This is a genomic window from Paenibacillus sp. Negev47 (assembly GCF_058313655.1).
Map to the genome: position 1 here is coordinate 5,361,371 of NZ_CM177754.1, position 57,671 is coordinate 5,419,041.

Below are 57,671 nucleotides of genomic sequence, written 5' to 3' on the forward strand. Positions count from 1 at the left end.
CATCGGACCTCTATACCACACAGCCGCTGTGTCTATGAAGGGCAGTGCATACATATGTCCGTCAGGCGTTGTAAATGATTTACGGACATCCGGGTTCTCATCGAGGATCTTTTTGATATTGGGTGCATAACCTTCGTCAATGTATTTTTCCAATGGGATCAGAATACCCTGGCTGCCATAAGTTACCTGCTCGGCTGGCTTGAGATCTGCAGCGTAGAACATATCTGGCAAGTCCCCGCTCGCGAAAACCAGATTCTTCTTCGTTTCAAAGCTGTCAATCGGTGAAAGCTGGTATTCCAGCTTGATGCCCGACAGTTTCTCCATTTCTTGCAGCACAGGCATCGTGCTCCAGTCAGCTACACCCGCATCCTGAGACATAACCTTTAACGTTAGCGTTTCGTCTACAATCGGGAAACCTTCTTTTTTGACCCCTTCAACATTAGAGGTCGAGCTCCCATCTTCATTGGTTGAACCACAAGCTGCAAGCAATGTTGCTAATAAGGTGAGACAGAGTGTAATGGATGAAGCCTTGCGAAGCTTTTTCATGACAACAACTCCCCTTGTTTAATGTGGTATATGGATTAAGATCATCCCTTAACGGAACCGATCATAACACCCTGCACAAAGTAACGCTGTAGGAACGGATAGACTGCAATAACCGGAAGGGTGGCAACAATAATGACGGCATATTTAACCAGCGCAGCGATCTCCGCTTTGGTATTCATCGCCGTTGCTGAAGAGGTATCAATCGCTCCTCCCCCTTGAGCCGCCATCTCCTGAAGCACCAGAATCTGGCGCAGAAAGAGCTGCAACGGGTACTTGGAGGAATCATTCAGATAGATCATGGCACTGAAATAGCTGTTCCAGTGTCCCACTCCGTAGAAGAGTGCCATCACTGCAATGATTGGCATGGAAAGCGGAAGCACGATTTTGATGAACAACCGGGTGTTGGTACACCCATCAATATGCGCCGCTTCCTGCAGCTCCTTGGGAATGGTCGATTGGAAGAACGTACGGCATACGATAATATTCCAGATGGATGCAGCTCCTGGCAGTATAAGTGCCCACATGCTGTTCACCATACCAAGATCCTTAACCAGCAGGTAACTTGGGACAAGCCCTCCGCTGAAGAACATCGTTACCATAAACATAGCCATGAAGAATCCTCGTCCCACAAAATCCGAGCGACTGAGCGCGTAGGCTGCCGGTAGCGTGACAATCAGGTTGACGATGGTGCCTACAACGGTATAGATAATCGTATTTTTGTACCCAATCCAGATGTTGGTGTTCTCAAACACCCGGGCATAACCTTCAAACGTAATGCCTTTCGGAAGCAGCCACATCTCACCGGAGCTTACGTATTTGGGATCACTGATTGAAGCACTGATGATGTATAGCAGCGGATACAACACAATGACGAGCGCTACCGTCAGATAGATGTAATTGCACAATAAGAACAATTTATCGCTTCTACTTTCTTTCACTGCGGTTGACATGTGTTTCCCCCTCCTCTTACCACAGGCTGTTTTCACTGGTGCGACGTGCAATCTGATTCACGGTAATGAGCAGAATCGCATTAACCACGGAGTTGAACAATCCAACGGCTGTAGAGAAACTGTACTGCGCATCGACTAGACCAGACCTATAGACGAATGTCGAGATGACATCGGACGAACCCATGTTCAACGGATTTTGCAGCAGCAGGATTTTCTCGAATCCGACGCCCAGAATACTGCCCATATTCAGAATTAACAAAATGGTGATCGTAGGGATGATCGCTGGAATGTTAATATGCAAAATCCGCTTAAACCGGCTCGCACCATCCACCACAGCTGCTTCATGCAGTTGCGGGTCCACACCCGAGAGGGCAGCAAGGTATATAATGGTACCCCAGCCTGCACTCTGCCAGACTCCTGACAGCACATATACTGTCTTGAACCACGCAGGGTCCGTCAGAAATTGAGGTGCCTGAAATCCAAGGGCCTCCACCAAATTGACAATCATGCCTGACGAGGGTGACAAAAAGGTAATGATCATCCCCGACATCACGACGACCGAAATGAAATGCGGTGCATACGTGACGGTCTGCACGGTACGCTTGAAGAAGGAGTCCTTCACTTCATTGAACGCTAGCGCCAGAATAATCGGCAACGGGAAACCGATAGCCAGCTCATACAAGCTGATGCTAAGGGTATTCCATAGTAAATCCCAGAAATAATACGAATTGAAGAAACGGATGAAATGATCGAATCCAACCCATGGGCTTCCCGTGACACCAAGCGTCGGGATAAAGTTCTTGAATGCGATCTGTATGCCGTACATCGGACCGTAATGGAATATCAGAAAGTATAAAAAGGCTGGCGCGATAAACAGATACAACTCCCAGTTCCGAATCATCCTTCTCCATAATTTATTTTTCTTGCTGTTCGGAATCGTGTTTACCGTTAAGTTTTGCGACAAGGCGGACTTCCCATTTGGCTGCATCAGTTGTTTCCTCCTTTTCTAATGAAAATCCGGCCGTTTTGTGAGGAATAGCGAAGCACTCCTGTTAAAATATAAGGAAGGAGTTCCGAACCGCGTGCGTTTCTATGACGAGCGACTCTGTCCCTTCCTCGATTGGTAACGCTTACATACTGAGTTTATGGATCATTTCTGAATCCGTAAATATGCCATTTCCATCTTCACTCTTAAAATCACGGAATATACTGTTACAACGGGGGTTTACACTTTTGTTTTCAGCTTGTCATTGTCATTTTGGGGAAGTAAAACATGTAGAATTTGACCCTTTTCCCTCCTGTAGATGTCATTTGGAGTTGCATCATACGAACTTGGAAAGATGTTAGATCTAAACGTAGGTTAGAAAACAGGCCTTAAAGTCAAAACCCACATACTTATCTGACCATGGTGTTCATGTCTAAACGCATCATACTCCAGGGAAAGCCACTTAAATGTTGAATCAAAATGTAACATTATCTTCCATATACCTATCGCATATTACAAGCCTGTAATTGCTTGCCCTTATTCTATATTTCTCCTCCCTCTTTCGTATATATGTTGTTTTTATCTTTGCCTACAGGATACATAAACCCTTATAAACACCGGGAATACCGAGTCGTATATGTAGATTTTGCACAAGGTTTGGAAACTGAGTTATGTGAGTTTTTTGGAAGAATACCATAAATGAAGCCGCTACGATAACACAAATTAGCTGTATAACCTAAACAAATATCCATTAAATATTTCATACACGATAGTAATTATGTTAATTAACATAACACAAATTATCTATCAAACTTCACAAAGTGTAATTTAAATTACCATACAAAAGAAAAGTTGTCATGTAACTTTAATCCGGATTCTTAGCGGTTTAAAGCCTATGTACAGCTTCAACTCAAATGAAAAACCCACCCTCCATACATATATGGAAGGTGGGTTTGAGGATACATATCCGTTTAACAGCGTTTAGTTTATATGGTTTGCAGTGAATTTACTTGCCAGAAGGTTGAGCTTCTGCCGTATATCCCGTTGGGATATCCGTTTCTGCAGTCGCATTCGTAATGACCATCGGATACATCATGTCCGGATCAGGTTGAATAATGGAATAGAGCACGATAGCGCGTCCATCCTTCTCCAATTTTACATCATCAATCTTCAATCCATAACCAGGGTGAGGCATTTCTGCACTGAGTTTAACTTTAGTTGTTTTGTCATCAACCTTCGTCGTTGTCACTTCAGGTACGATCGCTTGCTGGCCTTCACCTGGAGTGGTTGGAGCTGGCTCTGCTGAGCCGCCATTGCCGTGTTTATCCACAAATTCAAGTGCATTGAAGATCATGCTTGCAGCCTCCATACGGGTAAGCGACTGATCTGGACGGAAATTCCCGTCCTTATCCAGTTCAATGATGTTCATGTTCAGCAGGTTCTGGACTGCAGATATGGCGTCCTTACCGATTTTATTTTCGTCCTTAACAAGATTATACTTCATGATGACCGGATAATTCCCGGTTGTGTTAATTCCTTCATGCAGCAAAATAACAAACTGCTCGCGTGTCATCTTGCCCTGCGGGTTTACTTCTACCGGAACAGACAATCCGTTTTGCGTAGCCGCTTGAACAGCATCGGCATACCAAGTGTCGGGACTAATTTTATCCTGCGCAGAAGAGGCAGCATATGCATTTTTCAGACCAAATGCATTCACAATCAGTTGAACACCTTGTGGCTCGGACAATGCGAGATCTGGACGGAACAGATCCGCTGTCACTCCGCTAACAATACCTTTTGATTTCAATGAATCGACAACCGACTTCTGCCCTTCATCTTTCACATCTGAAAACGCGAGTACCGATGCACCTCCTGCTGTCAAAGAAACGCAGAGTGCGAGCGTTGCAGCCAATCCTTTTTTATGTTTCATTTCCTGGCACCTCCATATGATTAGTAAAACCTATTTTTTACCTCTTCATTCCTACAGACGGGATACCCTTAGAAAATGTTTCAGTATTTTCGACATCTGGTGAATACAACACAGGAACACTGAATACAACTCTTCTCCAACGCCGATAATCTAATTCACCTAAGTGACTTCGTTGACATCCACTCGGATTAGCGCAAAAATAAGAATAGAGAAATTCATCGGTTGACGGATAAACAGCAAACTGGATCGCATACAGTAAGAGGGCACGACGCGCTAATAACAGGTGTCGGCCCTTTTCTTGACTCCACCTGCCGGACTGACTTCACCTATAACAAAAGGAGAACAACGCTTATGTCCAAGAAAGGATTACTTCGCGGTTATGTTGTATCGAACTGGCCTGTATATCTGGTTGCTGTCTTACTGATTATTGCCTCCAATGTCGGGCAGGCATCCCTGCCCCGCATACTGGGCAGCTTCACGGACCAATTGATGCAGAATACGCTCCAGATGCAGTCGGTCTTAAGGTACAGCCTTTCCCTTCTGGCTATTGCCATCGGGTATAATCTGCTCTTCGGTACCGGGCAATTCATGATCATGAAGCTCGGTCGACGGTTCGAATTCATGACGCGTGAGCGTATATTCAGTAAGTTTTCCGAACTTAGTGAGCACTATTTCTCCAAACAGGGGAACGGTAAACTGCTCAGTTATTTCATGAATGACGTGACTTCCGTACGTGAAGCCATATCGAACGGCGTGACGCTCATGACTAATGCCACCTTCCTGTTATTATCCTGTATCGTCATGATGTTGCTTAGCGGGATTCCATTGTCTCTTATTCTGATTAGTATCGTGCCCTTGCTGGCCATTCCATTTCTGGTCGTGTTTTTCGGTCCGCGAATTCGCAAGCGCTCTCGTGACGTACAAGAGGCCCTTGCGACCATGACGGAGTCCGCAGAAGAACAGCTGGGTGGCATTCGCGTAACCAAAACATTTGCCATCGAAGACAGTGCCCGTGAACGTTTTGGAACCACCGTCGATGCGATCAAAAGCAAACAACTGCGGCTCGTTCGCCTGTCTTCCCTGTTTCAGGCTTTGCTCCCGCTGCTGGGAGCTATCTCATTGGTCGTTTCATTGCTTGTCGGTGGTATTATGACCATGCAGAATTCCATTACGCTCGGAAGTTTTGTTGCCTTGACGTTATATCTGCGCATTATCATGGGACCGCTTCAACAGATCGGCAATGTCATTAATACTGTCCAACGCTCTGGCGCATCCCTGGAGCGAGTGAATGACCTGCTGAGCGAAGTAGCCGATGTACGTGAACTTCCTGAAGCCACAGCACTCCAAACCGTACAAGATATCACCATGGAGAATCTAACCTTCTCCTATCCTGGCAGTTCATCTCCTGCTCTCAAAAACATTCAACTGAATATCCGTGCCGGGCGAACGGTGGGTATTGTAGGCAAAACAGGTTCTGGTAAAAGCACCCTCGTTAAGCTATTACTGCGTACATATGAACCACCTGAAGGATCGATCCGCATCAATGGTACAGATATTCGGCAGTTGTCGCTCGAAAGCCTTAGATCCCGCATCGCCTATGTCCCTCAGGATGGATTCCTGTTTAGTACCACCATCCGCGATAACATTGCATTCAGCGACCGGGAAGTATCGCTGGATACGGTGGAGCATAGTGCACGCCAAGCCATGATCTATGACAATATTGTCCGATTTCCCGATCGCTTCGATACACTGCTTGGCGAACGTGGGCTCACGCTATCTGGCGGACAACGTCAGCGAACAAGCCTCGCAAGAGGACTGATCAAGCAAGCCCAGTTACTTATTCTGGATGACAGCATGAGCGCCGTTGATGCTGTCACAGAGAGTGGTATTCTGCGCAGCCTGCGTGAGATCGGCAAAGGCAAAACCACATTGATCATTTCTCACCGCATCAGCGCGGTCCGCCATGCCGACGATATTATCGTTCTGGATGAAGGGCGAGTTGCTGAACAGGGAACACATGCTCAGCTGATGGCTGCCAAGGGATTATATGCGGCAACCTATCGTTTGCAGGAGGAGGGATTGCATCATGTCTAACGCTAACGCTGAACTTCGCCCAGACCCAGAGGCTGATCAGAGTAAACGAACTTCGTTTAAGGCCATGATGGCATACGCCAAACCTCATAAATGGGCCTTTGTCGGTATCTTCTTCTGTTCACTGCTTGGCATATCGGCAGATCTGCTGCAACCCTATCTGGTGAAGATCGCCATTGATGATCATCTGGCTATAGGCCAGACCAGTGTGGGCTTTCTCGTTCAGCTCGCAGCCATCTTTCTCGGGCTGGCTGTCATCAGTTTTATTTTTACCTATATCCAGAATAATCTGTTGCAGCATGTGGGACAGAACATTGTATCCCGGATCAGAAAGGACCTGTTCAAGCATATCTCCAAAATGTCCATGTCCTTCTTTGATCGTTTTCATATCGGCAGTCTGGTTACGAACGTATCCAGTGATACGGAAACCATCAGCAGCTTTTTCACTCAAGTACTGCTCAGTCTGATTCGAGATGGCATGATGCTGGTGCTCATTATCGTCTTTATGTTCCAGCTTGATCCTGTACTGGCGAGTTACTCCCTGATCGTGCTACCAGTCATTGCCGTTGTTGCGGTATTATTCCGCAGTCGACTGCGGAAAGCTTATCAAAATGCGCGTACGCGGCTTTCCCGTTTGATCGCATTTACGGCAGAGAACTTGTCCGGCATGTTCCTGATTCAGGCTTTTCACCAGGAAGAAGAACAGAAAAAACGTTTCTCGGAACAGAATGCACTCCATCTGAAAGCCAACATTGCTCAAGCCCGTTCCAATGTCATATTCAACCGGACGTTTGATATCCTTGGCAATGCGGCACTGGTCATGATGGTCTGGCTTGGAGGTCGCGCCGTACTGGGTGAGTCCCTGCAAGTCGGGGTATTGTATGCGTTTATCAGCTATATTCGTCAGTTCTTTCAACCGATTAACCAGATTACGATGCAATGGAATACATTCCAATCGACCACCGTGTCGATGGATCGCATCTGGAACATTCTGAATACGCGGCCTGAAGTGGCCGATCCCGAAGCTCAACAGGCTTCGTCACTGGAACCTCGGAACGTGATGGGGCAGATTGATTTTAATGATGTATCGTTCGGTTATCGGGCAGATCGGCCCTTGATTCAGCAGATGAACCTGCACCTCTATCCGGGTGAAATGGTAGGTATTGTGGGAACAACAGGCGCTGGCAAAAGTACACTGATCTCCCTGCTCAATCGCTTCTATGATGTAGACAAGGGCAGTATTGAGATTGATGGTACCGATATCCGGCATCTGCCACAAGCTAAGCTTCATCGTATCGTGGGGCTGATTCAACAGGAACCCTTCCTGTTCTCCGGTTCCATTATTGATAATGTGAGAATGTTTCGTGAGGATATTACGAGAGAGCAGGCGATTGAGGCCTGCCGGTTTGTCGGAGCACATGCGATGATTTCACGTTTGCCTCAAGGGTATGATACGCATCTATCCGAACGCGGAAGTGGTCTGTCTGCCGGGGAGCGGCAGCTGATCTCATTTGCCCGGATCGTGGTGTTCCAGCCTCGCGTGCTCATTCTGGATGAAGCAACTGCCAATCTGGACTCACATACCGAACAGCTCGTGCAGCAGGCGCTGGAATCGGTATCTCAGGGACGCACAACCATCGTCATTGCCCATCGCCTGTCCACGGTGATGCATGCCGATCGAATTCTGGTGATGGAGAATGGGGAAATTGTGGAGGAAGGCCCACACCAGGAACTGATCGCAGCCAAAGGCGTGTATGCCGACTTGTACACCCATGCGCGTGATGCAGGCAAAAATCCAGCGATATCAGGGTAATGAACCTGAATTAATCTCATCTGCGTCTATGTTATAGCCAATATCGTTAAACATGCCGCTCTGCTCAGCAGGCGGCACGTTTGGCATAACGATTAGCAAATGTTAATTAGGAGGAGTATGTATGCAACCCGAAATATCCGAGCATGATATTCAGCAGATTCGTTACCGACGCAGCGCAGCTCTATGGAAAGGGAGTCTATGCTTTTTGTTCCTTCTCTTGTGCATGATCCTATTGTGGATCATCGTGGATGGACAAGCCGAAAGACTGGAGACGATATACTACTCCATCGCAGCCGTACTGGGTATGTGGTTGATCGGACCGTTGTTCTTCATGTTCCTGTCTCGACTAACCAGAATCCCCGCTGTTTTGTTGTCTTGGGATGATGAGTCTATACGTACTGGCAAACGAAAGATTCCTTGGGGCCTTATTCGTAAAATTGAACTTGCCTCACCCGCCCGTAGTAAGTGGCTACTATCCACCTCGCCCATGTTCGTCCTGTGCCTGAAGGACGGCACACGATCTCACATTCAGACCGATCACCTGCTCAGCAAAAAGGAGCTGAACCAGGCAGTGACTTTGCTTCAGCAGACTTTACAGGAACAGCAGCAAGCTCTTTGAGCATCGGGATGGATGAGGACAAGCTTCCCACACATCACTGTGATTTCTCTACACCTATGGACAGGCTGACTTTGTAATTGCCGTAAGGCAGCAACGCTTCCAGCAGTTGGCCCAGCTGCTCTGTGGTGCCGGTCTGCACTCGCATCAGGTAGCAGCCTTCTCCGCTGACGCGATGGACTTCAACGATGTCCTCACGTTCGGCAGTAAATGCACGAAAGGCGGCATGTCTGTGGCCGGAGTTCAAAAAAACCGTGACAAAGGCCTGTAGGCCGAGGCCTAGACGTTCCGGGTTCCATTTTACCGTATACCCTTCGATTACACCCAGATCTTGCAACTTGCGCACTCTTGCACCGACAGCCTGCCCTGTAAGATGCACCTCTTCACCAATCTCTTTGTGAGAACGCTTGGCATCCCGGATCAGGATCTGCAGAATGCGTATATCTGTGTTATCTATCGTTTCATTCATTTCGCTTTAGCAATCCTTTCACCGTGAAATTAGTGCAACCTGTTTCCATTCATCATGTTATGTACGACATTAAACGGGTTGTATACCATATAGGGTAATACTATTAAAGAACCTGAAGGAGTGCAAATATAATGAAAATTCAATTGATTCGCCATGCTACACTCTGGCTGGAATTCGGAGGGCTGAACATCCTCGTTGATCCGATGTTGATGGACGCTGAGGTCATGCCTGCATTTCCAAACACACCGAATGAGCTACGTAATCCGAGAGTCGGTCTGCCTGAAATCGAAACGGATTATCTGAATCCGGATCTGTTGATTATCACACACACCCATCTGGACCACTGGGATGAAGCCTCAGCGAAGCAATTTCGCAAGGACATCCCTCTGATCTGCCAGCCTGGGGACGAGAATGTATTTCTGGAGGCTGGCTTCACGGATGTAACAGCTGTAGATGAGAAGCATGAGCATCACTCTGTCCGATTCGCCCGTACTTCCGGGCGTCATGGTACGGGTGAAATCGGCGAACGTATGGGCAAGGTGTCCGGCTTTGTACTCGAAGCAAATGGGGAACCTGCCACGTACATTGCCGGGGATACCATCTGGTGTGAAGAACCCGCCGAGGCTATTCGCCAATATAGCCCTGAAGTCATTGTCCTAAACGCCGGAGGAGCTCGCTTTGTAGAGGGTGATCCCATTACAATGGACGGGCCAGACGTTGCAGCCGTGAAGCGTCATGCACCATCTGCTCATGTCATCGCTGTGCACATGGATGCGATTAACCATTGTGTGGTGTCCCGTACGGATCTCGCCACTTATCTGGCATCCGAGCAGTTGGACGGTCAGGTACTCATTCCGCACGATGGCGAAAGTTTTGAGTTTAAAGCGTAAGTGAGACCGTAGCACATGACGAAAAAAAGCTGGATGCGATGAACTCGCACCCAGCTTTTTTCGATTCAAGAAGCACGCTGATCCATTACAGTACTTTCAAACGGATCACGTTCCATGATGCTTTTGCCAAGCTCGCCGTAATCAGGGTATCGGATATGACTGCACCCCCACGATTATGAGGAGCGACACGGTTCGGTTGTGCTGCCGTATTAGATGCTTTGAGATCATCACTTTCCAGCACAATATGCTCGATCACAGTACACTTCCCGAAGCTGCGCAGGTCCACTTCGAGCGGAAGGGATTCTTCCAGATGGCGGTTGACTGCGAATACAGTCACTTCACCCCGCTCTTCGTTATGCACTGCAATAGCTTCCAGATAAGGAACATCTGTGATTTGTTTTGTATCGTATTTCGGAGACTGGATCAATGGCACCAATGCTGTTCCGCGTCCGAAGAGAGACGTATGCATGAATGGATAGAAGATCGTCTGTCTCCATGAACCACCGCCCGTATCTGTCATGATCGGTGCAATCACGTTAACGAGCTGTGCCAGACATGCCATTTTGACCCGATCCGCATGTTTCAGCATACTGATAAGCATACAGCCGACAAGCAGTGCATCCTCATGATTGTAGATATCCTCAAGCTGTGGCGGAGCAATCTGCCATGGGTCCATCTTCGAATCATTTTCGTTAGAGTGATACCATACATTCCACTCGTCAAAGGACAGATACATCGTCTTCTTGCTGCGCTTCTTCGCTTTGATATAATCACAGGTCGCCTTCACCGTATCGATAAAACGATCCATTTCAAGCGAGCGTGCGAGGAACGTTGGCGTATCTTGCTCCTGGTTGCCGTAGTATTGATGCAGGGACAGATACTCCACGTGATCATACGTATGATCCAGCACCGTCGCTTCCCATTCCGGGAACGATGGCATATTCAGGTTCGAACTTCCACAGGCTACCAGCTCAATCGTCGGGTCCGTCCACTTCATGACTTTTGCCGCTTCAACCGCTAACCGTCCATACTCTTCTGCCGTTTTGTGACCGATCTGCCAAGGACCATCCATCTCATTGCCCAGACACCATGTTTTGATCGCATGAGGCTCTTTGTAACCATGTTTGATTCGAAGATCACTATAGTACGAACCTTCCGGATGGTTGCTGTATTCTACAATGTTGCGAGCTGCATCTGTACCCCGTGTTCCCAGATTGACCGCCATCATCACTTCGGAATTGGCCTGTTTTGCCCAATCCACGAATTCGTTGAAGCCAAATTCATTGGTCTCAATCGTTCTCCAGGCCAGTTCAAGTCTGCGTTTGCGTTCAGACACGGGTCCAACCGAATCTTCCCAATTGTAACCGGATACAAAATTACCCCCAGGGTAACGTACAATCGGCACTTGCAGCTCCTTCACCATCTCCAGCACATCCGTGCGAAAACCCTGTTCGTTCGCAGATGGGTGTCCAGGCTCATATATTCCACCGTACACGGCACGTCCGAGATGCTCAATGAATGAACCGTATAAACGCTTATCAATTACGCCAATTGTAAAATCCTTGTCTACCGTCATTTTTGCCTTTTCCATAATGAATTTCAACTCCCTAAGATTAATATAAAAATTAATTGATATTCTATGGATCAACGTTCATATTTATATTAAAATCGATTATAGCCTTAATTTCAACAGGAATTTTGCAAAATGTTATTATTTTCACTGGATTTATGTTTAACTTAATTCTATACGCGAAAATTGGAGGAACAATTGTGATCAGAGCAAATACCGATGCCGAATGGCTACCCCTATATGAAGCACTCGCCAGTGAAGTTCGTTTACAGATCATCCGCCTGGTTGCAGAGACACCCATGAATGTGAAGGACCTCGCTGCTTCACTGGGTCTGAGTAGTGCCATCGTGACCATGCATGTCCGCAAACTTCAGGATGTGGGCATTATTCAGTCCAAAATGATACGTAAAGACGGCGGCACCCATAAAATGAACAGTCTTGCTGTAGATTGGATTGGCATCTCCATGCCCCAGGAAAGCGGGACAGCCCGCAAGCTGCACGAGGTTTCCGTCCCTGTGGGACACTATACTCACTTTGACGTCTATCCGACATGCGGTCTGGCTACATCCACTCAGGTCATTGGCCAGTACGATGACCCTCGTTATTTTCTCGACCCCGAGCGGATGCATGCCCATATCCTGTGGTTTGGCCGTGGATTTGTGGAGTACAAAATTCCAAACTATATCTTGTCCGGACAGCAGATCAATGCCATTGAATTGTCCCTGGAGATCGGATCAGAAGCCCCTTCGGTGAATCCGAATTGGCCCTCGGATATTACATTTATGCTTAATGGCATCCGATTGGGGGAATGGACAAGCCCTGGGGATTCAGGCAACGGACGCGGCATGTTCACCCCGGAATGGTGGAGTGACAGTGTCAATCAATATGGTATGCTCAAGGTACTGCGAATTACGAATGAAGGTACGTTTATTGATGGACAACATCTATCCAAAATTACACTTGCAGATATCCCGGTGGAACGTAACCAATGGACCCTTCGTCTCTCGGTAGAGGAAGATGCTCAGCATGTAGGCGGCCTTACCTTATACGGTGAGGGATTCGGCAATTACAATCAGGATATTCTATTCCGACTGTACTATCAGGATTGAGTCCATCGGAATAATACATTACACAAAAACACCTTCCACTCGCCTTTTAAAGGCAAATGGAAGGTGTTTAATTATGCATAGGAACATGTGCAGAATATCTTAGAAGGTTTTTGTTATACCTACAGTGCACTGCCACCAAACAGGAATCGATACTCCCAGTGTTTGCCGGAGATATCACTAGTCGTTACACCACCGCCAGCGTTGGAATATGTGTGTAATACTTTTCCGTCACCCAGGTAAATCCCTGTATGAGTAATGGTTGCGCTAGATTTATTAACGCCCGAATACGATGATGCCGAGCTGCCTTTATAAGACATGAAATACATCAGATCGCCACGTTTCAGGTTTTTCCAATTCGTCTGAACCGTACCCTTTGCTTTTACATAGGCTCCCTGTTTGCGGGAATCCGCTGGAAGCTTGATGCCAAGTGCATCGATGAAGGCCTGACGTACAAAGCTGGAACAGTCAAACGTCGCTGTGCTGCTACGACTGGCTCCGAATTCATAAGGTGTACCCCAATATTTCATCCCTGCAGCAATCACTTTCTCCACAGCCGCATTACCGGTTACCGTTGTACCACTCGAACCTGATCCACTTGTGCTGCCACTAACCGCTTGTGTGTATTTGGATGAAGAAGATATGTAGCCTGTCCGATTAGCAGAATCCTTAATTTTATACCAATTCGAACCGGATTGCTGAAGCACCGTTACTGTTTCCCCTTTAGCGACCATACGAACAATCTTCGCAGAAGAAGCAGGTGATGTGCGAAGGTTTACGCCCCAAATTACTTTTACTTGTGAATTGTCAACAGCAGCTGCTGATACCTGTGCCGTTAGTGCTCCTGTCGTCAGACTTCCCATCAGCATCGTTGCTGTGACACTTGCCGTAATAATGGTTTTCTTCCAGTTCATGATGTCGAGTTCCCCCTGATGTTACAGAATTTTAACCTGGCTTGGTTCTCCCCGGCTTGCCCCATTGTAAACGGGCTATCCATAACGTTCATCAGTCGAAAGTCCTGTATTGATATAGGCACACTTGAGCACTAAGTATCAGGGTCTGTCCATCATCTACTGGCAAAATTCACTGCTGATTCCTTCTTTTTCAAAGGTTAAATTATTGTAACTATTTGATATACTTCATTTTTCCACGATACAAGAGCTAGGTCGTTTCTCATTCAGGACATGCGTCATATGACCTAGGTTTTAATGTTTATAATCGCAAATATGGTAAACATTACTATGGTTCATTTACCGATTACGGTTCCCCGTATTCACATTTTTGCTTCCACCCTCGATACTGATCGATTTGCCAACGGTGTCCGGTACATTATTTCGAATTTCATTGTTGCTTGATGAAGTTATATTTTTCGGTCAGAATCATTCAAATTTGAAGCATTTTCATCAAAAAAAGAACAAGCCAGGGGTTTCTCCCCGGCTTATCCTGCATCATTAATATCATTACCCTACAGCTCGAACAGCTGTTTAAGGTTCAATTCCCCATACCTTGGCGCCATCCTGATACGCTGTCACTTTAGTCCAGGCACTGAAGTCCGTTTTGGTGGAATCAAAGGAATAATCGTTCGTTTGGTCAAAAGTAGTCCAGTTGTTTTTGGAGAAACGTCCCTGGATGACTCCGGTCTCGGCACCCGCAGCCAAGCTGCCAGCACCCGGTGTGAATCCAATCTCCAGATACGTATCTGCCGTGCCCTTGGCTGGATCTAGAGAAACAAACTGCCCTTCCACATTACCGCTGCCAATCTGTGCATAATCACACCAGAAGGTCAGATCAGCGGCACTGTCTTTCGTGAAATAATACCGGATCTTCACTTTGCTCAAGTCCACAGCCGTTGTACCTGTATTCTTCACATTGAACTGCGGAGTAATCGCATTGCCCGAAGTTCCTGAGCCACCACTGCGATACTGCACTTCAAGCGTGCCCGTTGTGACTGGAGGGGCCAATGGTGTCAGTACCAATACATTGGAGATCGTCTGACCACTCGGATTAATCGCCACGACTCTGTAATTATAAGCCGTACCATTCACCGCCGTAGCATCGGTATAGGTCAGTGCAGTCAAATCTGTTGCCAGATCAGCATATGCCCCGCTGCCCACTGAACGCTGTACCTTATAACTTGCTGCTCCAGTCGATGCTGTCCATGTCAGTACCGCCTGAGCATTGCCAGCCGTTCCTGAAAGGGTGAGTACGCCTGGCACAACGATACCTGCCATCGGTACTGCAGAGGCCTGTGTCGACGGTGCGGACTCCCCTGCGGCATTCACTGCAGTAATGACATAATAATACGTTGTACCGTTGGTCAAGCCCGTATCCGTAAATGTCGATCCTGTGACCCCTGTCGCTACAGACGTATAAGGACCACCGTTCACTTCTGCACGTTTCACGGTATACGAGGCTGCACCAGCAGCTGCGTTCCAATTCAGAACCACTTGCTCGCTTCCTCCGGTTGCTGTCACGCCAGCAGGAGCAGCGGGTACTTCCACTTCCGGACTATCGGAATCTCCGAGGAGACGATCATACTCTCCATAAGCTGTAGCCATATCCACCTGTGACCAGAAACGGTGATACGTAAAGGTTGGAGCACCATTTTCCCACGTTTTCGTTGTCGGATTATACGACGTTTTGTACAGATTATCCAGGTAAGCCCATGCCGGATCTTGCTTGATGGCCGGACGCAGGTCGGAGTATCCAATGTATACGCCATTGCCGCCTTTCGCCGGATCGGAAGGAACACCTGCTGTACCTGGAATCGTGTTGCCCTGACCGAAGGTTCCGGACCAGTTCGCCGGAATGTAGATCTCCTTCGCGAAGTAGCGGAAGTAGTCTTTACGTACTTCTTCCGTTACAATCCCCACGCCATCATTGTACTCCCAAGCCGTATCCAGCAATCTCTCTGCCAGATCTTTTGCTTCCTGTCCTTTGGCACTAAGCGTTCCATTCTCGGCCTGGGTTCCTGCGGCAAAGAACGTCAGTGCCTTAATGTAACTTCCGAGTACCCCGGTATCCTGCGCAGGATCTTTCGTTACCACACGGAAGTTCGGATTTTCCGTAAAGGAACTGAAACCATTCCATTTGTCCGGTTGACCTTGCCACTCCTGACTGCCCGGAATCCAGAACTCTCCTGGAGCTGAAGTTGTTGCTACCTGGGCATTGGTACCGCCAAGAATACGTTGACCTGCCGCGTTCAGATAATACCCTTGGGCATCCGTCACCGGGCGCTCATCCACAAATACATAATCCTTGGACCAGTCGATCCATTTCGTAATGACTTTTTTGGCCATCTGGAAGTTCTCGGAACTCAGGTCTCCGCTCTCGGCGAGAATATAATACATCTCGGCTACACGTTCCAGCGACCATGCCTGGAATCCAAACCAGGTGTTGGAATCCGGATCACGATACACCGGCGCCTCCTGATAAGCCATGTCATAGAATGTGCTTACCCCAGCCGGATAAGCTTTGTATGAACCATCCAGACTGTTCGTTGCACCTCCGCCGATCGCTCCTTCATGGGATTGCAACCATGTGTAGAACTCCAATTGACGCTTCAGTGATGCATTCCAGTCTGCCTTGGCTGTAGCTGATTTCGGAATCAAGCCACCTGCGGGATCAGAGAGTGCATATGCTGCGACCGGATTCTGATATGCCTGATGGGTATGACTCGCACCAATCCGCCACGCCCAATCCCCACCTTGACCCAAGCCACCGCCCCATGACGTATACCAGGCCATGAGATACATGTTGGAATCCTTGCCTGTACCCGGAGTTGGTGTACCATTCTTCGCACTTCCGATCTTCTGGAAGTACTTATCATGCATCCCATACCGCAGATAGTCACCCATCTTCTTCGCCTTATCCAGATACGCCGTATTCGTGTATCCCATCTCCTTCGCCCAATACAGTACCTGTACTGCACGTGCATCGGCATCGGTTGCGTTCGTGTAACGCCACTGCGCTGATGGTGCCTGCGTTTCTTTCGTAAACAGGCTCATGAATCCTTCGTTCGGTTTCCCAAATGTTTTATTATCCTGTGACGGATGCGGGATGGCTTCCCACACGGACTCCTGCTCCCCACGCTGGAACGTATTCACATAGGCAGCAGTATGGGATGGATTCAACAGGTTTCCATATCCGTACCAGTTATCCACATCGAGTAACCAGTGCATCAAATAGGTCTGATTGTTGCCATAAGCAGCCTTGAATTCCGCATCAAGCGGGTCCTTTCCTGCCGCATATTGTCCATTAATCGCCGAAGGATATTGATCCGGGAACGGTTTTTCCGCTGCATACGTAGCAGGGCTATTCGGATTGTAAGAACTCATGGTAGGCTGCTCTTCATTGCCATCGCCTTCATTGACCGGAATAATATACTTTTCCATACTGTCCCATGCCGCTTCCAATTGGGACCAATCCCCCGTATAGTGCCCATACATGGTCTCCAGCCATAACCAGTAACTGTACGCCTCTGAAGTCGTCATATGCCCATGATCCGGGGCCTCGCTGAGCAGTGTTTCAATGGAATGATACGGAATGCCCTCTGGAGAAAAGTATCCGTTCGCCGGATCTTTCAACTGATCATACAATTGCAAAAAACGGGCTTCATTCATGCTGTCTGACTGAATCTCGATGGCTTGATCTGCGGCATGTGCCGTTTGCGGTCCTGCCCAGAGACCGGTGTATCCGGTCAACATGACGGTTCCCGCCAGCATGGCTGTTAAACTTTTCTTCGCAGCTGATTTCAACATTGATATATACCTCCCTGAAATAGTGGAAATTGAATATAAGTCTGTTGGTCTGCCCATGCTGATTTTTCGACTTCTGACATTCAGTCAGTTACGGCTCCAAGCCCCATACTTTGGTGTTTCCCTGATACCCGGTTACCTTGTTCCAAGTTGCAAGAGCCGTCTTGGATGCGTCATAGGAATAGTCGTTACTTTGATCGAAATTGCTCCAATTCGTTTTGGAAAAGCGTCCCTGGATCACGCCGGTCTCTGCTCCAGCGGCCAAACTGCCCGCTCCAGACTTGAAGCTAATCTCCAAATACGTGTCAGCTGTACCCTTCGCCGGATTTACTGTACCAAATATCCCTTCTATATTAGCTGCGCCAACCTGGGCATAATCGCACCAGAAGGTCATATTCTCCGTACCATCCTTGGTGAAGTAATACCGGATCTTCACGGTACTGAGATCAATCGCCTGTGTTCCCGTATTCTTCACGTTGAACTGCGGGGTTACCGCATTACTCGAATTACCGGACCCTACACTGCGGTACTGTACTTCAAGTGTACCGGTAGTCACTGGAGGTGCAGAAGGCGTCAGGGCCAGGACGTTGGAAAGTGTCTGTCCATTCGCATTTACTGCTGCAATCCGGTAATTGTACGTGGTGCCATTCACAGCTGTTGTATCCATATAAGTCAGCACAGACAATCCGGTTGCCACATCCACATATGCTCCGCCCGCAACCGAACGTTGCACCTTGTAGCTAGTAGCGCCCGAAGCTGCTGTCCAGTTGAGGATCGACTGCGCATTGCCAGCTGTCCCACTTAAAGTCAGTGCCCCCGGAACTGTCGTTGCTGCTTGCGGCGTAGCCGACACCTGCACAGAACCTGCCGACTCCCCGGCTGAATTCACAGCAGTCACTACATAATAATAGGTCTTGCCATTCACAAGTCCCGTGTTCGTATAGGTCACTCCATTAACACCCGTCGCGACAGATGTATACGGTCCTCCGCTCACCTCGGAACGCTTCACCGTGTATGATTCGGCTCCGGATACAGCTACCCAGCTCAGGTTAACCTGATTGTTTCCGGCCACAGCCTGCACACCAGCAGGTACGCCTGGAACCGTGACTGGTGTAACACCAGGCTCCTGTCCATACACCTTCACCCCTGCATCATAGACTGGAAGGTACGGGCTCTTCACAGGATTGCCTGTGGTCAGCGTCTGGAACGAGTGATCATTGCTTGCATTCCATGCGCCCTGTGGGCCTGTAATGCGGAACTGTACTTCTTTGCGATAATTCCCTTCCCCACCCGGATAAATCTTCTTATTGCTGAAATTTGCAGTAATCGCATAGATATGCTCGGCTGCATTCACCACAACCGGTTGGGACACTGTCGCTCCTTCCGTATAGGAGGTCGTAACTTGCACGTCCGAGACAGTACGTCCGGCAGCATACACTTCACTCAGATCAAGGAAATACCTGAAGGACAATTGATCCCCCATTCGGGCAGGCCAAGCAGAACGATTATTCAGTTGTGCCCTGATTTCCGTATAATTGGAACCGGATGATTTGATGGCAGCCTCAACAAAGAACTCATCACCCTTCACCTCAGGTGCAGGAAAGTTCGAAAGGGGCTGATGATTCTGACCATACAGCAGATTCATCTTCGCCAGTGCACCTGTAAAGCCAGCATTGTAATCGGTTGCCACCTCATTGCTCACGTAATCTCCGATATCATCGGTATAGCCATCCGATGCGTCTGGTCCACCAACCATGGCGCCGTACAGAATGTGGCGATGGTTAGCCGGGATATCTTCACTATTCAGCCATGAGCCGTGAGCGGTCCGATGATGCGGATGTTGGGGTGCATTTTGCCCGTATCCGACCACATAACTGCTCTGACGCGGGTTATCGCCCAGAATGTAGTTCATTTGTGAGACGGCAAAATCCTGATATCTTGCTTTTTTCACAGGGTCACTGACCCAATCGGAATACACAAACGAGATAAACGACGCATTCGCTGCATATCGGAGCGAGCCCCATTGATCCAGCCACGCCAGACCTCCCGGTGTGTATCTGACTCTCTGTCCATTCGTCCCAACAGACCAATAATCCAGGTTACGCTCGGTAGATTGAATAAACCTGGCGGCTTCCGGCATGTTCAGACTGGACGTAATACGCGCCAGCAAAATCTGGGCACCATAATTTTTGTTATCCCAGCCTTGTGTCCAGGTATATGGCCAATTGGCAGCACCTCCACTGGAAGACCACTGATTGGTGGCCGCAATGGCTTTGGACAAGTAAGCGCTGTCATTAGTAGCTAAATAAAGCCATGCCCCACCCCATGCCAGCTCATCATAGTATCCGGACCACGAGTTGTAGAACGATTGTGCATCGGTGATACAATCGGAGTACTTCCCCCGATATGTATCTGCAAAGTGATACAGTTCCTTTGCATGTTGAAGCAGCTTCGCTGAATACACTGGATCATCATCGGCAAATACAATGGAGGCAGCTGCCAGTGATGCAGCAGTTTCTCCCGCCAGGTCGCTGCCTGGACAAGAAGCATCAATCTTGAAGGCAGGACGGTTCATCTGCATCACTTCAGCCGGGCCCCACCAGGCATGATCCACATTCCCGGCTCCGACTTGTCCCCATAATTCATTTGGTTTCGTATGCGCTTTCATAAAATAGTCTGTGGCCCATTTGATATTATCCTTAATCTCTTCCAGCTGTCCTGCCTGCTCATACCCTTCGCGGTATTCCACGACGGACCAGGCAAGCATGGTAGCAGAATAAGCCATGGGTAATCCAAATTTCACATGATCTCCGGCATCATACCATCCCCCGGTCAGATCAACACCTACATCAGCCCCATCCTGCATACCCGAATCGCCACGCCATTCGACCCTGTTGCTCTCTGGCAATGGACCCGAACGCTGCGCCTCATAGAAATAGATGGCCTTTTGCAGTGCTTCAGCATAGTTCTGGTTTCCGGCGGCCGCATCCGCCTTACGAAGTCCTGTACCCATCGATAAACTCCCTGCCAGTAGTCCTGTCGATAACGCGATCATGGCGATTCGTCTCCACCAGCTCCCCTTCATGATTAACTATTCATCTCCTCTGCATGAGTGTTTCGTATGCATTCCTCTGGACTGCGAATTGAACCGCTCCTTCCCATGGTGTAACTCCGTGTAACTTCCACCATTAATTACCATTATAGTCGTTTGTTTAACTTGCAATATAAGCGTTGGTGACTTCTAAAATAACATTGTTGTGACCTGCTCGGCATCATGCGACAAAAAAAGCTGTTCCTCTGACGCATAATGCGCGTTAGAGAAACAGCTTCTTGATTGGGCTGTAACCAATACCACAACCCGAATGGCATTTCTGACCATCCAGCCTGTGTTTCTGCACATCACAAGGTGTCAGGTCATCTTATTGGTTACACTTTGAATTTGTTAATTTGCTCCTGCAATTCTTCCGCCATCTTGGATAACGAACCTGCGGATGATGCAATCTCTTCCATCGAAGCCAGCTGCTGCTCAGTTGCAGCAGATACATTATGCACTCCGCCTGCTGCTTCTCCGGCAATGTTGGAGATCTGACTCACATATCCTACAACCTCAGTTGTACTCGCAGACATTTCTTCTGAGCCTGCAGATACTTCCTGAATCTCACCCGCTACTTTGTTGACCGCATCCGAGATCTGCTCGAACGCTTGTCCTGCCGCTGTAACCATCTCGATTCCCGCTTCCGTCTCACTGCTGTTCACTTTGACAGCCTGAACAGCATGATCCGTATCTTTCTGAATCAATTGAACGAGATCCGTAATTCTTTGCGCAGATGTGGAAGATTCCTCGGCCAGCTTCCGTACTTCTCCCGCAACTACGGCGAAACCACGTCCATGCTCTCCCGCTCGTGCGGCTTCAATGGCTGCATTCAGTGCAAGCAGATTGGTCTGCCGGGCAATGTTATTGATCACCTCGGTAATCGTGCCAATCTCTGCTGAACGTTCCCCCAGCCCTGTAACCAGCTCTGTCAGCGAAGCAATGGAATTGCGAACAGAACCCATCTGTTCAACCGCTTGTTGAATAATCATGTTTCCTTCAGAAGATTGATTCGCCGCATCTACAGCCGATACCGATACACTCTGAGCAAGCTCGGCGATCTGTTCTGATCCAAGAGCCATCTCATTCATCGCTTGTGAAGAACGCTTCACAATATCAACCTGATCCGACGTGCCCACAGCCAATTCCTCTACCGTTTCAGAGATCTGTTCCGAGGCTTGAGTATTTTGCTCTGCACTTGCAAGAAGTTCTTCCGATGAAGCCGCTACTTGCTCAGAAGTCACCGCTACAGATTGAATCATCGCGCGTAGATTGCCACTCATGATATTGAAAGAAGTTGCCAGTGTTCCCAGTTCGTCCTTGTTCTTCAGTACAATCGTCTCACCCGTCAGATCTCCATTGGCAATCGCCATGGCTGCTTCATTCATCTTCTTGATTGGACGTGAGATGATGCTTGCAATGAAGAATGCAATGAACACTGCGATCAGGAATGCAAAAATCGTCACAGCCAAAATTACATTAAATGTATTTTCGGCCACCTCAACAGATTCATTCGTTGCCGCGTCCGATCCTTCATTACCCAGGGTAATTAACTTGGCGATCGAATCGTTTGCCGTGTACCACATTGGATAAGCCTCCGTGTGTAAACGACTGGACTCATCATAATTGTTGTTCAAACCAAATTCGATAAATGCCGGCATTTTCGCCACATAAGCATCATAATTCGTACTGAAATCATTGTAGAGCTTCATCGCTTCATCATTGCTCTCAATGAACGTTAGCAACTGTTTACGTTCATCTTCAATCTTCGTAAGCAGTAGCTGTAACGCTTCATTTAACTTGGCTGTTTCATCTTTGTTCTGTTCAACGATGATGGCCAGTGCCAAGCGCTCTACATCAGAAATATCGCCATTCATCTGACCCAGCAGACTTACACTCGGCATCCAGGTCTGATCCACATCGTTGGCTTTGCCAGACATATTATGGATCTGTACTAAAGCATAGCCACTTACAATAACCAACAGAGCCACGACTATGAGAAAACCAGTCAGTAACTTGCCTCGAATCGTTAACTTCAATTTCCCCAATATGTTCCCCCGCGTGTCTTCCATGTGTCCCACTCCTCAAAATAATACATATTTATAGTATATCGTCACCTATCGTCATGAATTGTAGATGTTAGAATTCAATTTCTATAAACTTCATGTAACTTCTAATATAACGCCAAAGAAGTCTCCCATCTTTGGCAGAACCAGAGATAAGAGACTTCTTTCATTAAACGAAACTACCACCACTTCACTAGACATTACATTAAGACGCTATCGGAAAACATGTCGGTGTATGTTAATGAAGAAGTCGGGGATCGACTTGGTATAATTGCGGGTTGTAATCAAAACCGCACTAAGCAGGCTACCCAGAATGAATCCCCCCAGGATATCTCCTGGATAATGCACACCAACATATACGCGAGACACCCCTGTCAACACAGCAAGCAACAGCATCCATAACCCGAAGCGACGTCCAATAAAGAATGAAGCAGCTGCTAGAGCAAATACAAAGGAAGCATGCTTACTTGGAAAAGAAGGATCAGGTACATGGGCAACCAGCTGATGCACGCTTCCTTCCACAAAAGGTCTTGGATGGCCCACTGCTGGTGATATCCCCCATTTGGCCAGAGCTAGCGCAACAATGGAAGCCACACAGGCATAGAAAACAATTCGCTGCTTCGATGGATCGCCGAGAAACCATACGATAACGAGCAGAGCGATCATAACCCAGACCGCATACTCGGAAGATGTAATCATAAACCAGTCCAGAAACGGAATTCGGTCTGCAAACTGATTAATCCAATTAAATATTGATTGATTCATAACGCCTTTTCATACCCCCATTACACAAAACAAGATTATTTTTTACATAATAAATATACACTAACTATTTGTCAAACATTCTACCATTTGACCGAAGTTACGAAATCAAAGAGGACATTTTCCTTTCTTTTTGTTAAACTAGTTTGGGTTACATATCAGTTCAATCATAGAAAGGTGAAGATTATGCTAAAAAAATGGTTATGGGGTACAGCCCTGACCTTGGCACTTGCAGTTACAGGTGTCATTGTCTATTACGGATATTCGATTGTTCATTTTGCCAATAGCATCTCAACGGCTTCCGGGACTTCATCCAACGCTTCCTCTTCCGGCACAGACAGCGATTCAGACACACCGACTACATCAATTCCCGAGTGGGAGGGTCAGGAACGGGTGAACATTCTGTTGATTGGTGGAGACTCCAGAGGCGATGATGCGGGACGTTCGGACTCCGTCTTGGTTGCTTCCATTGATCCGGTATCCAAAAAGGCACATCTGTTCTCCGTGCTGCGAGATACCTATGTGAAGATACCCGGACATGGTAAGAGCAGACTCAACTCTGCTTACTCCTTCGGGGGAGCGGAACTGACCAAACAAACCGTCAGTGACCTGCTCGGTATCCCCATTCAGCATTATGTCTACACGGACTTTACAGGCTTCATGGCACTCGTTGATGCTGTAGGTGGCATTGAGATCGACGTGGAGAAAGACATGTACTACACCAGTAAAGCGGATAAACATATGTACGATATTGACTTAAAAAAAGGATTGCAGCATATGGACGGCAAGACCGCCTTGCAATATGTAAGGTTTCGGCATGATGCAACCTCGGATTTCACACGTACCCAACGGCAACGAATATTCATGACTGAACTGGTCAAGAAGATGCAGAACACCACTTCGATATTCAAAATTCCTGATATTCTGGAAGCTGTTGCTCCCTATATTGAGACCGACCTTAGTCCAACCCAGATGTTAAAACTGGCATCTCTGGGCTTCAATATCAATGTGAGCGATGTTGACCAGCAGCAGATCCCGCCAAATAAACTGTTGACCAATGAACTTGCCGGCTCAGCTCAGGTGCTGGGTGTCGATGTAACCAAACTCCAGTCCTACATTCAGAAACTGTTTGAAGAAGATACCTTATCCTCCGAGACCCCATCATCAGAGGAACTGAACTAAAATAAGCAAGAAATCGGAGCATTGATTGAACAAGATATGCCTGAGTGATATATCAACAGAAAAGACGGCCGAAGCCGTCTTTTTTAGTACCTATTTTCTCCATTTAATGCAGCCTTAATGTTTAACAGGTACCCTTATATGATGAACTCCGGTTCCTGGAGGGAGGACTACATGTGAAAAAACCGCGCATAGCGGAATGGACCGCGCTGCGAGGCATTGCTTTTCTGGCGATCGTCATGCAGCATAGTATCGCTGAGTATATCTATCGCGCCGATATTGAGCAACCGGATTCCATTATGCTGACCATGATTTATCATCTGACCCGGTTCGGTACACCAACGTTTGTATTTCTATCGGGTGTAATGTTGTTTTACCATCATCGTAGTACCAAACCGGACTATCCTCGCTTCATTCGGAAGCGTTTTGGTGATATTTATATGCCTTTTGTCGTATGGACACTGATCTACTGGCTTGCTGTCCGTATCTTCACCCCCGCGTTCTGGCTTGCAGGCATACCCGATTTTCGCAGTCTTATTCGTGAACTGTTTGTCCCGCAGACGGGATATCATCTCTGGTTTGTCATTATGGTGTTTCAGTTTTACATCCTGTTCCCCCTGTTTTTGGCAGGAGCGAAAGCCATTCAGAGACGTATCCAGAACGTCTCACGTTTCTCGCCCATGCAAATCATGATGGGTTTAATTCTTTTTGCAGCAGCGTTGTATGCCCTGCTTATGAAATGGTCCTACTATAATATGGGTGGCTGGACAGAATCACTGTCTGAGCCTTGGTCAACGTTACTGCAATATCGATCCTATTCATGGATCATGTACTGGTTCTACTTTTTGCTGGGTGCCGTGTGTGCCTGGTCAGTGGATAACTGGAGGAGCCTGACTACCAAGATCCTGCCCTGGACGATCTGTCTGTTCATAGGGATGTATATCTGGCTTGGATACGACGTGCTGCGCGGGTCCGGGGATGTTGTTAATCTGAATATCTCGACCTATCTGAAGCCAACCACATTCCTGATCATTGTGGCTCAGATGCTCATGTTCTACGGTTTCCTTATACTGATACAAGGAACAGACACGAAGTTTCAGCGCCTGTTATCCTGGATAGGCCGCTACTCATTTGGCGGATATCTGGTTCATGCACTGGTCATCTACGCGATCGCTTACGTCACCAGACCGCTTCAACTCAGTGGATGGCATCTGCCGGTAACATTGCTCTCGTTCCTCGTAACGGTTGCTATGGCTCTAGCGATCAGTTGGGCGCTGTCCAAGCTTCCTGGCTCCCGCTTTACGGTAGGATTAATACGAAAACCAAGCTCCAGACCTCATCCATTAGTTACAGCGGACAAGAGAAATTCACCTCAGCCAAGCCCATCACCTGTTCCCACCCGCAGTCAGGGAACGAGTGAGACATTATGAAGCAGGAAGAGCGTCCCCCTTATGGAGACGCTCTTCTTTATTTCACTTCAGTCGAAGTGGATCTTCCAGGAACAGACTCCTGGGGACCTGGGGCTGGATGCGCGTTGCCCTTCTGATTCACAAACCTCTTCAGATCACCCGTCAATTGTTCCTTCAACTTGTCCACCAGCTGCGTTTCGCTAATGCCTTTTGCCTGAGCAATCTCAGCCAGGGACTTTCCTCCCTGAAGCTGCTCGTGCAGTTGAGCAGGTGTGACTCCAATAAACCGGGCAATGGCGCCCTTATCTACCATGGGACGTTTGCCATGGTGGGCAAACTCACGCCGCAAATCACGAAGCGGCGTATGGATGACCTTTTTCAACTTGGTATCCATATCCGCCTTCGTAGCTGCTGCTTGTTCCTTGGTGAGACAACCCTCATCTACAGCTTGATCCAGACGCTGCGCAAGTGTAGGCTTTAACTTCTGCAATAGCTGTTCTTCACTGAGTCCCTTACGCTCTTTGGCAATCTGGGACAATGTCTTACCCAGCTCCATCTGTTCTTTCAGATCCCTAAGCCCAATCCCAAGCAAATCTGCCGTTTCACCAATCATAAACAGGCCATGTCCTGCCTGCATACATGGCTTCGCTTGTCTGCCGGAGGAAGAAGCTTTAGACTCATCCTCATGTTCCTCAGCACGAACGGCTGGATCAGCGAATGCCACATGCCCCGTTGCTGCTGTTATCACTACGGCTGCCAATCCGGCTGCCATCCATGTTTTCCATTTCATTTGCATTTTTCTGCCGCCTTTCCGATGTCGAAATCCTGTGCCTTCCTAGTTTGAGCCTAAAATCCACTTTTTTATGCCATAAAATACAAAAAGTCACCATTTTTCTCACAAATGATCACAAAAAATCCTATTTTTTTCAGTTTATTTCCGCTATACTAAGTGTAACTTCATGATCTATATCAGTTGAACAGTCCTGAATCACCTTAGTCGCAGGAAGGACGATATGTAACGATGCGTAGAGAATGGTTAGATCCGTTTAGATCCGATCTGGAGGCCGTGTTCGCTTCCGCGGAAGAACTCGTACGGAAATATCCCGAACCTCTATCAGGATATGGATTGGAACAACTTCATTCAGTCAATCCCCTGTTACGAGATTCGGGGCATAGTTATATCGGGTACATCATTCCACTCTGGATGCAACATTCGGATGGACTATCCCGTGAGAACGCACACCAACTGAGTACAGCCTGTCTCATTCACATGTTATATTTCCTGAACCAGGACGACGTGATGGATGAACAGCCTGAGGATGCCACACGGAAGTTATCCCTGGGTAATCTATACTACATGGATGCACTTCAATCCTACTCGGAGTTATTCGATCCTACCTCCACATTCTGGATCTATTTCAGACAATATGTCGTGGATTGGGCCGTCAGCGTTACGGGTGAGCATTTCATTGATTATTTTCAACATAATCCCTTGCTGATTGCGCAGAAAGCTGCCCCTCTGCTCATTGGAGCTACTGGTGCACTCCTTCTGCTGGAACAATCCGACCAGATGAACCCGGTGTGCTCTGCCATCAACATTATACTCATGACCCTCCAGATGACTGATGACTTCACAGACACACAACAAGATGCTGTGCATGGAAATTACAACAGCTACCTCTCCCACATATCCGCAGCACTGAACCATAACTATCCAGATCATCCGCTAAGTGAATGTATACATGACAATGTATACAATACACAACTCATGAACTCTTACGTAGACATTGCTAATCACTATAATCGTACATTAACATCTTCTAACTCGGGAATATCACATCTTGAAGCATTTAATTCCTATTTATGCAGCACTTTGGTACAAGCTGTTCAGGAGATTACACAACGAAAAAAAAGGCTCCTCCAAGGCGGGTTTCATTACTGGATCAGCGATCAACAACTGGAATCTTGAGCACAAGGGTGAAGCTGATTCGGTTTAATTTTAAATATGAAGGGAATGTTGACGATGATGGTATCAGAGAAAACGTTGCATGAGGATATTATTGAAAAAGCTTGGAGCGACGAGCACTTCAGACAACAATTGCACTCCAATCCGAAGCAAGCGCTTCGTGAAGCATTCGGCATCGTAATCCCGGAAAACATTAAAGTACGTACCGTTGAGGAACAGCAGAATGACTACGTTCTTGTCATACCTCCAAATCCTTCAAAGGTAAATTATGATGTAAATTGTGGACCTTGGAGAAGCTAAGTCAGATAAGTTAACTTTATAGTGCAAGAAGTCAGGGGTAGGAACAAAAAAAAGCGGTTGTATCCTTCTGCGAGTTCGTCATTCGACGAACTCGGCAAAAGATACAACCGCTTCTGTTCCTACCCCTTTGGTGCTTGTAAAGCTGATCTGCCCTTGCATCGCTTCTACAATTCGGAAAGTAACCATCATGCCCAGACCTGTGCCTTTGATTTTATTGGAGAAATATGGCTCGCCCAACCGGGAGAGTGCTTCCTCGTTCATCCCTTCTCCGTTATCCCTGACATGCACTTTGATGATTCCGTCCTGCTTATACGCCCAGATATCAATCTGGCCTTGTCCCTGCAGAGCTTCGATACTGTTCTTGATGATATTGATAAAAGCCTGTTTGAACTTCGAGGAATTGCCCCGAATATACAGATCTGGGGGAATGTCTGTTGTGATTTTTCCACCCTCCAGATTAGCCATCGGTACAAGAATGCCTTCAATATGATTGAATTCATCCGAGATATTGAGCGAGATGATATGGTCAAACTCAGGTTTGGCAAAGGTAAGGAAGTCCGTTATGATGCCGGAAGCCCGATCAAGTTCCTCCAGTGCAATTCGAACATACCCCTTATTTTTATTGTCTTCCTGTTCTGTCATAAGCTGCAGGAACCCTCTTGTCACCTGAAGTGGATTACGCACTTCATGGGCAACGGAAGCAGCCAGTTCACTAATAATCTCCATCTTCTCGGATCGCTGCAACTCATTGTTGAACAACTCCAATTCCTTGGAGTACTCTAGAACCTTGGTATGTTTTTCGGCAAAGCGACTTCCGAGAATCGCAATTAACGAGATCACAAATGCAACCATCGACCATTTCCACCATAACAGATGATATGAACCATTCCGCTGATAGTACCACAACAGTTCAGCCACACTAATCAGGGCAAATGTACCGAATCCTGTCGCAAGCAGCATCGCTTCCCGGTTTCGTTGCAGCGCTTTGGCGATGGTACCCACCAATAGAATCGTCAGCAGAATGACCAGCACCATGCCTACTACACGCTGTACGAGCAGATTGTAGAGCACATCCCATTGCCCTCCTGAAATAACATAGATAAATAGAGAGAACACAGCGACAACTGAATATATGAATAGTATTTTTCGCAGTTTGGTGAAGATTCCATGCAGTCCCGGCCCGATAATCTGTTCGAAGAAATAACAGAGCGCTGGCATACCCAACAGCATTGCCAGATCAAAGACTACGGAATACAGGTCACCATGCACCTGATAGAACGTATACAAAAATTGCGAGTACGTGATGATCATCGTGCCGATGGAGCCCATCACGATACATAGTGAGATCCACAATCCCTTGTGGAATTTGCCTAGAAAGAATGTGCAGCTCAGCATCGTAAGGGCTGTGAAGACAAAGGTCGCGCCCAAGATGACATCAATAAGCCCGCTATGAATATATTTCTCCTGTAACATGGCATAATTCCCAACCTGAATGGTCCCTTGTACGCCCAGACGGCCTTTCTCATTTTGCGACCATACATAGACCGTGTCACCTGAATTTTCGCTGGATAACGGTAGCAACACAGCATTATTATCATAATTGTAATGGTAGTTCTCGTAGACCTTGCGGTCCTCCAGATAGATAACAATATGATTGCCTTTGATGTTTTCAAATCGAATGGCTGAACTTTCCTCACTCAATTCAGGGATGGTCAGACGAGTCCATAAGGAACTCGATCGATCTGTATTGCTGTACCCTAACTTATCGATGCCCTGATTTTCCCATATCTCGTCTGCTCTCTTAACCTCACTGATGAACCCTTGATCGTCAACGTTCCCCCATTTTACTTCCCATCCTGTAATGGATACAGGCTGCTGAACCTCTCCTGTAGTTGCAAAGACTATCCCATGCGGCATGCATAGAATAATCAATACACTCATCCATAAGATGACGATAGCTTTGGGCACATTTTTCATTCACAGCACCTCAAAGTGTTTATTTTCCTTATATTAGAATCTCTCATCTATCATTCGCCACGGTTTGTCACGTCACCTTCTTGAGATAAAATGAAATTTCACATTTAAGTCGATTTATAGTCTTATTTCCATTTTATTGTTAAAATCATTCGGTTAATCGCGCAGATCTTCGAACTGATTCTCTATCATTTCACGTTCTTTTTGTTCAACTTGACTGCGGAACTCAAGCCACTGTTCTGTTTCCTCATCATCATAGATGGTCCATATATCGGAGAAAAGGAAATCCCGCAGCTGGACAACTTGTCCGGACCATATACCGCCTACCCAAAACAAACCATCCGGACGACGGATGACGGTACGGGAGAACCCGGGTGTGGACGCCTTTTGCCCGATACGAATGCGTGTGATCATATTGCCCAGTGTGAACCAGTCCACTTGAATCCCTCCCTTACATATTCATGATTCATCATAACATAGCCAAAACATGAAAAGCTGCAAAAACGGTCGCTGCGTTTCAATCCTATTCTTCAGGTGTAATGGTTTCACAAAGCTAGCACACACCCTAAGGAGATGATTTCAATGAATGATCCACATCGTACGGTCGAGGTAGAACATAAGGATGTCCAGCATAAATCGGATTCAAGTAAGGTCGCTTCCACATTTATTAAATATGCCGCGTATATCATTATCTTTTTTGGATTTTTATACTTCTTGGTCAAGTATGTATTTCCCAAATTCTAAGGCATTCATATCGTAGTGGACACCCGGAGATAATAACCTTTGCAAGATTACAATACCAGCGCTTTGGGTAACTACGGGGTTATAAGCTTTTGGGAACTCAAATGAAAGGAAGTGCTACTCATGTCTGACAAACCAATCAGTAACGAAGAGAGCGACCGCTACTACGACCGTTATCAGAGGTCCCGCGATATTCCACCAGAGACGGAAGTCCCGGAAGGTGATATGGATACCTTTGACGAGGTTTCCGGCAGGCGGATCGTCACGGAAGATTCGAATCTGCCACCGGTAGCAGCAACGGCTGTGGGCGAGCCGGAATTGGATTCGCGTTTGGCTGAGACGCCGCTGGAATCCGTACCCGATGCAGATCTGCTGCAACCGAACAGCCCGGTTGATCCTGCTGCACCTGATCCGGATGCATTGCATGGTACAGATCTGCTCAATGGCGCTGGTGCAGACGCCAAACCGGAGAACGACATTCCACCACGACGCTAATAGTCGTAATGACATCCTGAACAAGGAGGTGCATACACGATGAAAGATGAACGCAAAGAGCATGAGCACGAACCCGATAATCTGGTAACTGAACGGGATATTGATCCAGACTTTGGGCTGTTCACAGAAGATTCTTTTCCTGATGCGCTTGAGGACGAGGATCAGCGTGATGCTGTTGAACATGCCATTCCCAAGGAGAAGGCTTCCCGTAAGCCCTCTTTCGATGACCAATAAATATAGATCCGTAGTAGACTTAAAAAAGATGACGTCTGTAACTTCACAGCGTCATCTTTTTTCGTTACCTTTCAGTTCACTTTCTGTGCGCAATTCAGCGTCACCGCTTTGCAGAAACCTTACCTGTTCCAGGCAGCTTGTGATCCAACCCAGACCACTTGGCTACAATCGCAGTGATTAACAGCGCAAGTCCGTTAATGATAAAAATCCAGCGAATCGGCAGCCAGCCACCGAGAACACCACCAATGATCGGCCCCGCCATCGTCCCGATTTGGGCTGCGGACTGATTCAAACTAAAGGCCCTGCCTCTAAAACGAGATGCAGTAGCCTGCACAATCATGGCGTTAATCGCCGGGAATACAGCCGCAAAGAATAATCCATACACAAACCGCAATATACCGAAGCCGATATACCCTGTTATGAAGAACTGCAGAAGGTTCCCTACAGCCCCGCCAACCAGACCAATGATCAGCACTTTACCGTATCCAATTCTTGAACCAATCTTGCCCCACCTTGGTGCCATGATGACTGTCGCTACACCTACCGCCGAGAAAATAATACCCGAGCTGAGTGAGGCACGATCAGGCTGCACGCCCATTTCCATCACATACACCGTCAATAATGGCTCCAGAATCATGACCGAGAATGTACATATGCCCATCATGCCAAGCACAGTCATAAACAAACGATTCGCTCGCGCTTCACGTATATCATCCATGACGTGGGAACGTGCCTTATTCCGGTTGAAGTTTTCCTCTTTTACCCAGAAGGTTGCGATAATCGCAGAGATTAGCACTACAATGGCCGAAAACAAAAATGCATTCCGGTTACCATAATAGTGACTCACCACCCCACCGATCAACGGTCCGATAATACCACCTGTTGCTCCCGCTGTAGACATAATGCCCAGTGCATATCCTGTCTTCTCTTCCGGTGTATTCGTGCCTACCAGGGCAATCGCTGCTGGAACAAACCCTGCAAGCAGACCCTGGAACAACCGAACAACAATCAGTGAATAGGGGTCCTGCACGAAGTAATTGATTAAATACAAGACGGCAAGACTATATCCCGACCGGATGAGCATGGGCTTACGCCCATATTTGTCAGCCAGTGACCCCCAGAAAGGAGACACTAGCGCACTCGCGAGAAACGTAATACCGAAGGCCAATCCTGACCATAACTCCAGATGATCACGAACCCCCAGATCAGCACTAAGAAACAGGGGCAGAAACGGAATCGAGATCGAATACGCGGTGCTGCAAAAAAATACACCAATCCACAATATCACCAAATTGCGCTTCCACGAGAAGTTCATATGCCCACACGCCCTTTCCGTTACCGACGCCGGGACTGCCGTGTATTGGAGCGGACGGAACAGACCCGTACGTCCCCGATGCGGAAGCATTTTCCTTATTTTACACCCATGATTCCATGAAGACCATCCCTTGTTCACCACAACCACATGTATTGCATTGCCATCCTGTCCACAAAAACGGTATGATAGTTGGGTAAATATCCAAATAAGATTTGGAGATAATATATCATGCAGAGATGCAAGGAGGAACGCTTTCATGTCTTTACGGTGGAAAAAAACAACCGCGGTATCGCTCGTTTTTGCGATGCTGCTTATCGTCATTAGTGGTTGTGGACGCCCTTCGAGTGGCGCTACTGAAACACCAGCTCCAGTTGAACCCGAAGGCCCCAACCCGATAGCCACTATTGAAATGGCTGATGGTCAGAAGATTATCATTGAGCTATACCCGGAAATTGCACCCAATACGGTGAACAATTTTATTTCACTAGCGAATCAGGGTTTCTATGACGGCCTGATCTTTCACCGTGTCATTCCTGGATTCATGATTCAGGGTGGTGATCCAGATGGGAAAGGTTCGGGCGGCCCGGGATACACGATTAAGGGTGAATTTACATCCAACGGTCACAAAAACCACCTGAATCATACCCGCGGAGTTATTTCCATGGCGCGTACAGATAATTTGGACTCGGCAGGCTCCCAATTCTTCATCATGTTAGCTGACGCGGATCACCTGGATAATGCCTATGCATCCTTCGGTAAAGTAACGGAAGGTATGGAAGTCGTTGATGGTATTGCAGCTCAGAAAATAGGCAATATAAAAGACAAACCCGATACCGATCAAGTTATGAAAAAAGTTACGGTAGATACCCATGGTCTGGAGTATCCAGAGCCGGTAAAAATGCCTTAATCAACATCCCTACCTATTGGATAAAAATCCAAGGCCCAAAGCTTGCTTTGAACTGTTCAAACAAACAAAAGCTCTGTCCTATGCGAATGTCGCAAGGCAGAGCTTTATTTAATGATAACGGTTACATAATTGACTTTATAAAAAATGACCTCTTCCGGCATCATCCTCAATACATCCATCCCATCAAACGTAACCAGCCGATAATCGCAATCCATAACGGGCAGCTGAAGGCAACGCCCCATGCAAGCCCTTTCAGTAAACCACGGTTTACTTCCACGAACAACGACTCCTTTCTCCAGGGAATAGTCGCAGTATCGGTAATAGTATATGATTTTATACCCGTTTTCATTCGTCACGCAACCCTCGTTTTCCTGCTTTTGTTCCGCAGTTTCGTGGAATGCATTACGGGAACCTGATATACTATGACTACTGTACGATAAATGGAACCTGATTCATGTTTGGAAAGGAGATTTTCCTATGGCAAAATCCAAAAAACGCACTCCTGCTCCCAAAGCAGCAGTAGCACAGGATAAACCCACAACACTGAAGGATCTGCTTAGCAGTGATGTGTTGGAGAAGCTGAAAGCTCAGGCGGATGCAGCCAAGGCTGCCGAAGCGGCACTTAAAGAGCAGGAACGTCAACAGGCAGAAGAAGCTCGCCAAGCGGAGCAGAAGCGCCGGGATAATGATTTCGAATATTTGCTCAATAACAGTGCAATGGACTGGAAGAAACATAAGTAAGTATCAGGCATGACCTCAATGAGTTTCCCACCATTCACATGCCAAAATAAGTTCACAGCAGACAGATGATGAAGATGATCTGTTCCAGAACAGGGCCGCGTTGCGGTCCTGTTCTTTTTCATATATACACATATGATTCACGCGTCTTGAGCCGGGTATGTTAGAAGTAGAGCGTACAACGATAATCTAACTATGGAGGGATCAGAGATGACTGAACAACGTTTGGAAGGCAAAGTGGCGATTGTAACCGGAGGTGGATCGGGCATTGGTCAGGCTACTGCTATTCGATTCGCCGAGCACGGGGCCAAAGTATATATGCTGGATCGTACACCCGAAAATGCGGAGGAAACGAAGCAGACGATTGAGAAAGCTGGTGGAGAAGCGTATGTGATCGAGTGTGACATCTCCAAACCGGACAATGTACAGAAGGCGATCAATCAGGCTGTGGCTGAAGCGGGTAAACTGGATATCATATTTGCCAATGCCGGCATTAACGGAACGATGGCCCCGATCGAAACGATGGAAATTGAGGACTGGGACCAGACGATGGAGATCAATATGCGCGGAACCTTCGCAACCGTCAAATATGCTATCCCCCATCTGAGAGAACATGGCGGCAGCATCATTATTACCAGTTCCATTAACGGTAACCGGGTCTTCTCAGGGATCGGATTCTCTGCATACGCTTCCAGCAAAGCAGGACAAACCGCGTTTACGAAGATGGCTGCACTGGAGCTAGCTCGTTATAAGATTCGCGTAAACGCCGTCTGTCCAGGAGCTATCGACACCAACATCGACGATAACACCTATCCGTCGGATGATCTGAAAGAAGTACAGATTCCTGTAGAATTCCCCGAAGGACATGAACATCCGCTCAAGGGCGAACCTGGAACGTCCAAGCAAGTGGCTAACCTGGTTCTGTTTCTCGCTTCCGATGAAGCTTCCCATGTTACAGGTACACGAATCTACGTGGATGGTGCAGAGTCTTTGCTCCGCGGATAAACTCAACATAAAAGTTGTCCCGTTTCAGGGACAACAGCAGAACATCCCGCAAGCGATCTGAACGGATCAGATTACTGCGGGATGTTTTATTTATGCATGGTTAGTAATTATACGGAGCAGGCGTAACTACAAGGATTATCTCTAAACCGCGGGGCTTTTCCCCTTTTTCATACGATGATACAACCGGTCCGGAATGGCAAATAGCAGAACATACATCAGCGAAAACAAAACCAGTGCCAGAACCTCTTCCCCAAGGATGTACATGGGATAAGGCCCCAGCATATCCAGGACCGAGGGTGTACTCGGCTTGAATCTCAAGAACATGTAATTCGCATCAAGCAGAATATCTACTATATATACGAACAATGCAGCTACATTCACAAATATCATCGAACCTGCCACAGATCTCCAACTAGGTCGCAGCTGTTCCACCCACGTCATGTAGAGTAAAGCCAGAATGATACAGGCATGAGCGACGAAAAATTGAATGAATCGAAAATGTGCATAAGCATAGCCCAGATTAGGAGTAAGAATGGCCATAAGGGCTCCTGCGATGCCTGCAAATAACAGTGCCGAATGTAACCATCGACTTCGTATCAGTAATAACAACCCCGATAATAACAAAGATAAACTGCATAGTTCGAGTGGCAGTGATGTCTGCAGGCTCCATACACCGCCATATATGTACCAGAGTTGCAGCACGATTTCACAGCCGAACATGATGCAAGCGAGAACAATCCGCAGTGAACGGCGTGCCCTCTCTGACCACAATCGAAGCTGGTGTCGAAGTAAAAACAATAGCACAATCAGTACTGCAATTCCGCTAATGGTTACGATATGTGAAGTGGAGAACAGAATAAACAGCTCAGCATCATACGGGTCCAGCCATGGTGGATACGCCATGCATCTCTTCTCTCCTTTGTGATCATCTCACCAACATTATCTCTCTTTAATGTTAACTTTTTCATTTTGCCATTGAATGAAAATACTGTCCAGTTGGAATTCTAAATAAGGATTGTAATTTAAATATCTTTATGTTAAGATAAATCCAGAAGCAAAACACACTAAAAGTTAGTAACTTTCTCAATAGACAATAAATTCAAAATAGAAAATATGTTCAACTACACATTTTACACGATAACGGAGAGGACAGAAAAAACCTGAAGAAGCGGAGCGGTCGCCTTTATCCCCGGATTTGCCATTTTCAAAAAGAAATCAAAAAAATCTGGGGATAACAGCGATCGGAGGGTTGTTCTGTCATCGAAGTGCCAGTGTAAATAATCCTTAGTTGAACTTATACCTAACTAGGAGGAATTAATATGCAAATCAAAGGACTTCACCACGTATCAGCTCTAACAGCACACGCCGATCAGAATTATCATTTCTACACGAATATCATGGGGCTGCGCCTCATTAAGAAAACGGTCAACCAGGACGATGTGTCCGTATACCATCTCTTCTATGGTGATGAGAAAGGCAATCCGGGTACCGAACTTACCTTCTTCGAGATTCCGATGGCCGGACAGACTCGTGAAGGCGTGAACAGTATATCAGGAACGTCACTCCGTGTTCCTAACGATAAGGCTCTTTCGTACTGGCAGCAGCGTTTTGACGAATTCGAAGTTGATCATGGAGAGATTGTTCAACGGGGCGGTCGTGCCACGCTCTCATTCACGGACTTTGAAGGACAACGTCTGATTCTGGTCTCGGATGAACACAATACAGGCGTTGCTGGTGGTCAACCGTGGGATCAGAGCCCTGTACCTGCTGAATACGGTATTGTAGGCTTGGGCCCCATCCATCTTACGGTAAAAGATGCATCCCTCACCGCTCCGGTTCTTACCGAACTGCTGGGTTTCAGAGCGAAAGGAAGCTACCCTGCCTTTACTCCAGGTCAACCTGATGTACTGGTCTTTGAATCAGGCGAAGGTGGCAGTGGCTCCGAAGTACATGTTGAAGAACGTAATGACCTTGCCCAAGAACGTCCAGGACGTGGCAGTGTGCACCATGTTGCGTTCCGTGTGGATAATGAGGAAGAACTCAAACAATGGGTGGAACGGGTTCATAACTTCCAATTCCCTAACTCCGGTTTTGTAGACCGCTTCTACTTCCGTTCCCTGTATTTCCGTGAAGCAAACGGTATACTGTTCGAGCTGGCCACCGATGGTCCGGGATTCGATACAGACGAAGAATTGGCACATCTGGGAGAATCGCTTGCCTTGCCACCATTCCTTGAAGGTCGCCGCGCCGAGATTGAAGCAAACCTCAAGCCGCTAGACACCGTCATCCGCTAACCGGATCTGACTACCCTTCTCTATACAAGCAAAATAAAAACGATTATCGCTTATGCATTCCGGATATGATCCGGGTAATGCAGAGCCGGTAATCGTTTTTGATTTTGATCTATTTTATATGTTCTCTGGGCAGCACAAAACGAGGCTGTATGTCCCAATTTTTTTCAGCCTCGCCCTGTTCCCCACTGTCCGTCAAGGCAGGAAGGGAGATATTTTTTTCACTTGCTTACTGGTAGGACTTCACTTTCACCACGAGAACTGCCAATCCCCGCCCACTAGGTGTCTACACTACGATATCAATCAAAGGATTCATAATATTCTTCTTCATACACTTCCATGCTGTACTTCAGATCTACAGCCTTCCATTCGCCACCCTCATATGCATAGGCAAAAGTCAGGTCACCGGCATACAGACCCATACCGTAAGCACCCGATGCCGACACAACAAGCTTGCCATTCTCCAGACTATAATACGTTACTCCACCAAACTTAAGTTCTTCGTTATACACGCCGCCACTCGTGTCTTCCTCCATCGAAGAGGGTTCTGCTGGAACTCCATCCACCGTAACGTCAATGTCGACCCGATCAGATGTAACGTTGATTCTCGAATCCACATGCTCCTTCACAATCTCATCCAGAGATTGCATCTTCATCTCATCCAGCGTTACCGGATCAATAATACGTGCTTGTCCTAAATAAATACCTGTTCCATGACCTTCCGTGTACAAAACAACAATCTCTTTCTGGCCGTCTCCATTCAGATCCAGCTCGTGCACTTCGGGTTTGTAAGACCCGCCTTCTCCCTGCCAATCACTAAACTCTCGCGTCTTGCCGTCCACTTCCAAAATCATTCCGTTATATATATATCCTGAACCCTCAACTTTCATAGGGTATAATCTGACATTTTCATTCTCAGGTGCAACCGAAACGTTTTCCTCTTTCACAGGAATTGATTCCTTCGTTGTCTTCGCTGTGTCATGCATTTTATCTATATTGGAAGCCTCGACCACTTCGGTCTGGCTGGATTGATCATCTATGTTAAGCTGTTTTTGTGATTCATTCATGGTTCTGGCAGCTGAAGTTGTACTAATCGTAGCTACCGCCAAAATAATCATCAGCAGGATACCTGTCCAAGTTTTCAATATACTGGGCTCCTTCTTCTGTTGTGATATTCCTATTATATCTTCATTTATCGCCTGCAAGTTGCGAAATTGTTAATGTTTCATAAAATAATCTTTACAAATTTTTATTTTCACGAAAGAACGTTCGGCTTTAACCAGAATAAGCAAATTCTTAAACCAAAATTGTTCTCAAAAAGCAAAAAAAATTCCGAACACAGCTCAAGGCTGCATCCGGAATGCTTTGGTTTTGTCCATTAATCGATCGGTTAACTGTCTCAGTTCTTCAGCCGAGGATGAAATCTCCTCCATGATGGCTGTCTCTTCGTGTGCGGCATCCATGATTCGTCTCGCCTCATCCGAGAACGATCCGGCTTTACCCTGGATCTTCTTCACATGACCGTGCGTTTGTTCAACCCGGCCTGTCTGTTCTGCAATCTTGGAACCAATATCATGCGCACCCTTCATGAACACTTCCACCGTACCTGTCAGTTCATGCAACGTCTGATCCACAGAGATGGTCCGCTCCGATTCATTAACCACCAGACCATGCTGCTCATGAGACAGTTGTGCCGTCTCTCTGATCCGCTGCTGCACACGACTGATCAGCTCATTAATACGGTGCACTGATTCCTTACTCTCGTCTGCGAGCTTGCGGATCTGCTGAGCCACAACTGCAAAACCTGATCCTTCTTCGCCCGCTCGTGCAGCCTCAATGGAAGCATTCAGGGCAAGCAGCCCTGTTTCCTCAGCAATGTTTTTGACAGACTGGGTAATCACCTCGATATCGGAAGCTTCCTTCTCCAGCAACAGCATAATATCGCGGGAACGATTGTGAGACTCGGCCAGCTCGTCCATTCCTTTCATCAGTGATGAGAAGGTCTGCTTCGTGTGATCCACCGATCGTTCCATCTGACCAGACATCTCTGTCATACCCATGGACTGGCTGTGCATACGCTGGAAATCGTTCAACATCTCATCCGCAGTGATCAGAGACTGATGGGAAGTGACTTTCTGCTCTTCTACTCCCACCGCAATATGATCTACCGCTTCGGACATCATCTCGATCTGCTCTGCAGCCTGCGTAATGGCTTCACTAAGCGATTGGGCGTTCTGGGAGGTGGTCCGTGTACTGTCCGCAATATCGTTCACAATACTTCTGAGATTAGAAACCATTACGCGAAAAGCGTCATATAATACAGTAAGTTCATCCTGTGTGCGCCGCTGCGGAATCTCGGTTGTCAGATCCCCGGATGAAACTTGTTGTGCCGCACGAGAAAGATGAACAATCGGACGAGTCAGCCAGCGAGAGGCGAACCACCCGAGAATCCCGTTCCAACACACCCCCATAACTAGGATGATGGAGATATACAACCAGCTTGGCATGTTGAAAGAGAGCCAGTCCTGGAGGAAAAATATAAAAAAGCCGCTAGTTCCGTACGTAATAATTGAGATCAGTACCAAACCTGCGACTGTTTTTGCGCCTAAAGTCCATTTCATATTCACACCCCGTAGTCCTTTTTTCCTATTTTACCAATCATGTACCAAATATCATGTGACATACATCACTGAAACATTCTATCTACTCCTTGCATATGGTTCACGCATGAGTTCTCTACCATGTAGTGCATAATGGATAAGACAAGCTTTTCAGCCCCCTTTTAATGATGACTGCGTATAAAGTAAATCCCTAATTTAAATTATTATCGGCAAATCAGACGAAATGATTTAGCTTGGCATCCATTTTGCTTAAATGATATACTGAGTGCGCTTCGGCATAGTCGGAGCTGACCTATTTATTGGATGCCACTGGAGGCGAACGAAATGTCTACAATGTCCACAAGGACGGAGAAAGATTTTATCGGTGAAAAAGAAATCCCGGCTTATGCTTATTACGGAATTCAGACGGTACGGGCCGTGGAAAACTTCCCGATTACCGGCGTTCCGGTACACCGGGAGCTGATCACGGCTCTGGCTGCGGTGAAGAAGGCGGCAGCGATTACCAACATGGAGTTGAAGATGCTGCCGAGCAAGATTGGCGATGTGATCGTCATGGCGGCTGAAGAAATGATGAAAGGCCATCATCTGGATCATTTTATTGTAGACTCCATTCAGGGCGGTGCAGGCACCTCCATGAATATGAATATGAACGAAATTTTGGCCAACCGCGGGCTGGAACTGTTAACCAAAAGCAAGGGAGACTACTTCCATTGCAATCCCAACAATCATGTGAACATGTCCCAATCGACCAATGACGTGGTACCCACAGCATTGCGTATTGCGGCGTACCGACTATCCGAGACGTTACTAGCGACGATGAAGCGACTACAGGATGCGTTCCGTAAAAAAGAAGAGGAATTCAACGATGTGGTCAAGGTTGGCCGTACCCATCTTCAGGATGCGGTGCCTATTCGCCTAGGACAAGAATTCGGAGCTTATGCCCGCGTAATTGGACGGGATATCGAGCGTCTTGAGTTCGCTAATCGCCGCCTGCTTACCATTAACATGGGCGCAACTGCGGTCGGCACAGGACTTAATGCCAAACCCGAATATATCGTCAAAGTTACGGAACATCTGTCCGATGTTACCGGACTACCATTACAAACGGCTGAAGATCTCGTGGATGCAACGCAGAACACGGATGCCTATCTGGAACTTTCGGCGGCGCTGAAGGTATGTGCGGTCAGCCTGTCCAAAATCTGTAATGATATTCGCATGATGGCTTCAGGTCCGCGTGCAGGATTCAACGAATTGCGTCTGCCACCGCGTCAGCCAGGTTCGTCCATTATGCCGGGCAAAGTCAACCCTGTTATGGCGGAAGTTATTAATCAGGTCTCCTTCCAGGTGATGGGGAACGACCATACGATCTGTATGGCGTGTGAAGCTGGCCAATTCGAGCTGAATGTCATGGGCCCGGTTATTGCGTTCAACTTGCTGCAATCGCTGAAAATTATGAATAACGGCATCGATGTTTTCACGCGTTATGCAGTTGAAGAGATGGAAGCTAACCGTGAACGCTGCGAATTAATCATGAACCAAAGTTTCAGTGTGGTTACGGCGTTGAACCCGCACTTAGGTTATAATGTGGCAGCTTCCATCGTGAAGGAAGCGCTCAAGACTGGACTTTCCTTGCAAGAGATTATTTTGGAACGCGGACTGCTGACATCGGAAGAACTGGAAGAGATCCTTCATCCGGAACAGATGACTACACCAGGGATTGCCGGAGAACACTTCCTGCGTAATATGGAACGTTTGTAGGAAATCAGATAATCTAATGCAGGAATCTAAACACCAACACCAATAATATAACAAGAACCCCCGCAGACCGTTCATCCGGTTCGCGGGGGTTCTTGTATTCAGAGATGATCAGACGCCAGCTACTCCATTAAGCCCATCGTTTACGCTCAAGGGAAGGCAGAATCTGAAGCTCCTCCCTGTACTTGGCAACCGTTCTGCGGGAGATGACGATCCCCTCCTCGGCGAGCAGTGTGGCCAAGTGACGATCCGAGTACGGCCGCTGCGTCTGTTCCGTGCGAATGATTTCTTTTAATCTGCGTTTCACCGCTGATGCGGATGTTTTATCCCCTGACGTTGTATCGATTCCCGAGGCAAAAAAAGCTCTGAGTTCATATACACCATGCGGAGTGTCAATGTATTTACCATTCACCGCACGACTTACCGTTGATTCATGCATGCCAATCTTCTCGGCAATAACAGCCAGATTAAGCGGCCTTAGCGCGGAAGGTCCACTGGTCAAAAAGCGCTTCTGCTCTTCCATCACGGCCGCCAGCACACGCATTAATGTTCTGCGCCGCAGGTGCACACTACGAATGATCGCCCTCGCCTCTGCCGCACGGGTAGACCAGATTTCGTCCGGTGCCTCATCCCTGATCCAGCGGGTACATGCTTCATTCATGAATACACGAGGGTTACCTGCCGTATGCAGACTGAAATAAGCCTCACCATTACGCAATCCAACAATGGCATCCGGAATAATGTAATGTGGTCGTTCCGTACATCCGATGGATCGGCAAGGTTTGGGATCGAGACGTGTAATATAGTCATAGGCAGCCTCGGCTTCACATGAAGTTACACCTAATCGACTTCCTGTTCTACCCGGGTGAAAAGGAACCAATGCTTCCAATCCCGCTTCCACCATGCGTTCAGCATTCAGAACAGCCGATGGATCACGCCTGATCTGGAGCAGCAGACATTCCTGCAGATTCCTCGCCCCTACACCTGCGGGGTCCAGCGACTGGAGAAGTTCCAGTCCCGCTGTAATCTCATTCATGGGCAGCCCAAGTGCTGCTTGCACCTCTAACAGCTCCACCGTCAGATACCCATCATCATTAACACACCCTGCCAAGTATATTGATATATTCTCCAATTTTTCCGGAATAGTCATCACTCGAATCTGTGTAATCAACAACTGTTCCAATGTAGGTTCGGCACCTTTAACCTGAAGCAGCGGATCATAGGAAGCATAACTGCGCTGATCCATTCGCCGTGGGATCCGGGCGAGGAGCGCAGCTTGTTCTTCCAGTTCAAGCACTGGATTTTCTTCTGCGGCATCTTGCAAATAACGGGCCAGATCCTGACCAGACAAGGTTAGCAAATGAAAGGATTGTTTCATCTCCGGCGTGATGGACAGCCGAATACGTTGTTCCTGTACCAACTGAACACCTAACATCCGTGTCCCTCCTTAAGCATTGCTGGGCAATAAACCTCTGTTTTTCTTATAATGCGTGTTCAAAAAGTCTGGTTTTCAGTACCGAGAAGATGGAATGAAGCTAGAAATGGAGTAGCGGAGCGTAGGAAAACTACGTGAGCAACCACAATGTTTCCAATGGAAACATACTTCGTAAGCCTACCGCTTATTTCGGCTGAATTTCATATTCGATGCTGACGATGCCGCTAGGCATGATTCGTAATCAAAAGTGGACTTTTTGAACTACCTCTTATACGGACAAAAGCATTTGCTGGGATAATAGCATACTATTCAAGCGATTGTAAGCACTCTTTTAGCTAAATTATAATAATCCTTCTAGTATTTCTCCGATACCAGCTTCGCTTGTGTAAACAGCAGCAGATAGTCTCTTCCACCTGCCTTGGAATCCGTGCCCGACATGTTAAATCCGCCAAATGGATGCGTGCCTACCAGTGCCCCGGTACATTTCCGGTTAAAGTACAGATTACCCGCGAAGTACTCGCGTCTTGCCTGTTCCAGATGTTCGCGATTACGTGAGATCACCGCGCCTGTCAGACCATAGTCGGTATTATTGGCAATATCCAGTGCATCCTGGAAAGATTCTGCTTTGATGAAAGCGAGTACGGGTCCAAAAATCTCATCTTGAGCGATCCGTGCTTTCGGGTCCACATCCGCAATAATGGTTGGCTCAATGAAGTACCCTTCAACGTTCCCGGTACCACCACCGTGCACAAGACGCCCCTCACCCTTGCCGATTTCAATATATTCCGTGATCTTCGCATATGCCTTGTCATCAATAACCGGCCCGACCTGACTGCCCACTTCAAGTGGACTGCCCATCGTCAGTTTCTGCGTCCGTTCAATCACTTTTTGCAATACTTCATCATATACATCCTTATGAATAATGGCACGGGAACACGCCGAACATTTCTGTCCTGAGAAACCAAATGCCGAAGCGGTAATGGACTCTGCAGCCAGTTCCAGATCGCTGCCGCTGTCCACAACGATGGAATCCTTGCCACCCATCTCTGCAATAACTCGCTTGATCCATTTCTGACCCGGAGCAGTACGGGCTGCACGTTCATTAATTCGCAGACCTACATCTCTGGAACCAGTGAAGCTGATAAATCGAGTGAGCGCATGATCCACTAGATAATCGCCAACTTCACTGCCTGGTCCAGGTAAAAAGTTCACTACACCATCCGGCAAGCCAACTTCTGCGAGTAGTTCCATGAATTTCGCGGCAATTACCGGCGTTGTGCTGGCAGGCTTCAAGACCACTGTGTTGCCAGATACCAGTGCAGCCGAAGTCATACCTGCCATAATCGCCAGCGGGAAGTTCCAAGGTGGAATGACAACACCAACGCCCAGCGGAATATAACTCAGCTCATTATCTTCCCCTGCAATCCGCACAAGGGGCTGCGGTTCACTCAGTCGCTGCATATCTCGTGCGTAGAATTCCATAAAATCAATAGCTTCGGCTGTATCGGCATCTGCTTCAGGCCAGGTCTTGCCAGCTTCATAGACCATCCATGCCGAGAACTCATGCTTGCGACGACGCATAATAGCAGCTGCTTTGTACAGATAACGGGCCCGTTCATTCGGGTCAGTATGTTTCCAGGTGTGGAATGTCTCCGCCGCGGTCTGAATGGCCTTTTCGGCCAATTCCTGATCTGCCTGGTGAATGGTTCCGACAACCTGATTCTTGGCTGCGGGGTTCACGGAAGTTAACGTGCGGCTACTTGTTATTTTTTGTCCCCCAATAATAATTGGATATTCCTGCCCAAGTTCAGCTTCTACCTGACGAAGTGCGTCTTCGAATGCTTCCCGGTTCGCCGGGACCGCAAAGGGTGTGAATGGTTCGTTAACAAAAGGGATATTCATGAATGATTCCTCCTTCAGGATGTGGGTTTCACTGGCTGCTCGCCTGAATTGATATGCATGTTACTCATCACCAAATATATGTAGCAAAATCCGTGCCAACTCCGTTTGGAACTGAAATATTTTCTCGTTAAAATTGAACTAAAGAAAATTCACACTGCCCACTCCGATGACAGAATAACCTTCCGATGCAGCTTTATTTCATAAAGCTTTTAGCTCCGCCTCGAATAAAAGTAGTAGACCATCGCTAAATCTGGCACATTTCTTGCTTGAATAAGGATACAAAGGGCACAAGGAGGAAATGAAGATGAGTGTAGGAACGGAAATATATCGTAAAACCTTGTTAACTGTGGCAGGCAACAAAGCTGTAGAGAACCTGTCCATCAAATACGGCAAGAAGCTGGCAGGTAAGTTTATCGCAGGCAATACCCTGGAGGAAGCTCTCGAAGAAATCCGCATACTCAACAACAAAGGCATTATGGCTACGCTCGATCACCTGGGCGAAGGCATTACCCGTCTAAGCGAAGCGGCATTATACAGGGATGAGTATGTACGACTGGTTGAAGGCATCGCACGTGAGAAGGCCGACTCCAACGTCTCGCTGAAACCAACCCAGATGGGCCTCGCACTCGACCCTGAAGAGGGTTATCGAAATATCCGAACCGTTGCCGCACAAGCCAAGCTGCATGATCTGTTTGTCCGAATCGATATGGAGGATAGCCCATTTATTCAAGCGACGCTGGACATCGTGCGCAGATTGCACGCCGAAGGACTACACAATACAGGCACAGTATTGCAAGCCTACCTCCATCGGACTGAGGAAGATACGCGTGATATGATTCGGGAGGGGATCAGGCTGCGTCTGGTCAAGGGAGCTTACAAGGAACCCGGATCTGTTGCCTATCAGAATGCTTCTGAAGTCATTCATCAATTCAAAACGATGATACGCAACCATCTCGATCAGGGCGTGTACACTGCGGTTGCCTCGCATGACGATCACATCATTAACTGGACGAAACAATACGCCAAGGATCGGGGAATTTCGCCGGAAGCCTTTGAATTTCAGATGTTATACGGTCTGCGTATGAGTGAACAGGAACGTCTCGCCAAAGAAGGTTATCGCATTCGCTGCTACGTACCTTATGGCACCATGTGGTATCCGTACTACACCCGCCGTTTGGCCGAAAAACCGGCTAATCTCTGGATGGTTGTTAAGAATATGTTTCGTTAATATATTTCAGAATGAATTACCTTTATAACCATGCTGCCCTGTTTTCTTGGAGAGCATGGTTTTTTTAATCTATAAATTTGGATGAGATATAAGACTGAAATCGCATTCTTTAGCATGTTATAACCTGATTAATATGTCTAAAAAGTAAGAAACCTCAAATTGAAATGTCTAATATAATAGACACAGTAGTGCTTTCTCAGCCTTTCAAATAACTGGGCCTCCTCCTTCTCTCCGGTTTTTCCGCTCCGTTTCACAGAATTATTGACGTCATTTTTCATGACATCAAAACCACCAAAATCCTTTATCCTTGCGATAACGGCAACTTTCATTCCCACTTACATCCAATGTAATCGCATACAATAATGAATAGGATCATAGCCATAGATTCTCACCACTAAACCTGAACACCTGATGTCAAAAAATATATACACACCTTCATCCGAACGTTTATAATATACATAATTTCACATTCTTCATTACGTACAAGTATAAGCTGTAACCGAGGTGATCCCGATGAGACATTTACTTCCTGATCTGAATTCTTTGTTACGAACAGATATGAGTATTCACGATGAAGTCCTGTATGACGAACATACACTTCAGTCTCTACAGTCAGAACTCGTTATACGTGCAGACGAACCTGTCTTCATACGCTGCATTACAGGGTACGCCTGGCTATACAGCCAACCTAACAGAACAACACCATACGGTAGTCTGCCTGTGCCCGTCGTCTCTGCTTCGATCCAGCTTGCGGAAGTTATTCCCCTGTTCGCTGCGAGCCCATTTATATTAATAAGAAATGATCAGGGCGAATGGAAAGGCTATATCTCCGTATCCGATGTCCTGCATGCCATGATGCATGCGCATCGGCTGATGGAAGCCTATTTTGAGACCACATTGGAAACTGCGGGTTCAGCCCTGACCTTAATCGATGAAGAAGCTAAGGTGGCCTACTGGACATCTGGCGCGGAGCATGTATTTTCCATCAGCAAAAATGATATTATCGGACAGCCTGCCGCAGACTTTTTTCCGCCCGACCGACTTCAGTCCCTCAAGACGTTATATACCGGTGAAACAGTCTATCGCAAACAACATCAGCCGAGACCGGATCTGTTCGCTCTGATCAATGCCCGCCCAGTTCAGCTGGATGGACGCATTGTGGGCGCAGTAGCTGCTGAAGTGGATATTACAACCGAGATTCGATTGCATCAGGAATTATTACATATGACATCCAAAGTCCAACATTTGGAGAAGGCCGTTGCCAGACTGCGTCCTGACACAGATCCATTTGCTCGCATCAAAGGCAGCAGCCCGGTGATTCGCCAGTGTCTGGATACCATCCGCAAGATAAGTACCACCTCAGCTACGGTACTCATCCTCGGAGAGAGTGGCACAGGCAAGGAGTTATTCGCCAAAGCCATTCATGATCTTCGTGAATTGCAGACGGCACCATTTATCGCGATTAACTGCGGGGCAATTCCCGCTTCCTTGTTCGAAAGTGAGTTATTTGGCTATGAAAAAGGCGCATTCTCTGGCGCTGATCCCAAAGGCAAAAAGGGCAAGATCGAGCTTGCCGAAGGGGGTACCCTTTTTCTGGATGAAATCGGTGAGATGCCATTGGAACTACAAGTGAAGCTACTTCGGGTGTTGCAGGAGAAGAGTTACTTTCCTGTGGGGGGAACACGTATGAAGCAGGCTGACTGCCGGATTATTGCAGCGACCAATCAGAATCTGCTCAGCATGATTGCCCGTAATCAATTTCGTGAGGATCTGTATTATCGGCTTAACGTCATCAATCTCATCATCCCTCCCCTGCGTATGCGCAAGGAAGATATATACGAATTAACCCAGACGTTCCTGCAAGAGTTCTCATTGCTCTATAACCGTCATATTGAACTGGTTCCACCCGAAGTGTTCAAGCTGTTGTTCCAGTATGATTGGCCGGGCAATGTACGAGAATTAAGAAATGTAATTGAACGCCTGACCATTCTGACCACAGATGGAGAGGTCAAGCCGGAATACCTGCCTGACACCCTCACCTCCATCGACCTGCAAGAACAGTCCGAAGTGCAGCTGATATCGGGAATTCATTTACATTCCAACAGTGAACACGAGCATAGCCAATATTCGGCGGGAACGGAACAGAAACCTCGAACTGCTGCGAATGTGGGGAATTCGGATGATACCTACCAGCAAAAAATGGACACCTATGAGGCGCAACTTCTAATTCAATATCTGGAAGCCGCAGGTGGCAACAAACGAACACTCGCCAAGCAACTTGGCATCTCCAGGGCAACGCTCTATAATCGCATGAAGAGGCTTGGTCTATGACCAGCCTCTTCTTGTCATTATAATGAAAAAAAACTACAAAATCCGCGCCAAGCGGATCAGTGCTGTTCGGAGATGGCGATAGAATGTCGCCCTACTCATCGAACATGTCTGGGCTGCGGCAGTTGGATTGCCAGCATGTGTCCAATAGGCCGCATGGAGCAGCATCTGATCCTGCGGTGACACACCCTGCACTCTGCCTTCCAGCAAATCCAGTAGGTACAATTGTAACTGGATACCATCATTTACTCCTGTGATCCTGTTAGCATATTCATGCAATTCTCCCGGAGAACGAAGATGCCCCAACATCTTGCGAACATCCTGTTCAGTCCAGACTTCACGATCCGCCTCCGTTGTTTCTGGCTGTATTAGCACCTCTTGTTTCTCGGGATCAAGCAGAGACATGACCCAGGCTCCGAATTGCCCGCTACGCAAATCCAAATCAAGCACATCAGCCTGATTTCCATATCTGTCACAGACACGAGTACGTGTTCCTCGCATTCGAAACCCAATGCTCTGCAAGAACAATTTCAGATGAGGGTTCCTTGCTACCAGTATCGCTCTCGCGCCATCGCCCAACAGAGATAGTCGGTCCAGTGCCATATATCCCACCAGTTCTTCTCGTGTGTAACCAGGCACGTCGTTTCTTGCCGCAGCCAGCAATGCAAAGTGGGTATCACTCTGATCCGGGTCATTCTCAAGCTCCTGCGGAGTGAAGCATTCATGCATCTCATTCGGAAAATATTTCAAAAGCAGCTCACTACTATCCCTATGTACAAGTATAGTGATGAACATGGCGATCGTCTCCCCAAGCTTGTCACGCATCAGTACGATTCCTTCAGGATAACGGTCTGCCAATTCATCCAGGAAGGGGCCATAGGACACAGCCTGCCATGGTTCCACACTATACTCGCACCATTGCTGTAATAAGCTGTGCAGAGCGGGCAGATCCTCTTTTCTCATCGTCTCAAGAGGCGAGAACAAGGAATCACGAGACACGTCTGCGTACTTGCGGTTTTGATGCATCGATTCCTGACAGAGCAGCAGCATCTTCCTGGCTATTTGGCGACGCTCATGAGCCCCTGCCTGTTCATGCAACGGTTTCAGCAGCTTCGCAATCTTGATACGCATCGTCTGCAACCGATGTGGCTCACGCTGGCGAAAATCCCGCAGCAGATGCACCCTGGCCATGTCATGAAGTCCAAGACCATCCGGGCCGGAACGGATAAACGACATCTCTCTGAGCATATGGTAGTCTTCTTGCGTCACAGTCATGTCCAGTACAGATGATAACAATTCCTGATTGGCTGTCTCAATAAGTGTTAGCACCTCCACCATCGGATGTAGACGGGGATTCGTTAGTTCCAATAATAATCGCGCACTGATCATGTGTGATAACTCAGCCCATTCGGCCTGAGGAAGATTCCGTCTCTGATCCGCAGCCTCCACCGCAAGGGCCAGGCCCAGCGGGTGTCCATCGGTCATTCTCGTAATGGTACCTGCCACGCCCCGATTCAGGAAGCCTGCCACCGTGATATACTCCGTAATCTCATTCGCTGTAAAATGTTGAAGCCTCATCGGTACAAACCGCTGATGCAATCGGGGATGTGTCCGCCAGGCAGATGCCAGTTCCGGGCGTGAGGCAAGAATGACAAGTATCCCTCTTAACGGAAGTTTGGATATAAAGACTTCCATGAACCAACTTTCCAGCAGAGCGAGTTCTTCATAATTATCCACCGCCAGGACCATTCGCTTCTCGATTGAAGTATTCCTCAGCAGGCTCAGTGGTCGTGGGTATCCTTCACCATCCAGTATCTCCAGGCCCAATGTAGAGGACAAATATTCCATAAAGACAGAAGGTGTCGGACCGCATGATCGGCCATCCATCCATATTGCCGTTGCACCCTGATCCCTAGATAAGGATAACATCTCTGATAGTAAGGAAGATTTACCAATGCCTCCCATGCCCGTAATTGAATATATGGTTAATGGGGCTTCCGGATGATTAAACCATGCCTCCAGTGTCGTCAGTTCCTTGGTTCGACCAACGAAACGTTTCCCATCCTTAACATATTTGTCGTATTGTGCCTCACTACTGTTTCCCATATATGTCCTCCGTACTAGATACTGGTACTTTTAATATACAATATATCCTCTCAAAAATGAGACTATATTGAGACGCGCAATTGCATGTGAAGTGATAGAATCTTGTTAAAAGCCAATTTAATGGAAATATTCAAAACAGCGGACATGGAAACGTATAACAAGGTATACATAAACGCCTCCGCGCTACTTCTTATCATATGGATCTTTCCGCCGATCAGGCACAGCCAACATGTACATGAGCATTTACCGATCTCGAATTCATGCTTCCCTTTCAATCCCTACTACCAGCCCGATATTCAGGAAAGGCGGATTTGTGTGAGAATAAACCTCGATATCTGTAATCTTAGCGGACAACTCGGAATCAATCCCAAACGACTTAATGAATGGCTGCTCCAAAGCGATATTTCAATGGCAGCCAAGGAGGCTGAACCGGGAGGACGCTCCGACCGGTCAACACCCCCATATCGGCTGGCTGCTCCTTCTTCTTTATCTCTGGCACCATCCTCCGGTCAAACGAAACTATATCGGGGACGACGTTCCACCCCCACCCTGCAACACCTGCCCGCCTCGTTACAACGTACTCGGCGGATCAGCAAAAACTGCTAGACTGTGCACGACGAAGTGTAAGCTCGATGCACAGTCTGTCTTACATCTCATATCACCCCATCAAGAGGATTGCCACTGTCCATTCTCAATCATCGCATGCGCGAGCAGCGCCATCTCCAGACAGATTCTTCTCTCCTGATCCATGTAATCAGGTCCCATCAGCTCTTCCAGCTTCTCCAGTCTGTTGTACAGCGTTTGCCGATGAACAAACAACTGGGCAGCGGCATCCCGTTTGGAACCAAAATTCTGCAGATAGGCAGCCAGCGTTTCTACCAATCGCAGGTGATTCGTCTGGTCATGTTCAATCAGCACACCCAAGTGATCCTGGACAAAGGGTTGCAGGAAGGATTGGGGTAAGGCTTTTAACATTTGATATATACCCATACGTTCGTAAAAGTGAACATGTTCCATCTGACCTACCGATCTCGAAACTTCAATCACCTGATAGGCCTCCTGAAGACTCTCGGGCAAGCTGGTCAAACGGCTGCGTAACTTGCCAAATCCCGCATGGATGGTGACTTGTTTCAAGTTACGGCTGGCAAACCGGTTCACATCCAGCGTGATTCCTTCCAGCAAGCGCAGCAGTTGATGACGCGCATTAGCAGTTACGGCTTCCTTCGCGCAGCACAGATACACCTGATTGTTCTTCAGCATGATCAGGCTGGGCAGATTATTCTTCTTGAGCAAAGATCGAAGCAGGACAAGAATATCCTGATGATTGGCTTCCATCCGCTCCCGTCCTGTACCCTTCAACCGATGCTCAATCTCTATAACCCCTCCAGCAAACCAATAATGTCCCTTCACCAGCAAACGAAGTCCCATTCGGGTCTGAGCTTGCTCCTCCTGATGGATGTTGCCATTCATTAGATCCTGGATCAGCTCGTTCTGATTGCGGACCATCTTCTCTTCAAGGAACTGGGAACGAAGCGTGAGGGCTGCGGCTGCCTTCGCTGTATAATCGAGCAACAGCTTGAGATAATCCACGGGAGCGGACGGATGCACGATCATGCCTACAGCGGAGAACACCTGCCCGAAACAGACGACCGGATGACACAGCAGAACCTTCTCTTCATCCATGTGGAACCATAATTCGGTGTCTGAATCATTCAGATCCAGATGCTCTACCTCTTGTTCATACCACGTATAGATCGTTTGTTCCATCTCCGGAGCCAGTTCAGGTACAAAGCTGCCCGGTTCCATGGACGAGATATACACCACCGGTTTAGCAGCGTACTCATGCAACAGGTTGAGCACAGCAGACATATCCGTACTCTGTAATGTTCGCTGCTGAAGCTGACGGGAGTAAGCTTCCAGACTTTTCAGCAGTTGATGCTGATGATTAATGAGCAGCGAATGAATATCCTGTGTGATCTCGACAAAACGGACCGGTTGTTCGAATACGATTAACGGAAACTGGTGTCTATCCGCCAGTTCAATCAGTTCTTCGGGAATTCCGTTGATGCTGGTACCAAACTCCACACACAGCCCCGCAGCCTCACTGCCAATGAGCTGGAGCAGATACTCTTCACGCCCTTCTTCCGATTGAAGCCACAGTCCAGTGGATAAAATAAGATCATGGGGGCTTACGAATGGAGATACATTCGTAATCTCGAGCACATGAACCCAGCCAACCTGTCGGTTCACTCCACCCTTCCCTGCCGCAAGCTTTGCTCGGCCAAATACCGGACGTGCCAGGATATCTCTGATGGTAAACACGCGATCATTTTGCAATGGCGATCCCTCTTCGTGTTATTTTTTCTTACATTATAATCCATGGACAAATGTCCTGAACAGTCTTTTTCGACAATATGTTGAGTTGTATTCCTAAAAATTAGACAACAGGTAAGGTGCAAAACGATTATCCAGGTCATAAACTTGTAGTATAAGCTAACAACCAATAAATGGGCGAGGTGCATGGCGATGAGAATCGGAATTCCCAAAGAAATCAAAAATAATGAAAATCGTGTAGCAATGACTCCGGCCGGGGCAGCAGATTTCATCAGAGCCGGTCACCAGGTGATGATCGAACAAGGCGCAGGCGTCGGCAGTGGATTCACGGATGATGAATATCAAGCTGCGGGTGCTGAGATTCGGAATGATGCCAAGTCCGTTTGGACAGAGGCCGAAATGATCATCAAGGTCAAAGAACCACTTGCCAGTGAATACGGATTTTTTCGTCCGGGGCTGATTCTGTTCACCTACCTGCACCTCGCAGCGGAACCGGAGCTTGCAAAAGCCCTTATTGAAAGTCGGGTAACGGCCATTGCGTATGAAACGCTGGAGGTCAACAATACCCTGCCTCTGCTCACCCCTATGAGTGAAGTCGCAGGACGCATGGCATCTCAGATTGGAGCACAATTGCTGGAGAAGACGGAAGGTGGCAAGGGCATCCTGTTGTCCGGTGTACCGGGTGTCAGTCGGGGGAAAGTCGTCATTATTGGTGGCGGTACAGTCGGAACGAATGCAGCCAAAATTGCTATTGGTCTTGGCGCCGATGTGACCATCCTTGATCTGAACCTGAATCGTCTGCGCCAGTTGGATGATATCTTCGGCAATCAGATCCACACGCTGGTATCCAGCCCGTCCAACATTGCAGCAGCCGTTGCCGCGGCGGATCTATTGATCTGTGCAGTGCTGATTCCGGGCGCCAAGGCGCCAACCCTTGTCAGCGAGCAGGTGGTGAAGACCATGGCACCGGGTTCGGTCATTGTGGATGTGGCGATTGATCAAGGTGGGATCGTTGAGACCATTGATCATATCACGACCCACGATGAACCGACCTATGTGAAACATGGCGTCGTGCATTACGCGGTGGCAAACATGCCAGGCGCCGTGCCGCGTACGTCCACGGTGGCGCTGACCAACGCCACCATGCCTTATGCGCTGCAGCTGGCGAACCACGGTGCAGCCGCCGCGATTCGCGGCAGTTCGTCCATTCGCAGCGCGGTCAACGTGCTGAATGGACACATCACGTATGAGGCAGTTGCCCGGGACCTCGGGCATGCCTATGTTCCTGCGGGACAGGCGCTGGAGAATACCGCCGCTGTCCAGTGATCTTGATATGGTCGTTCCACCCGGCGCCTTGTCGCCAGGCCTGTGGGACGCAATAGAAGCGCGAGTCGGGCAGATATTTTCCCGGCTTGCGCTTCTTGATTTTTTTCACATATGAAATAGCTCGTTGGTATAAGGCCTTATGTTCCTCTGGTTTTGGCGCTCTAGACCGCACGTTCGCTGCACACTTCGCGGAAGTTGCAATCCCTGCAAGACCGGTGCGAAGGCATCGCCGTAAAGTAGGTGACGTCCTTGGGACGGTTGTAATACTCATCCTCCACGCAGGATCGCATCTCCTCGATATAACGCCCTACGTTCTCTTCTACCTTCCGAATATCCTCTTCCGTTGCGGCAAACTCTCGGTGCTTTCCGGTTAACAGGTACTCCACTCGCAGCTCAATCTGCTCCAAAGGAATTCGGTAGTGCTCTCTCACATAGGATGCGTACAGCATTAACTGATCCGAGAAGTCATCTTCCTTGCCCGTCTTCCAGTCCACGATGACAATGTTGCCGTTACTGCGTCGATACAATAAGTCCATCTTTACATACACACGTGTATCATGCAGCATCATGGTATCCCATTTCTCAATCTCCAGAATGTCCGTACTTGCCCGGGACAAGTCCTCCCACGTAAGCGTCTGGTACAGGTTGCTGACACAGGCCGAAGCACGTTCCTTAATCGTGGCAATCCGGTCATTCAACGTATCATCCCCGTAATAAATCTCGGACAGCATCGTTCGATTCTTGGGGTTCAGCCGCCACTGATCCGTGTCCATTGATTCCACATACGCCTGATTCAGTAGCTTGCGTATCGTCTGTTCCAGAAAGTGTTCACGCGGTTTGTTCTTGCCCTCTTCCCTGCTGCGAACCGCTGACTCACACATCCGATGCGCGAGGTCCCCGAAGACAAGATACAGATTGCTAAGCTGTTTCAGACGGTACAGACGAACCTGCATCTCATCAGCAGAGTCTGTCTTCCAGCCATTATGGGCACCGTAATAATGATAATAATATTTGCGCAGGCACTCATCGAACATACTCGCCCGCGACTGCGAATAAGACCATTGAGGGTATTGTGCCATAAGAACTTCTGCCTTTCTGTATGCCGGATCTGCATGAGATCCCTTAATGCTCACAGTATAAAGCCCGTACAACCTCGCCGCAAGCATGCTTCCGTTATTTTCTTCTGACGCAACCGTTTCCGATTCGATCCGTATCGTTTATATAGTAACATCACCAAAAGATGAAATTACGGAGCAGAAAGCTTAATATACTTTATAGAGGACAAAGAATCCGGGATGCTGGTATGTGCCCAGGGCGGGCCCGGAACTAACGAATCTTACACATCTTATCACGTGCATAATGCGGTTTTATTGAATCTAACGATCTCCAGACACGCTAATTAGTCTTTTTTTGGGTTGTAGAACGTAATTATTTTATAAAAAAATTGTACAGGCATATCCTAAAAGGAGGCACCACCCATGAATCGACCGGATTGGTTCCAGGCGGAAGAGGCATTACAACAGATCCAAGTCATCGGAAGCGACCGGAATGAGCTCGTGAACATCATCGGCGATGTCGAAGGATTGAATTGCATTGGCACGGGTACGGACGCGGCTGTATTTACGTATGACGGCTTGCCGCAGTATGCCTTCAAGATGTACTCGGATCATGCCTTGGACAAACTCGAAAATGAAAAGCAGGTATACGAGCAGCTTAAAGGCCTGCCATACTTCCCTATCTATTACGGCAGCGGCCGGAATGTTCTCGTGATCAGTTTTGAACCCGGAGATACTCTGCTGGAGTGTTTGGAAAAAGGAATCCCCGTCCCCGAGCAGGTGATGCTCGATGTGGACGCAGCACGAGAAGCTGTTCGCAGCCGCGGGCTGAACCCCCGCGACATTCATTTGAAGAATGTACTTCTCCAGAACGGACGCGGGAAAGTGATCGACGTATCCGAGTACATTCAGGTCGGCAATGACAATCGGTGGGAACATCTTGTATGGGCTTATCACAATATCTATCCGCGAATCAAAGGTACGCCTATATCTCCACGCATGCTGCAAACGATCAAATGGGGATACAATCAGCTCGATCATGCCAATGTCAAAATGGACGATCTCTCCAAGAAAGCGAATCGTCTGTTCTCCAGATTTATGAAATAAGCATGTTGCAAACTCAATTCAATAAAATAACCCGGATGATCGCCAGAGATTGGCGATCATCCGGGTTTTGTTTGTCTAATGCCATCTCTCCCAAATTAATCTTACTCTAAGTTCAAATGCCGCAGCTTATCTGGATTACGCATGAGATAAATCCGTTGAACGCGGTCGTTTCTGAACGCAAGACTGACAACAGTCGGGAATGCCTCCGAGGGGCTGCTTAATACAAATCCAAGTTGTCCGTTGATCTTGACGAGCCGCACAGCCCCCGTGCTGTCACT

Annotated in this window: 46 protein-coding genes (2 of these 46 running past the window's edge); 22 read left to right on the forward strand and 24 right to left on the reverse strand. The window is 47.7% G+C overall.

The window, feature by feature from the left end; all coding sequences use genetic code 11:
- From AC4G47_RS24265 to AC4G47_RS24280, 4 genes are all read right to left on the reverse strand, one after another.
- On the reverse strand, window positions 1–546 hold the start of the coding sequence (locus AC4G47_RS24265) for an extracellular solute-binding protein (protein ID WP_491103120.1). 1,050 nt of this gene lie to the left of the window's left edge; the window shows 546 of its 1,596 coding nt (coding positions 1–546); its start codon is at window positions 544–546; the stop codon falls past the left edge of the window.
- Between the two features lie 41 nt (window positions 547–587).
- Entirely contained in the window at window positions 588–1,496 is a 909-nt protein-coding gene (locus AC4G47_RS24270) for a carbohydrate ABC transporter permease (RefSeq protein ID WP_145320747.1), read from the reverse strand.
- Between the two features lie 16 nt (window positions 1,497–1,512).
- Window positions 1,513–2,484, reverse strand: coding sequence for an ABC transporter permease (locus tag AC4G47_RS24275; protein WP_491103122.1), 972 nt, complete (start codon window positions 2,482–2,484; stop codon window positions 1,513–1,515).
- Window positions 2,485–3,487: 1,003 nt separating this feature from the next.
- On the reverse strand, window positions 3,488–4,411 hold the full coding sequence (locus AC4G47_RS24280) for an S-layer homology domain-containing protein (RefSeq protein ID WP_491103123.1): 924 nt from the start codon (window positions 4,409–4,411) through the stop codon (window positions 3,488–3,490).
- Between the two features lie 351 nt (window positions 4,412–4,762).
- Between AC4G47_RS24280 and AC4G47_RS24285 the strand changes: the two genes are divergently transcribed.
- The 3 genes from AC4G47_RS24285 to AC4G47_RS24295 all read left to right on the forward strand — a co-directional run bounded on the left by AC4G47_RS24285 (window position 4,763) and on the right by AC4G47_RS24295 (window position 8,934).
- Window positions 4,763–6,505 (forward strand): ABC transporter ATP-binding protein, encoded by a 1,743-nt coding sequence (locus AC4G47_RS24285; protein ID WP_491103125.1) that lies wholly within the window; start codon window positions 4,763–4,765, stop codon window positions 6,503–6,505.
- On the forward strand, window positions 6,498–8,315 hold the full coding sequence (locus AC4G47_RS24290; protein WP_491103127.1) for an ABC transporter ATP-binding protein: 1,818 nt from the start codon (window positions 6,498–6,500) through the stop codon (window positions 8,313–8,315). The genes AC4G47_RS24285 and AC4G47_RS24290 overlap by 8 nt, the downstream gene beginning before the upstream one ends.
- A gap of 121 nt (window positions 8,316–8,436) precedes the next feature.
- Entirely contained in the window at window positions 8,437–8,934 is a 498-nt protein-coding gene (locus tag AC4G47_RS24295) for a DUF5381 family protein (RefSeq protein ID WP_491103129.1), read from the forward strand.
- Between the two features lie 34 nt (window positions 8,935–8,968).
- Here the strand turns inward: AC4G47_RS24295 and AC4G47_RS24300 are convergent, their stop codons facing one another.
- Window positions 8,969–9,400, reverse strand: a complete 432-nt coding sequence (locus tag AC4G47_RS24300) for an Lrp/AsnC family transcriptional regulator (protein ID WP_458125597.1) — start codon at window positions 9,398–9,400, stop codon at window positions 8,969–8,971.
- Window positions 9,401–9,531: 131 nt separating this feature from the next.
- On the opposite strand from AC4G47_RS24300, the gene AC4G47_RS24305 reads away from it, so the two are divergent.
- A complete protein-coding gene (locus AC4G47_RS24305; RefSeq protein WP_458125596.1) occupies window positions 9,532–10,290 on the forward strand; it encodes an MBL fold metallo-hydrolase in 759 nt (252 codons plus the stop codon).
- Between the two features lie 85 nt (window positions 10,291–10,375).
- On the opposite strand, the gene arfA is transcribed toward AC4G47_RS24305, so the two are convergent.
- Entirely contained in the window at window positions 10,376–11,881 is a 1,506-nt protein-coding gene (gene arfA / locus AC4G47_RS24310) for an arabinosylfuranosidase ArfA (protein ID WP_491103131.1), read from the reverse strand.
- A gap of 179 nt (window positions 11,882–12,060) precedes the next feature.
- Here arfA and AC4G47_RS24315 point away from each other — a divergent pair, with 179 nt between their 5' ends.
- Window positions 12,061–12,969: an ArsR/SmtB family transcription factor gene (locus tag AC4G47_RS24315; RefSeq protein ID WP_458125594.1), complete on the forward strand. Its 909-nt coding sequence runs from the start codon at window positions 12,061–12,063 to the stop codon at window positions 12,967–12,969.
- 119 nt (window positions 12,970–13,088) lie between these two features.
- Here the strand turns inward: AC4G47_RS24315 and AC4G47_RS24320 are convergent, their stop codons facing one another.
- The 5 genes from AC4G47_RS24320 to AC4G47_RS24340 all read right to left on the reverse strand — a co-directional run bounded on the left by AC4G47_RS24320 (window position 13,089) and on the right by AC4G47_RS24340 (window position 23,645).
- Window positions 13,089–13,880, reverse strand: a complete 792-nt coding sequence (locus tag AC4G47_RS24320; RefSeq protein WP_491103133.1) for a C40 family peptidase — start codon at window positions 13,878–13,880, stop codon at window positions 13,089–13,091.
- Between the two features lie 570 nt (window positions 13,881–14,450).
- Window positions 14,451–17,726: a glycoside hydrolase family 48 protein gene (locus tag AC4G47_RS24325; protein ID WP_491103134.1), complete on the reverse strand. Its 3,276-nt coding sequence runs from the start codon at window positions 17,724–17,726 to the stop codon at window positions 14,451–14,453.
- An 88-nt stretch (window positions 17,727–17,814) separates the two neighbouring features.
- Window positions 17,815–20,808: a glycoside hydrolase family 9 protein gene (locus tag AC4G47_RS24330; RefSeq protein WP_491103136.1), complete on the reverse strand. Its 2,994-nt coding sequence runs from the start codon at window positions 20,806–20,808 to the stop codon at window positions 17,815–17,817.
- 341 nt (window positions 20,809–21,149) lie between these two features.
- Complete coding sequence (locus AC4G47_RS24335) at window positions 21,150–22,886, reverse strand: methyl-accepting chemotaxis protein (protein WP_491103138.1); 1,737 nt, start codon at window positions 22,884–22,886, stop codon at window positions 21,150–21,152.
- Between the two features lie 207 nt (window positions 22,887–23,093).
- Window positions 23,094–23,645: an undecaprenyl-diphosphatase gene (locus AC4G47_RS24340; protein ID WP_491103139.1), complete on the reverse strand. Its 552-nt coding sequence runs from the start codon at window positions 23,643–23,645 to the stop codon at window positions 23,094–23,096.
- 183 nt (window positions 23,646–23,828) lie between these two features.
- Between AC4G47_RS24340 and AC4G47_RS24345 the strand changes: the two genes are divergently transcribed.
- Together AC4G47_RS24345 and AC4G47_RS24350 are read left to right on the forward strand one after the other, a co-directional pair.
- A complete protein-coding gene (locus AC4G47_RS24345; RefSeq protein WP_491103140.1) occupies window positions 23,829–24,824 on the forward strand; it encodes an LCP family protein in 996 nt (331 codons plus the stop codon).
- A gap of 173 nt (window positions 24,825–24,997) precedes the next feature.
- Window positions 24,998–26,251: an acyltransferase gene (locus AC4G47_RS24350; protein ID WP_491103141.1), complete on the forward strand. Its 1,254-nt coding sequence runs from the start codon at window positions 24,998–25,000 to the stop codon at window positions 26,249–26,251.
- Between the two features lie 37 nt (window positions 26,252–26,288).
- On the opposite strand, the gene AC4G47_RS24355 is transcribed toward AC4G47_RS24350, so the two are convergent.
- Window positions 26,289–27,026, reverse strand: coding sequence for a hypothetical protein (locus tag AC4G47_RS24355; RefSeq protein WP_491103143.1), 738 nt, complete (start codon window positions 27,024–27,026; stop codon window positions 26,289–26,291).
- Between the two features lie 225 nt (window positions 27,027–27,251).
- On the opposite strand from AC4G47_RS24355, the gene AC4G47_RS24360 reads away from it, so the two are divergent.
- Complete coding sequence (locus AC4G47_RS24360; RefSeq protein ID WP_491103145.1) at window positions 27,252–28,199, forward strand: hypothetical protein; 948 nt, start codon at window positions 27,252–27,254, stop codon at window positions 28,197–28,199.
- A gap of 54 nt (window positions 28,200–28,253) precedes the next feature.
- Window positions 28,254–28,496, forward strand: coding sequence for an NHLP leader peptide family RiPP precursor (locus AC4G47_RS24365; protein ID WP_458125584.1), 243 nt, complete (start codon window positions 28,254–28,256; stop codon window positions 28,494–28,496).
- 78 nt (window positions 28,497–28,574) lie between these two features.
- Here AC4G47_RS24365 and AC4G47_RS24370 read toward each other — a convergent pair whose 3' ends face one another.
- Together AC4G47_RS24370 and AC4G47_RS24375 are read right to left on the reverse strand one after the other, a co-directional pair.
- The gene (locus AC4G47_RS24370) at window positions 28,575–30,473 is read right to left on the reverse strand and encodes an ATP-binding protein (RefSeq protein ID WP_491103146.1); all 1,899 of its coding nucleotides are present in this window, start codon (window positions 30,471–30,473) and stop codon (window positions 28,575–28,577) included.
- Window positions 30,474–30,626: 153 nt separating this feature from the next.
- A complete protein-coding gene (locus AC4G47_RS24375; RefSeq protein WP_062832955.1) occupies window positions 30,627–30,908 on the reverse strand; it encodes a hypothetical protein in 282 nt (93 codons plus the stop codon).
- A 144-nt stretch (window positions 30,909–31,052) separates the two neighbouring features.
- Here AC4G47_RS24375 and AC4G47_RS24380 point away from each other — a divergent pair, with 144 nt between their 5' ends.
- From AC4G47_RS24380 to AC4G47_RS24390, 3 genes are all read left to right on the forward strand, one after another.
- A complete protein-coding gene (locus AC4G47_RS24380) occupies window positions 31,053–31,214 on the forward strand; it encodes a hypothetical protein (protein ID WP_458125581.1) in 162 nt (53 codons plus the stop codon).
- A gap of 120 nt (window positions 31,215–31,334) precedes the next feature.
- A complete protein-coding gene (locus AC4G47_RS24385; protein ID WP_491103147.1) occupies window positions 31,335–31,706 on the forward strand; it encodes a hypothetical protein in 372 nt (123 codons plus the stop codon).
- 39 nt (window positions 31,707–31,745) lie between these two features.
- Window positions 31,746–31,940, forward strand: coding sequence for a hypothetical protein (locus AC4G47_RS24390; RefSeq protein ID WP_458125579.1), 195 nt, complete (start codon window positions 31,746–31,748; stop codon window positions 31,938–31,940).
- A 100-nt stretch (window positions 31,941–32,040) separates the two neighbouring features.
- Here AC4G47_RS24390 and AC4G47_RS24395 read toward each other — a convergent pair whose 3' ends face one another.
- Window positions 32,041–33,255, reverse strand: coding sequence for an MFS transporter (locus AC4G47_RS24395; protein WP_491106782.1), 1,215 nt, complete (start codon window positions 33,253–33,255; stop codon window positions 32,041–32,043).
- Window positions 33,256–33,511: 256 nt separating this feature from the next.
- Between AC4G47_RS24395 and AC4G47_RS24400 the strand changes: the two genes are divergently transcribed.
- The 3 genes from AC4G47_RS24400 (at window position 33,512) to AC4G47_RS24410 (ending at window position 35,905) form a co-directional block, all read left to right on the forward strand.
- Window positions 33,512–34,162, forward strand: coding sequence for a peptidylprolyl isomerase (locus tag AC4G47_RS24400; RefSeq protein WP_458125578.1), 651 nt, complete (start codon window positions 33,512–33,514; stop codon window positions 34,160–34,162).
- A 477-nt stretch (window positions 34,163–34,639) separates the two neighbouring features.
- A complete protein-coding gene (locus AC4G47_RS24405; protein WP_458125577.1) occupies window positions 34,640–34,903 on the forward strand; it encodes a YqkE family protein in 264 nt (87 codons plus the stop codon).
- 207 nt (window positions 34,904–35,110) lie between these two features.
- Window positions 35,111–35,905, forward strand: a complete 795-nt coding sequence (locus AC4G47_RS24410) for an SDR family oxidoreductase (protein WP_458125576.1) — start codon at window positions 35,111–35,113, stop codon at window positions 35,903–35,905.
- A 141-nt stretch (window positions 35,906–36,046) separates the two neighbouring features.
- Here the strand turns inward: AC4G47_RS24410 and AC4G47_RS24415 are convergent, their stop codons facing one another.
- Window positions 36,047–36,808 carry a YwaF family protein gene (locus tag AC4G47_RS24415; protein WP_491103148.1) on the reverse strand — a complete coding sequence of 254 codons (762 nt, stop codon included), beginning with the start codon at window positions 36,806–36,808 and terminating at the stop codon, window positions 36,047–36,049.
- A 416-nt stretch (window positions 36,809–37,224) separates the two neighbouring features.
- Between AC4G47_RS24415 and AC4G47_RS24420 the strand changes: the two genes are divergently transcribed.
- Window positions 37,225–38,199, forward strand: coding sequence for a ring-cleaving dioxygenase (locus AC4G47_RS24420; RefSeq protein ID WP_491103149.1), 975 nt, complete (start codon window positions 37,225–37,227; stop codon window positions 38,197–38,199).
- A 296-nt stretch (window positions 38,200–38,495) separates the two neighbouring features.
- Here the strand turns inward: AC4G47_RS24420 and AC4G47_RS24425 are convergent, their stop codons facing one another.
- Together AC4G47_RS24425 and AC4G47_RS24430 are read right to left on the reverse strand one after the other, a co-directional pair.
- On the reverse strand, window positions 38,496–39,341 hold the full coding sequence (locus AC4G47_RS24425) for a hypothetical protein (protein ID WP_491103150.1): 846 nt from the start codon (window positions 39,339–39,341) through the stop codon (window positions 38,496–38,498).
- Window positions 39,342–39,539: 198 nt separating this feature from the next.
- Window positions 39,540–40,817 (reverse strand): methyl-accepting chemotaxis protein, encoded by a 1,278-nt coding sequence (locus AC4G47_RS24430; protein WP_491103151.1) that lies wholly within the window; start codon window positions 40,815–40,817, stop codon window positions 39,540–39,542.
- Window positions 40,818–41,141: 324 nt separating this feature from the next.
- On the opposite strand from AC4G47_RS24430, the gene AC4G47_RS24435 reads away from it, so the two are divergent.
- Window positions 41,142–42,575: an aspartate ammonia-lyase gene (locus tag AC4G47_RS24435; protein WP_491103152.1), complete on the forward strand. Its 1,434-nt coding sequence runs from the start codon at window positions 41,142–41,144 to the stop codon at window positions 42,573–42,575.
- A 127-nt stretch (window positions 42,576–42,702) separates the two neighbouring features.
- Here AC4G47_RS24435 and rpoN read toward each other — a convergent pair whose 3' ends face one another.
- Together rpoN and pruA are read right to left on the reverse strand one after the other, a co-directional pair.
- Window positions 42,703–44,007, reverse strand: a complete 1,305-nt coding sequence (gene rpoN, locus AC4G47_RS24440) for an RNA polymerase factor sigma-54 (RefSeq protein WP_491103154.1) — start codon at window positions 44,005–44,007, stop codon at window positions 42,703–42,705.
- Between the two features lie 354 nt (window positions 44,008–44,361).
- A complete protein-coding gene (gene pruA, locus AC4G47_RS24445; protein ID WP_491103156.1) occupies window positions 44,362–45,909 on the reverse strand; it encodes an L-glutamate gamma-semialdehyde dehydrogenase in 1,548 nt (515 codons plus the stop codon).
- A 304-nt stretch (window positions 45,910–46,213) separates the two neighbouring features.
- Here pruA and AC4G47_RS24450 point away from each other — a divergent pair, with 304 nt between their 5' ends.
- On the forward strand, window positions 46,214–47,137 hold the full coding sequence (locus tag AC4G47_RS24450) for a proline dehydrogenase family protein (protein WP_491103157.1): 924 nt from the start codon (window positions 46,214–46,216) through the stop codon (window positions 47,135–47,137).
- Window positions 47,138–47,650: 513 nt separating this feature from the next.
- Window positions 47,651–49,468: a sigma-54 interaction domain-containing protein gene (locus AC4G47_RS24455; protein ID WP_491103159.1), complete on the forward strand. Its 1,818-nt coding sequence runs from the start codon at window positions 47,651–47,653 to the stop codon at window positions 49,466–49,468.
- Between the two features lie 33 nt (window positions 49,469–49,501).
- Here the strand turns inward: AC4G47_RS24455 and AC4G47_RS24460 are convergent, their stop codons facing one another.
- Window positions 49,502–51,571, reverse strand: a complete 2,070-nt coding sequence (locus AC4G47_RS24460) for an nSTAND1 domain-containing NTPase (protein ID WP_491103160.1) — start codon at window positions 51,569–51,571, stop codon at window positions 49,502–49,504.
- Between the two features lie 315 nt (window positions 51,572–51,886).
- On the opposite strand from AC4G47_RS24460, the gene AC4G47_RS24465 reads away from it, so the two are divergent.
- Complete coding sequence (locus tag AC4G47_RS24465) at window positions 51,887–52,177, forward strand: hypothetical protein (protein ID WP_458125565.1); 291 nt, start codon at window positions 51,887–51,889, stop codon at window positions 52,175–52,177.
- A gap of 60 nt (window positions 52,178–52,237) precedes the next feature.
- Here the strand turns inward: AC4G47_RS24465 and AC4G47_RS24470 are convergent, their stop codons facing one another.
- The gene (locus AC4G47_RS24470; protein WP_491103161.1) at window positions 52,238–53,908 is read right to left on the reverse strand and encodes a PucR family transcriptional regulator; all 1,671 of its coding nucleotides are present in this window, start codon (window positions 53,906–53,908) and stop codon (window positions 52,238–52,240) included.
- Window positions 53,909–54,097: 189 nt separating this feature from the next.
- On the opposite strand from AC4G47_RS24470, the gene ald reads away from it, so the two are divergent.
- Window positions 54,098–55,231 carry an alanine dehydrogenase gene (gene ald / locus AC4G47_RS24475; protein WP_458125563.1) on the forward strand — a complete coding sequence of 378 codons (1,134 nt, stop codon included), beginning with the start codon at window positions 54,098–54,100 and terminating at the stop codon, window positions 55,229–55,231.
- Window positions 55,232–55,392: 161 nt separating this feature from the next.
- Here ald and AC4G47_RS24480 read toward each other — a convergent pair whose 3' ends face one another.
- Window positions 55,393–56,310 (reverse strand): PD-(D/E)XK nuclease family protein, encoded by a 918-nt coding sequence (locus tag AC4G47_RS24480; RefSeq protein ID WP_491103162.1) that lies wholly within the window; start codon window positions 56,308–56,310, stop codon window positions 55,393–55,395.
- Window positions 56,311–56,709: 399 nt separating this feature from the next.
- Between AC4G47_RS24480 and AC4G47_RS24485 the strand changes: the two genes are divergently transcribed.
- Entirely contained in the window at window positions 56,710–57,393 is a 684-nt protein-coding gene (locus tag AC4G47_RS24485) for a serine/threonine protein kinase (RefSeq protein WP_491103163.1), read from the forward strand.
- A gap of 101 nt (window positions 57,394–57,494) precedes the next feature.
- Here AC4G47_RS24485 and sigJ read toward each other — a convergent pair whose 3' ends face one another.
- Window positions 57,495–57,671, reverse strand: the 3' end of a protein-coding gene (gene sigJ / locus AC4G47_RS24490; protein ID WP_491103165.1) for an RNA polymerase sigma factor SigJ. The gene runs 735 nt beyond the window's last position; the window shows 177 of its 912 coding nt (coding positions 736–912); its start codon lies off the right edge, out of view — the gene reads right to left on this strand; its stop codon occupies window positions 57,495–57,497.

Bases quoted from the DNA above. Each gene is read 5' to 3' on its own strand.
- AC4G47_RS24415 (WP_491103148.1), bottom strand. From the start codon at position 36,808: ATGGCGTATCCACCATGGCTGGACCCGTATGATGCTGAGCTGTTTATT.
- AC4G47_RS24280 (WP_491103123.1), bottom strand. From the start codon at position 4,411: ATGAAACATAAAAAAGGATTGGCTGCAACGCTCGCACTCTGCGTTTCT.
- AC4G47_RS24290 (WP_491103127.1), top strand. From the start codon at position 6,498: ATGTCTAACGCTAACGCTGAACTTCGCCCAGACCCAGAGGCTGATCAG.
- AC4G47_RS24270 (WP_145320747.1), bottom strand. From the start codon at position 1,496: ATGTCAACCGCAGTGAAAGAAAGTAGAAGCGATAAATTGTTCTTATTG.
- AC4G47_RS24380 (WP_458125581.1), top strand. From the start codon at position 31,053: ATGAATGATCCACATCGTACGGTCGAGGTAGAACATAAGGATGTCCAG.
- AC4G47_RS24320 (WP_491103133.1), bottom strand. From the start codon at position 13,880: ATGAACTGGAAGAAAACCATTATTACGGCAAGTGTCACAGCAACGATG.
- ald (WP_458125563.1), top strand. From the start codon at position 54,098: ATGAGAATCGGAATTCCCAAAGAAATCAAAAATAATGAAAATCGTGTA.
- AC4G47_RS24330 (WP_491103136.1), bottom strand. From the start codon at position 20,808: ATGAAGGGGAGCTGGTGGAGACGAATCGCCATGATCGCGTTATCGACA.
- AC4G47_RS24420 (WP_491103149.1), top strand. From the start codon at position 37,225: ATGCAAATCAAAGGACTTCACCACGTATCAGCTCTAACAGCACACGCC.
- AC4G47_RS24410 (WP_458125576.1), top strand. From the start codon at position 35,111: ATGACTGAACAACGTTTGGAAGGCAAAGTGGCGATTGTAACCGGAGGT.
- AC4G47_RS24480 (WP_491103162.1), bottom strand. From the start codon at position 56,310: ATGGCACAATACCCTCAATGGTCTTATTCGCAGTCGCGGGCGAGTATG.
- AC4G47_RS24365 (WP_458125584.1), top strand. From the start codon at position 28,254: ATGATGGTATCAGAGAAAACGTTGCATGAGGATATTATTGAAAAAGCT.
- AC4G47_RS24395 (WP_491106782.1), bottom strand. From the start codon at position 33,255: ATGAACTTCTCGTGGAAGCGCAATTTGGTGATATTGTGGATTGGTGTA.
- AC4G47_RS24305 (WP_458125596.1), top strand. From the start codon at position 9,532: ATGAAAATTCAATTGATTCGCCATGCTACACTCTGGCTGGAATTCGGA.
- AC4G47_RS24485 (WP_491103163.1), top strand. From the start codon at position 56,710: ATGAATCGACCGGATTGGTTCCAGGCGGAAGAGGCATTACAACAGATC.
- AC4G47_RS24360 (WP_491103145.1), top strand. From the start codon at position 27,252: ATGCGTAGAGAATGGTTAGATCCGTTTAGATCCGATCTGGAGGCCGTG.
- AC4G47_RS24400 (WP_458125578.1), top strand. From the start codon at position 33,512: ATGTCTTTACGGTGGAAAAAAACAACCGCGGTATCGCTCGTTTTTGCG.
- AC4G47_RS24450 (WP_491103157.1), top strand. From the start codon at position 46,214: ATGAGTGTAGGAACGGAAATATATCGTAAAACCTTGTTAACTGTGGCA.
- AC4G47_RS24335 (WP_491103138.1), bottom strand. From the start codon at position 22,886: ATGGAAGACACGCGGGGGAACATATTGGGGAAATTGAAGTTAACGATT.
- AC4G47_RS24405 (WP_458125577.1), top strand. From the start codon at position 34,640: ATGGCAAAATCCAAAAAACGCACTCCTGCTCCCAAAGCAGCAGTAGCA.
- AC4G47_RS24355 (WP_491103143.1), bottom strand. From the start codon at position 27,026: ATGCAAATGAAATGGAAAACATGGATGGCAGCCGGATTGGCAGCCGTA.
- rpoN (WP_491103154.1), bottom strand. From the start codon at position 44,007: ATGTTAGGTGTTCAGTTGGTACAGGAACAACGTATTCGGCTGTCCATC.
- AC4G47_RS24345 (WP_491103140.1), top strand. From the start codon at position 23,829: ATGCTAAAAAAATGGTTATGGGGTACAGCCCTGACCTTGGCACTTGCA.
- AC4G47_RS24325 (WP_491103134.1), bottom strand. From the start codon at position 17,726: ATGTTGAAATCAGCTGCGAAGAAAAGTTTAACAGCCATGCTGGCGGGA.
- AC4G47_RS24295 (WP_491103129.1), top strand. From the start codon at position 8,437: ATGCAACCCGAAATATCCGAGCATGATATTCAGCAGATTCGTTACCGA.
- AC4G47_RS24430 (WP_491103151.1), bottom strand. From the start codon at position 40,817: ATGAAATGGACTTTAGGCGCAAAAACAGTCGCAGGTTTGGTACTGATC.
- AC4G47_RS24285 (WP_491103125.1), top strand. From the start codon at position 4,763: ATGTCCAAGAAAGGATTACTTCGCGGTTATGTTGTATCGAACTGGCCT.
- AC4G47_RS24275 (WP_491103122.1), bottom strand. From the start codon at position 2,484: ATGCAGCCAAATGGGAAGTCCGCCTTGTCGCAAAACTTAACGGTAAAC.
- AC4G47_RS24340 (WP_491103139.1), bottom strand. From the start codon at position 23,645: ATGAATCAATCAATATTTAATTGGATTAATCAGTTTGCAGACCGAATT.
- AC4G47_RS24390 (WP_458125579.1), top strand. From the start codon at position 31,746: ATGAAAGATGAACGCAAAGAGCATGAGCACGAACCCGATAATCTGGTA.
- AC4G47_RS24435 (WP_491103152.1), top strand. From the start codon at position 41,142: ATGTCTACAATGTCCACAAGGACGGAGAAAGATTTTATCGGTGAAAAA.
- AC4G47_RS24370 (WP_491103146.1), bottom strand. From the start codon at position 30,473: ATGAAAAATGTGCCCAAAGCTATCGTCATCTTATGGATGAGTGTATTG.
- AC4G47_RS24455 (WP_491103159.1), top strand. From the start codon at position 47,651: ATGAGACATTTACTTCCTGATCTGAATTCTTTGTTACGAACAGATATG.
- arfA (WP_491103131.1), bottom strand. From the start codon at position 11,881: ATGGAAAAGGCAAAAATGACGGTAGACAAGGATTTTACAATTGGCGTA.
- AC4G47_RS24460 (WP_491103160.1), bottom strand. From the start codon at position 51,571: ATGGGAAACAGTAGTGAGGCACAATACGACAAATATGTTAAGGATGGG.
- AC4G47_RS24385 (WP_491103147.1), top strand. From the start codon at position 31,335: ATGTCTGACAAACCAATCAGTAACGAAGAGAGCGACCGCTACTACGAC.
- AC4G47_RS24300 (WP_458125597.1), bottom strand. From the start codon at position 9,400: ATGAATGAAACGATAGATAACACAGATATACGCATTCTGCAGATCCTG.
- pruA (WP_491103156.1), bottom strand. From the start codon at position 45,909: ATGAATATCCCTTTTGTTAACGAACCATTCACACCCTTTGCGGTCCCG.